At 63.8% G+C, this 55,695-nt stretch carries 55 protein-coding genes, 1 tRNA gene and 1 pseudogene (2 of these 57 running past the window's edge); 28 read left to right on the forward strand and 29 right to left on the reverse strand.

The window, feature by feature from the left end; genetic code table 11:
• The 3 genes in view from iolE to iolB are tightly spaced (at most 15 nt apart) and all read left to right on the forward strand, a layout consistent with a single transcriptional unit that may run on beyond the window.
• Nucleotides 1–110, forward strand: the final stretch of a protein-coding gene (gene iolE, locus C1M53_RS10135) for a myo-inosose-2 dehydratase (RefSeq protein ID WP_129412136.1). 808 nt of this gene lie to the left of the window's left edge; 110 of the gene's 918 nt are visible here — the last part of the coding sequence; its start codon lies beyond the left edge, outside the window; it ends in the stop codon at nt 108–110.
• 15 nt (nt 111–125) lie between these two features.
• Nucleotides 126–386, forward strand: coding sequence for a DUF3329 domain-containing protein (locus C1M53_RS10140; protein ID WP_129412137.1), 261 nt, complete (start codon nt 126–128; stop codon nt 384–386).
• Nucleotides 387–395: 9 nt separating this feature from the next.
• Nucleotides 396–1,190 carry a 5-deoxy-glucuronate isomerase gene (gene iolB, locus C1M53_RS10145; RefSeq protein WP_129412138.1) on the forward strand — a complete coding sequence of 265 codons (795 nt, stop codon included), beginning with the start codon at nt 396–398 and terminating at the stop codon, nt 1,188–1,190.
• Between the two features lie 53 nt (nt 1,191–1,243).
• On the opposite strand, the gene C1M53_RS10150 is transcribed toward iolB, so the two are convergent.
• The 6 genes from C1M53_RS10150 to C1M53_RS10175 form a co-directional block, all read right to left on the reverse strand.
• Nucleotides 1,244–2,350, reverse strand: coding sequence for a DUF1513 domain-containing protein (locus tag C1M53_RS10150; RefSeq protein ID WP_129412139.1), 1,107 nt, complete (start codon nt 2,348–2,350; stop codon nt 1,244–1,246).
• A 70-nt stretch (nt 2,351–2,420) separates the two neighbouring features.
• Entirely contained in the window at nt 2,421–3,509 is a 1,089-nt protein-coding gene (locus C1M53_RS10155; RefSeq protein ID WP_129412140.1) for an imelysin family protein, read from the reverse strand.
• Nucleotides 3,506–5,053, reverse strand: coding sequence for a di-heme oxidoredictase family protein (locus C1M53_RS10160; protein ID WP_165358322.1), 1,548 nt, complete (start codon nt 5,051–5,053; stop codon nt 3,506–3,508). Before C1M53_RS10160 ends, C1M53_RS10155 begins: the two co-directional genes overlap by 4 nt.
• 89 nt (nt 5,054–5,142) lie before the next feature.
• Nucleotides 5,143–5,628, reverse strand: a complete 486-nt coding sequence (gene bfr, locus C1M53_RS10165; protein WP_129412142.1) for a bacterioferritin — start codon at nt 5,626–5,628, stop codon at nt 5,143–5,145.
• Nucleotides 5,594–5,905: a (2Fe-2S)-binding protein gene (locus C1M53_RS10170; RefSeq protein ID WP_129412143.1), complete on the reverse strand. Its 312-nt coding sequence runs from the start codon at nt 5,903–5,905 to the stop codon at nt 5,594–5,596. The genes bfr and C1M53_RS10170 overlap by 35 nt, the downstream gene beginning before the upstream one ends.
• Before the next feature lie 92 nt (nt 5,906–5,997).
• Nucleotides 5,998–7,302: an imelysin family protein gene (locus C1M53_RS10175; RefSeq protein WP_165358111.1), complete on the reverse strand. Its 1,305-nt coding sequence runs from the start codon at nt 7,300–7,302 to the stop codon at nt 5,998–6,000.
• 579 nt (nt 7,303–7,881) lie between these two features.
• Between C1M53_RS10175 and C1M53_RS10180 the strand changes: the two genes are divergently transcribed.
• The 3 genes from C1M53_RS10180 (at nt 7,882) to C1M53_RS31900 (ending at nt 10,131) form a co-directional block, all read left to right on the forward strand.
• Complete coding sequence (locus tag C1M53_RS10180) at nt 7,882–9,126, forward strand: FAD-dependent oxidoreductase (protein ID WP_129412144.1); 1,245 nt, start codon at nt 7,882–7,884, stop codon at nt 9,124–9,126.
• Nucleotides 9,127–9,256: 130 nt separating this feature from the next.
• Nucleotides 9,257–9,529 (forward strand): hypothetical protein, encoded by a 273-nt coding sequence (locus tag C1M53_RS31895; RefSeq protein WP_207213092.1) that lies wholly within the window; start codon nt 9,257–9,259, stop codon nt 9,527–9,529.
• Nucleotides 9,526–10,131 (forward strand): EamA family transporter, encoded by a 606-nt coding sequence (locus tag C1M53_RS31900; RefSeq protein WP_207213093.1) that lies wholly within the window; start codon nt 9,526–9,528, stop codon nt 10,129–10,131. Before C1M53_RS31895 ends, C1M53_RS31900 begins: the two co-directional genes overlap by 4 nt.
• Before the next feature lie 70 nt (nt 10,132–10,201).
• Here the strand turns inward: C1M53_RS31900 and C1M53_RS10190 are convergent, their stop codons facing one another.
• Complete coding sequence (locus C1M53_RS10190) at nt 10,202–11,476, reverse strand: 4-aminobutyrate--2-oxoglutarate transaminase (RefSeq protein WP_129412145.1); 1,275 nt, start codon at nt 11,474–11,476, stop codon at nt 10,202–10,204.
• A 250-nt stretch (nt 11,477–11,726) separates the two neighbouring features.
• Between C1M53_RS10190 and C1M53_RS10195 the strand changes: the two genes are divergently transcribed.
• Genes C1M53_RS10195 through C1M53_RS10205 form a run of 3 tightly spaced genes read left to right on the forward strand, consistent with a single transcriptional unit; the run spans nt 11,727 to nt 17,006 of the window.
• Nucleotides 11,727–12,869 carry an efflux RND transporter periplasmic adaptor subunit gene (locus C1M53_RS10195; RefSeq protein ID WP_129412146.1) on the forward strand — a complete coding sequence of 381 codons (1,143 nt, stop codon included), beginning with the start codon at nt 11,727–11,729 and terminating at the stop codon, nt 12,867–12,869.
• Complete coding sequence (locus C1M53_RS10200) at nt 12,866–13,930, forward strand: efflux RND transporter periplasmic adaptor subunit (protein ID WP_129412147.1); 1,065 nt, start codon at nt 12,866–12,868, stop codon at nt 13,928–13,930. Before C1M53_RS10195 ends, C1M53_RS10200 begins: the two co-directional genes overlap by 4 nt.
• Before the next feature lie 10 nt (nt 13,931–13,940).
• The gene (locus C1M53_RS10205) at nt 13,941–17,006 is read left to right on the forward strand and encodes an efflux RND transporter permease subunit (protein ID WP_129412148.1); all 3,066 of its coding nucleotides are present in this window, start codon (nt 13,941–13,943) and stop codon (nt 17,004–17,006) included.
• On the opposite strand, the gene C1M53_RS10210 is transcribed toward C1M53_RS10205, so the two are convergent.
• Genes C1M53_RS10210 through C1M53_RS10235 form a run of 6 tightly spaced genes read right to left on the reverse strand, consistent with a single transcriptional unit; the run spans nt 17,007 to nt 24,089 of the window.
• Nucleotides 17,007–17,462, reverse strand: coding sequence for a MarR family transcriptional regulator (locus tag C1M53_RS10210; RefSeq protein WP_129412149.1), 456 nt, complete (start codon nt 17,460–17,462; stop codon nt 17,007–17,009). It abuts the gene before it with no gap.
• Nucleotides 17,459–18,043, reverse strand: a complete 585-nt coding sequence (locus tag C1M53_RS10215) for an amino acid synthesis family protein (RefSeq protein WP_129412150.1) — start codon at nt 18,041–18,043, stop codon at nt 17,459–17,461. Before C1M53_RS10215 ends, C1M53_RS10210 begins: the two co-directional genes overlap by 4 nt.
• On the reverse strand, nt 18,036–18,929 hold the full coding sequence (locus C1M53_RS10220; protein ID WP_129412151.1) for a UPF0280 family protein: 894 nt from the start codon (nt 18,927–18,929) through the stop codon (nt 18,036–18,038). The genes C1M53_RS10215 and C1M53_RS10220 overlap by 8 nt, the downstream gene beginning before the upstream one ends.
• Nucleotides 18,926–20,458, reverse strand: a complete 1,533-nt coding sequence (locus C1M53_RS10225) for a 6-hydroxynicotinate reductase (protein ID WP_129412152.1) — start codon at nt 20,456–20,458, stop codon at nt 18,926–18,928. The genes C1M53_RS10220 and C1M53_RS10225 overlap by 4 nt, the downstream gene beginning before the upstream one ends.
• The gene (locus C1M53_RS10230) at nt 20,455–23,235 is read right to left on the reverse strand and encodes a molybdopterin-dependent oxidoreductase (protein WP_129412153.1); all 2,781 of its coding nucleotides are present in this window, start codon (nt 23,233–23,235) and stop codon (nt 20,455–20,457) included. Before C1M53_RS10230 ends, C1M53_RS10225 begins: the two co-directional genes overlap by 4 nt.
• Nucleotides 23,232–24,089, reverse strand: coding sequence for a xanthine dehydrogenase family protein subunit M (locus tag C1M53_RS10235; protein ID WP_129412154.1), 858 nt, complete (start codon nt 24,087–24,089; stop codon nt 23,232–23,234). The genes C1M53_RS10230 and C1M53_RS10235 overlap by 4 nt, the downstream gene beginning before the upstream one ends.
• Nucleotides 24,090–24,385: 296 nt before the next feature.
• Between C1M53_RS10235 and pncA the strand changes: the two genes are divergently transcribed.
• The 3 genes from pncA (at nt 24,386) to C1M53_RS10250 (ending at nt 27,183) form a co-directional block, all read left to right on the forward strand.
• A complete protein-coding gene (gene pncA, locus C1M53_RS10240; protein WP_129416107.1) occupies nt 24,386–24,985 on the forward strand; it encodes a bifunctional nicotinamidase/pyrazinamidase in 600 nt (199 codons plus the stop codon).
• 76 nt (nt 24,986–25,061) lie between these two features.
• Nucleotides 25,062–26,477: a sodium:proton antiporter gene (locus tag C1M53_RS10245; protein ID WP_245488509.1), complete on the forward strand. Its 1,416-nt coding sequence runs from the start codon at nt 25,062–25,064 to the stop codon at nt 26,475–26,477.
• Nucleotides 26,478–26,550: 73 nt separating this feature from the next.
• The gene (locus tag C1M53_RS10250) at nt 26,551–27,183 is read left to right on the forward strand and encodes an HAD family phosphatase (RefSeq protein WP_129412155.1); all 633 of its coding nucleotides are present in this window, start codon (nt 26,551–26,553) and stop codon (nt 27,181–27,183) included.
• Between the two features lie 32 nt (nt 27,184–27,215).
• On the opposite strand, the gene C1M53_RS10255 is transcribed toward C1M53_RS10250, so the two are convergent.
• The 6 genes from C1M53_RS10255 to C1M53_RS10280 form a co-directional block, all read right to left on the reverse strand.
• Nucleotides 27,216–27,983, reverse strand: a complete 768-nt coding sequence (locus C1M53_RS10255; RefSeq protein WP_129412156.1) for a class II aldolase and adducin N-terminal domain-containing protein — start codon at nt 27,981–27,983, stop codon at nt 27,216–27,218.
• Nucleotides 27,984–28,065: 82 nt separating this feature from the next.
• Nucleotides 28,066–28,506 carry a DUF3995 domain-containing protein gene (locus C1M53_RS10260; RefSeq protein ID WP_129412157.1) on the reverse strand — a complete coding sequence of 147 codons (441 nt, stop codon included), beginning with the start codon at nt 28,504–28,506 and terminating at the stop codon, nt 28,066–28,068.
• Between the two features lie 40 nt (nt 28,507–28,546).
• The gene (locus C1M53_RS10265; RefSeq protein WP_348630036.1) at nt 28,547–29,167 is read right to left on the reverse strand and encodes a glutathione S-transferase family protein; all 621 of its coding nucleotides are present in this window, start codon (nt 29,165–29,167) and stop codon (nt 28,547–28,549) included.
• Nucleotides 29,168–29,205: 38 nt separating this feature from the next.
• Nucleotides 29,206–29,799, reverse strand: coding sequence for a hypothetical protein (locus C1M53_RS10270; RefSeq protein ID WP_129412159.1), 594 nt, complete (start codon nt 29,797–29,799; stop codon nt 29,206–29,208).
• A 23-nt stretch (nt 29,800–29,822) separates the two neighbouring features.
• Complete coding sequence (locus C1M53_RS10275) at nt 29,823–30,179, reverse strand: GFA family protein (RefSeq protein ID WP_129412160.1); 357 nt, start codon at nt 30,177–30,179, stop codon at nt 29,823–29,825.
• A 22-nt stretch (nt 30,180–30,201) separates the two neighbouring features.
• Nucleotides 30,202–30,459 carry a DUF1272 domain-containing protein gene (locus C1M53_RS10280; RefSeq protein WP_129412161.1) on the reverse strand — a complete coding sequence of 86 codons (258 nt, stop codon included), beginning with the start codon at nt 30,457–30,459 and terminating at the stop codon, nt 30,202–30,204.
• A gap of 266 nt (nt 30,460–30,725) precedes the next feature.
• Between C1M53_RS10280 and C1M53_RS10285 the strand changes: the two genes are divergently transcribed.
• The 3 genes from C1M53_RS10285 to C1M53_RS10295 all read left to right on the forward strand — a co-directional run bounded on the left by C1M53_RS10285 (nt 30,726) and on the right by C1M53_RS10295 (nt 33,092).
• Complete coding sequence (locus C1M53_RS10285) at nt 30,726–30,980, forward strand: acyl carrier protein (protein ID WP_129412162.1); 255 nt, start codon at nt 30,726–30,728, stop codon at nt 30,978–30,980.
• 10 nt (nt 30,981–30,990) lie between these two features.
• A complete protein-coding gene (locus C1M53_RS10290; RefSeq protein ID WP_129412163.1) occupies nt 30,991–32,199 on the forward strand; it encodes a beta-ketoacyl-[acyl-carrier-protein] synthase family protein in 1,209 nt (402 codons plus the stop codon).
• Between the two features lie 188 nt (nt 32,200–32,387).
• Nucleotides 32,388–33,092, forward strand: coding sequence for a glutathione S-transferase N-terminal domain-containing protein (locus tag C1M53_RS10295; RefSeq protein ID WP_129412164.1), 705 nt, complete (start codon nt 32,388–32,390; stop codon nt 33,090–33,092).
• 113 nt (nt 33,093–33,205) lie between these two features.
• Here C1M53_RS10295 and C1M53_RS10300 read toward each other — a convergent pair whose 3' ends face one another.
• Nucleotides 33,206–33,823, reverse strand: a complete 618-nt coding sequence (locus C1M53_RS10300) for a nucleoside triphosphate hydrolase (RefSeq protein WP_129412165.1) — start codon at nt 33,821–33,823, stop codon at nt 33,206–33,208.
• Between the two features lie 82 nt (nt 33,824–33,905).
• Nucleotides 33,906–35,000: a hypothetical protein gene (locus C1M53_RS10305; RefSeq protein ID WP_129412166.1), complete on the reverse strand. Its 1,095-nt coding sequence runs from the start codon at nt 34,998–35,000 to the stop codon at nt 33,906–33,908.
• Between the two features lie 226 nt (nt 35,001–35,226).
• Between C1M53_RS10305 and C1M53_RS10310 the strand changes: the two genes are divergently transcribed.
• A complete protein-coding gene (locus tag C1M53_RS10310) occupies nt 35,227–36,120 on the forward strand; it encodes a hypothetical protein (protein ID WP_129412167.1) in 894 nt (297 codons plus the stop codon).
• Nucleotides 36,121–36,209: 89 nt separating this feature from the next.
• Here the strand turns inward: C1M53_RS10310 and C1M53_RS10315 are convergent.
• Nucleotides 36,210–36,285 (reverse strand) — tRNA-Ala (locus C1M53_RS10315).
• A gap of 175 nt (nt 36,286–36,460) precedes the next feature.
• Nucleotides 36,461–36,850: a TIGR02300 family protein gene (locus tag C1M53_RS10320; RefSeq protein ID WP_129412168.1), complete on the reverse strand. Its 390-nt coding sequence runs from the start codon at nt 36,848–36,850 to the stop codon at nt 36,461–36,463.
• 203 nt (nt 36,851–37,053) lie between these two features.
• Between C1M53_RS10320 and aroA the strand changes: the two genes are divergently transcribed.
• On the forward strand, nt 37,054–38,406 hold the full coding sequence (gene aroA, locus C1M53_RS10325; RefSeq protein ID WP_129412169.1) for a 3-phosphoshikimate 1-carboxyvinyltransferase: 1,353 nt from the start codon (nt 37,054–37,056) through the stop codon (nt 38,404–38,406).
• A 122-nt stretch (nt 38,407–38,528) separates the two neighbouring features.
• Nucleotides 38,529–40,151, forward strand: coding sequence for an ABC-F family ATP-binding cassette domain-containing protein (locus C1M53_RS10330; RefSeq protein ID WP_129412170.1), 1,623 nt, complete (start codon nt 38,529–38,531; stop codon nt 40,149–40,151).
• 29 nt (nt 40,152–40,180) lie between these two features.
• On the opposite strand, the gene C1M53_RS10335 is transcribed toward C1M53_RS10330, so the two are convergent.
• On the reverse strand, nt 40,181–40,714 hold the full coding sequence (locus C1M53_RS10335) for a dihydrofolate reductase family protein (RefSeq protein WP_129412171.1): 534 nt from the start codon (nt 40,712–40,714) through the stop codon (nt 40,181–40,183).
• Nucleotides 40,715–40,877: 163 nt separating this feature from the next.
• Between C1M53_RS10335 and cmk the strand changes: the two genes are divergently transcribed.
• From cmk to C1M53_RS10350, 3 genes and pseudogenes are all read left to right on the forward strand, one after another.
• Nucleotides 40,878–41,525: a (d)CMP kinase gene (cmk, locus tag C1M53_RS10340; protein ID WP_129412172.1), complete on the forward strand. Its 648-nt coding sequence runs from the start codon at nt 40,878–40,880 to the stop codon at nt 41,523–41,525.
• A gap of 247 nt (nt 41,526–41,772) precedes the next feature.
• Nucleotides 41,773–43,472, forward strand: a pseudogene (gene rpsA, locus C1M53_RS10345) (30S ribosomal protein S1).
• A gap of 173 nt (nt 43,473–43,645) precedes the next feature.
• Nucleotides 43,646–44,020, forward strand: coding sequence for a VOC family protein (locus tag C1M53_RS10350; RefSeq protein ID WP_129412173.1), 375 nt, complete (start codon nt 43,646–43,648; stop codon nt 44,018–44,020).
• Nucleotides 44,021–44,207: 187 nt separating this feature from the next.
• Here the strand turns inward: C1M53_RS10350 and C1M53_RS10355 are convergent, their stop codons facing one another.
• The 4 genes from C1M53_RS10355 to C1M53_RS10370 are packed head-to-tail and all read right to left on the reverse strand — an operon-like array spanning nt 44,208 to nt 48,065.
• The gene (locus tag C1M53_RS10355) at nt 44,208–44,915 is read right to left on the reverse strand and encodes an SDR family NAD(P)-dependent oxidoreductase (protein ID WP_129412174.1); all 708 of its coding nucleotides are present in this window, start codon (nt 44,913–44,915) and stop codon (nt 44,208–44,210) included.
• Between the two features lie 59 nt (nt 44,916–44,974).
• On the reverse strand, nt 44,975–46,552 hold the full coding sequence (locus C1M53_RS10360) for a 5-guanidino-2-oxopentanoate decarboxylase (protein WP_129412175.1): 1,578 nt from the start codon (nt 46,550–46,552) through the stop codon (nt 44,975–44,977).
• Nucleotides 46,549–47,223, reverse strand: a complete 675-nt coding sequence (locus tag C1M53_RS10365) for a TetR family transcriptional regulator C-terminal domain-containing protein (RefSeq protein ID WP_129412176.1) — start codon at nt 47,221–47,223, stop codon at nt 46,549–46,551. Before C1M53_RS10365 ends, C1M53_RS10360 begins: the two co-directional genes overlap by 4 nt.
• Nucleotides 47,193–48,065, reverse strand: a complete 873-nt coding sequence (locus tag C1M53_RS10370) for a dimethylarginine dimethylaminohydrolase family protein (protein ID WP_129412177.1) — start codon at nt 48,063–48,065, stop codon at nt 47,193–47,195. Before C1M53_RS10370 ends, C1M53_RS10365 begins: the two co-directional genes overlap by 31 nt.
• Nucleotides 48,066–48,276: 211 nt before the next feature.
• Between C1M53_RS10370 and C1M53_RS10375 the strand changes: the two genes are divergently transcribed.
• The 6 genes from C1M53_RS10375 (at nt 48,277) to C1M53_RS10400 (ending at nt 54,123) form a co-directional block, all read left to right on the forward strand.
• Nucleotides 48,277–49,092, forward strand: coding sequence for an ABC transporter ATP-binding protein (locus tag C1M53_RS10375; protein WP_129412178.1), 816 nt, complete (start codon nt 48,277–48,279; stop codon nt 49,090–49,092).
• A 91-nt stretch (nt 49,093–49,183) separates the two neighbouring features.
• Nucleotides 49,184–49,981 carry a transporter substrate-binding domain-containing protein gene (locus tag C1M53_RS10380; protein ID WP_129412179.1) on the forward strand — a complete coding sequence of 266 codons (798 nt, stop codon included), beginning with the start codon at nt 49,184–49,186 and terminating at the stop codon, nt 49,979–49,981.
• A 248-nt stretch (nt 49,982–50,229) separates the two neighbouring features.
• Complete coding sequence (locus C1M53_RS10385) at nt 50,230–50,979, forward strand: ABC transporter permease (RefSeq protein WP_129416109.1); 750 nt, start codon at nt 50,230–50,232, stop codon at nt 50,977–50,979.
• The gene (locus C1M53_RS10390; RefSeq protein WP_129412180.1) at nt 50,979–51,779 is read left to right on the forward strand and encodes an ABC transporter permease; all 801 of its coding nucleotides are present in this window, start codon (nt 50,979–50,981) and stop codon (nt 51,777–51,779) included. The genes C1M53_RS10385 and C1M53_RS10390 overlap by 1 nt, the downstream gene beginning before the upstream one ends.
• Before the next feature lie 221 nt (nt 51,780–52,000).
• Nucleotides 52,001–53,002: an Ldh family oxidoreductase gene (locus C1M53_RS10395; RefSeq protein ID WP_129412181.1), complete on the forward strand. Its 1,002-nt coding sequence runs from the start codon at nt 52,001–52,003 to the stop codon at nt 53,000–53,002.
• Nucleotides 53,003–53,145: 143 nt separating this feature from the next.
• A complete protein-coding gene (locus C1M53_RS10400; RefSeq protein ID WP_129412182.1) occupies nt 53,146–54,123 on the forward strand; it encodes a complex I NDUFA9 subunit family protein in 978 nt (325 codons plus the stop codon).
• A gap of 74 nt (nt 54,124–54,197) precedes the next feature.
• On the opposite strand, the gene C1M53_RS10405 is transcribed toward C1M53_RS10400, so the two are convergent.
• The gene (locus C1M53_RS10405) at nt 54,198–55,136 is read right to left on the reverse strand and encodes an undecaprenyl-diphosphate phosphatase (RefSeq protein WP_129412183.1); all 939 of its coding nucleotides are present in this window, start codon (nt 55,134–55,136) and stop codon (nt 54,198–54,200) included.
• A 353-nt stretch (nt 55,137–55,489) separates the two neighbouring features.
• Between C1M53_RS10405 and C1M53_RS10410 the strand changes: the two genes are divergently transcribed.
• Nucleotides 55,490–55,695, forward strand: the start of a protein-coding gene (locus C1M53_RS10410) for a glutathione S-transferase family protein (RefSeq protein ID WP_129412184.1). The gene runs 487 nt beyond the window's last position; the window shows 206 of its 693 coding nt (coding positions 1–206); it begins with the start codon at nt 55,490–55,492; the stop codon falls past the right edge of the window.

Consider the following 55,695-nt stretch of genomic DNA (forward strand, 5'->3'; position numbering starts at 1 on the left):
CGAAGAAGAATCCGCCCCTGAAGATGGCCCAGGTCGGACACAAGGAACTGATGCGCGTGATGACTGCGGCAGGCTATACGGTAGAGACACAGGGTTTCCCTACCAGCTGAAGAACGGACATCGCGATGAACAAGGACAACCAGCATCCCTTCTTCCGGCCATTGTGGCGCCGGCTCGCGGTGATTGCGGTGTGCGTGATCTGGTCGGCCGTCGAATTCGCGGTGGGAACGCCATTCTGGGGCACGCTTGTCGGAGGCATGGCCGTCTACGCCGTGTGGACGTTCCTGATCAGCTACAAGCCCGACGACGGAAGCCAACAGCCAGGTGAAACCAAGACGCCCGAAACCGGGACTCCCGACAACAGGACCCCTCGAAACAGGGATTGAGGAACGAACATGTCGAACCTGCTGGTGAAGGCCAGGAAAGGCCATGGCCATGTCGCCAACGTCACGCCGCAGAACGCCGGCTGGACCCATGTCGGTTTCGACCTGCACCGGCTGGCGCCAGCACAAAGCGTGTCCGGCGAGACGGGCGACCGCGAGGCCTGCCTGGTGTTCGTCACCGGCAAGGGCAAGGCAACAGCCGGCGGGCAGGAACTCGGCCTGCTCGGCGAACGCATGTCACCTTTCGACGGCAAGCCATGGTCCGTCTATGTGCCGCAGGGTTCTAACTGGTCGGTCACGGCGGAAACCGAACTGGAACTCGCCGTCTGCACGGCGCCGGGACTGAATGGCGGCCTGCCGGTGCGGGTGATCGGGCCCGACGATCTCGGCCAGGAAACGCGTGGCAAGGGCACCAACACCCGCTATGTCACCAACATCCTGCCGGAAGGCGAGCCGGCGGATTCGCTGCTGGTGGTGGAGGTGATCACGCCGGGTGGCCATACATCCAGCTACCCGCCGCACAAGCACGATCAGGACAACCTGCCCGCCGAATCCTATCTGGAAGAGACCTACTATCACCGGCTCAACCCATCGCAGGGCTTCGCCTTCCAGCGCGTCTATACGGATGATCGGTCCCTGGACGAAGCGATGGCGGTGGAAGACGGCGACGTCGTGCTGGTGCCCAAGGGCTACCACCCCTGCGCCGCCTGCCACGGCTACGATCTCTACTACCTAAACGTCATGGCCGGGCCGAAGCGGACATGGAAGTTCCACAATGCGGCGGAGCATGAGTGGTTGGTGAAGTGAATAGCGAGATAGTGAGTAGCGATATAGATGGGTCGCTGCTGACCCTCTACTCACTACTCACTACTCACTATCCTCAGCATGTGATTGTCCCACACATAGTCCGGCTCCTTCGCCGTATTGCCGTCGGGCTGCAGGATGACGCCGGCGCCGGTGGTGGCAAGGAAGCCGTCATGGTCGGGGGCCAGGCCGCAGACCTCGGTCAGGCTGTTGGTCTTGAGCACCTTGCCGCTCGCTGCCTCGATCACGGCGAAGGCATTGCCCTGCGGTGACGACACCGCAACCGTGCCGGCATCCGGATTGGCGGCCACCGAGCCGATGTAGTTGCGGAAGCCGGTCAGCACGTCCTTCGGCATCTCGAGCAATGCCAGGTCCTTGCCGCGCTCGGCTCGCCCGACCAGCGGCGGCTGCTCGGTCGCCGGGCCGCGATGCTGGCAGCCGAACCAGACCGTGCCCCGGGCGTCGATATCCATGTGGCGAATGGAGAGCTGATGCAGCGCCGGCGGCAGCTCATGCTTTTCGATCAGCTCGCCGGTCACGCGGTCGACCAGCACATAGGACGGCTTCATGGTGGCAATGTTGAGCTCGGCGCGGCCGAAATCGGGATGCGTCTCGATACCGCCATTGGCGATGGCGATGGTGCGGCCATCGCCAAGCAACAGCAGCTCGTGCGGGCCGACGCCGTAGGTCGGGAACTCGCCGATGCGCTTGAAGCCTCCCTTGGCATCGTAGACACCGACCATGCCGGCGGCATTGTCGAAGTCGTTTTCGGTGGCGTAAAGCAGCGCGCCATCGGTCGAGAACGCACCATGACCGAAGAAATGCCGGTCGGGCAGGCTGGCGATGGTCAGTGGTTCACTGCGGCCCTTGTGATCGAAGACGACGAAGAACGTGCCAGGCTGGCGGGCAAAGACGGCCGAACGGCCCGAGACCGGGTCGAAGGTGACGTCATGGCCGCGATCGGGCAGATCGACGGCGTGCAGCATCTTGCCGGCTTCAGACAGCACAGCAGCACCGTAGCTGCCATCGCGTTTCATATAGGCAGTGGCAAAGACGGCATCCGCCTCCAGCGTCGCGGCCCAGGCTTTCGGCGCCAGCGCCGCCAGGAAGCCGGCGCCTGCCGCCTTGAGGAAATCGCGGCGATCGATGAGTGGCGTGCGCATGATGATGACCTCAGAGCAATTCCGGGAAAGATTGGAGCGCTTCCGCGCTTCCGTGAAAAACGGAAACGCTCTAGTCACCGTCCAGCGAGGAAAAGCCCGCGGTCAGGCCGAAGGCGCCCGACAGCCGTGTCCCGAACAGGTTGCTCAGGCTGCTGGTGATGAGCTGGAAGTGCTCCAGCGCAGCGCGACGCTTCGGGTCAGCCAACATCTCGGTGGCAGGGCCGGATGCCTGCTTGGCCGCGGCAACGCCGTTGACCAGCTGGATCTCGATCGAATCGGCGATCCAGCGCTCGTCCTTGGGCAGCGCATCGCCGAGATTCGAAGCCTGGAACAGGCGATTCATGCCATCGAGATTGGCCGCGAGCGCGGCACCGGTGAGGCCCGAACGCCAATAGATTGCCTGCTTCGGCTTGTCCTCGTCCGGGCTGGCCCCAAAGAAGCTCTTCAGGCGCTGGTCGCGCACCAGCTCAAGTCCATTGATGAAGGCGCCCATCAATTCGGTCACCGCCTCGCTGCCGTCGCGGTAGAGTGGGTTGTCCGGACCGGGGCTTGCCCATTGGGCGGCGAAGCCGTCCGGCTTTGCCCAAGCGGCGGACACTTCGGTGGCGATCGTCTCGATGTTGCCGGCAATGGCCAGACCATAAGCGCAACGATAGGCGCCGTCCTTGCCGGCGAGTGTCTCCGCGTCCTGGCCGTGGAGCACGAATTCCAGCGCCCCCAGCCCCTGCATGGCGATGCTCTTGCCGGAAACGCCGGTTGCGTCCGCTGCCGAGGCATCCTTGTCGGCCAGTGCCGCTTGTACCTGCTTCAGGCCGAGGCCCTTGCGGTCAGGCCAGTAGAGCATGCGCTCCAGACGGTTGTTCTCGGTGACCGGTCCAAAACGAACGATCTCGATCGTCGACCACGCGGTCACCATGCCTGCAAATTCAGTCCGCGCGGCGTCAATCGCCTGTTGCGACGGCGCTTCGCACAGCGCCTTCACAGCCTTGGCTGTCGACGTCGCGTGCTGCTGCAGCGACGCGTAGGCCGGGCGGATGAAGCCATCGACCGCACCGTTGACGACATCCGAGGCCTGCACGGCTGCGCTGGCCGGTTGGGCAGCAGCAAGGGCCATCGGGAAAACAAGCAGGGCGGAAAATTTGCTCAGGCGTTTCATCATAGCGACTCCAGGAACTTGATCAGCGCGTCGCGCTCGTCGGCGCCCGCAGCAGCGAAGCGGTCGCGAGCCTTCTGGCCTTCGCCGCCGTGCCACAGGATGGCTTCGGTCAGATTGCGGGCGCGGCCGTCATGCAGAAAGAAGGTGTGACCGCTGACGCGCTCGGTCAGGCCGATGCCCCACAGCGGCGGCGTGCGCCATTCATTGCCGGTGGCGTCACCGACGGCCTGGCCATCCGCCAGCCCTTCGCCCATGTCGTGCAGCAGGAAGTCGGAATACGGCCAGATCAGCTGGAACGACTGCGCCTTGTTCGGTGCATCGCGGCGGGTGACGAATTTCGGTGTGTGACAGGACGCGCAGCCCATCTCGTAGAAGGCCTTCTTGCCGGCCAGCACCGGCTGCTTGCCGACGTCTCGCCGTGCCGGCACGGCAAGGTTCTGTGAGTAGAAGGTGACCAGATCCATCACCGGCGTTGGCGCCTCGACCGGGCCGAGCCGCTCCTGAACGCCGTTCGGCAAGTCCAGGCAGGCCTTCTGGGCCTCGGTGCAATCACCCCAATGCCTGGGCACTTCCGGGGTCGAAATGCCGATATCCCCGGCAAAGGCATCCGCCGACTGCTGGCGGATCGATGGCGTCTGCGCCTTCCAGCCGAAGCGGCCAAGGGCGAGTTCGCCGGTAAGCTCGTCGCGCACGATGTTGGGGCGACCGGAGATACCATCGCCGTCGCGATCGTCCGGATCGGCCCTTGCCAGGATGTCGGCGGGATGGATCTGCTCGATCAGGCCAAGCCCGATCATGGCGGGGGTCACGCGCGGCGAAAGCGTCGTGGCCGGATCCATGGGACCATAGCCGAGACCGTCGACCGCGTAGCTTGGCTTGCGCAGCGACACCTTGGTGCCGTCGCCCAGCGTCACCGGTTGCTCGACATAGGTGATGCGCATGCGTCCTTCGCCGGCCAGACCGGGCACGGCGAGATCCTGCAGCTGTGTGCCATAGGTCGGGTCCGGGAAATTCAGCACCTTGCGCTCGGCGCGCTGCGCCTTTTCTTCCTCGGTCGAAGCTTCACGCGCCAGTCTCAGGAACATCGAGGTGGCATCCGGCTTGCCTTCCGGCGGATGGCCGCGGCCATCCTTGAGGTGACAGGTCTGGCAGGCGCGTGCATTGAACAATGGTCCAAGCCCGTCCGACGCCTGCGTCGACGATGGCGAGGAAACCCAGTTCTTGCGGAAAAGGGCGTTGCCGAGCTTGAAGGTGCCTTCTTCCTCGAAGGTGATGTTGGCCGAGGATTGTGAAAAAGCGTCGGCCGTGACGCGTTTCCTGGAGGTGCCGGCACCTCCCTGCATCAACTCATACTCCTCCGGCCTGGAGAAGTCCGTCGCGGGCTTTGTGATGGCCTCGACGCGAGCGCGATCCTGCTCGGAAAGATCGGTGCGTGTGGTCGGCAGATTGGATGCATCGCCTGCAAAGGCAGGCGTCGCCAGCGACAGGATCGCCAGCGATATCGCAAAAATCAGAGGGCTGGCAGACGATTGATAGATACCGACCATCCCTTTGAAGGGGTGGTCGGTTAGTTCAGCTTTCCATCCGCGCGGTGCGCGGCGCAACAAATCCACGATGCGCCGCATGCGCGCATGTCCTATTCCGCTTCGTTGGCCGCGTCCGCGTTGAGCAGGCCATACTTCTCTTCGCCAAGCGAGCCGAGCAGATCGAGCTGGGTTTCGAGGAAGTCGATATGGCCCTCCTCGTCGGCCAGCAGTTCCTCGAACAGCTTCATCGTCACATAGTCGCCGTGCTCGTAGCAGATATCACGCGACTGCTTGTAGGACGCGCGGGCGTCATACTCGCCTGCAAGGTCCGATTCCAGCACTTCCTTGACGTTCTGGCCGATCCTCAGCGGCGCGACCGACTGCAGGTTCGGGTGACCTTCGAGGAAGATGATGCGGGCCACCAGCTTGTCGGCGTGCTGCATTTCCTCGATCGATTCTGCCCGCTCCTTCTTGGCGAGCTTGGTGTAACCCCAGTCCTCCAGCAGGCGATAGTGGACCCAGTACTGGTTGACGGCGCCGAGCTCTAGGAACAGAGCTTCGTTAAGCCGCTCGATGACCTGTTTTTCGCCTTTCATGGGTGGTGCTCCCGTATTGGACGCGCAGTTCTCTGACGCGATCCAGATGTGAAACGATGTCCACGCCGCCCGCCTCCGAGCGGGCGTGGTAGTTCTCGGTTACCCGAATGATCGTTTCCACCACATTTGGGAAGCAGCCGCAACAGCGACCACGCTTGCGCATCGAATGATAGACCTTTGCCGGCACGATAAGCTGCCAGGGATCCTCATCCAGCAAGGCGATGATCGCCTGCTCGATCTCCTTTTCGGTGATGATATTGCAATGACAAATCAGCATTGGCGGTTCTGGATGGCTGGCGGCGCCACGCCGGCGCCGCTTGGCTTTCTGGGTTTCTCTTAACACCCGCCTCGGCGGCAGGTGCCATGCTCCTACTTGAACACCTTCTCAGGTGAATCGAGGCTGGCCGAACCTTCGAAGGCGATGGCGTCCAGCTTCAGGGCCGCCACCACGCGTTCGATCGACTTGGTCTGGTCGACCAGCGCATCGATCGCCGCCTGCACGGTGGCATTGCCTTCCTTGTTGCCTTCGCCGATCTGCTGGTCATAGGCCTCGCCCTTTTCGGCGCGCGCCTTGATTGCCTCCATCTTGGCGACGCTGGTCTCCAGCTTGCCGGTCAGTTCCTTGTCGAGTGCCGGATCAGCCGCCTTGACCAGATCCGCCACCGAAGGACCGGAAACGGTGCTGCCGTCGACGCGCTTGTAGCTTGCGAGGTAGGCGTCACGGATGCCGACGGCATCGTAGAGATGCGAATTGTAGGTGTTGTCGGAGAAGCAGTCATGCTCCTCTTCCGGATCGTGCAGCAGCAGGCCGAGCTTCATGCGCTCGCCGGCCAGCTCACCATAGGAGAGTGAACCCATGCCGGTGAGGATGACGGCGATGCCGGCCTTCGGATCGCCTTCCTCCAGCGCCTTGCGCGCCGCGCCACCGTCCTTCCAGTTGCCGACCATCTCCTGGAGGTCGTCAACCAGCAGGTCGCTGGCCGCTTTCAGATATTCGGCACGGCGGTCGCAATTGCCGCCGGTGCAGTTCTTGGTGTCGTAGTCGGTGAAGGGGCGGTTGCCGGCACCCGGACCGGTGCCGTTCAGGTCCTGGCCCCACAGCAGGAATTCGATGGCGTGATAGCCGGTAGCGACGTTGGCCTCGATGCCGCCGGCCTCCTGCAGCGAACCTGACAGGAATTCCTTGGTCAGCTTCGATGCATCGACCTTCTTGCCGTCGATCTCGATTTCCTTGTTGGCGATGACATTGGCCGTGTAGAGCGCGTTCTGGTCGGACTCCGTGCCATAGCTCTTGTCGACATAGTCGATCAGGCCCTCATCCAGCGGCCAGGCGTTGACGCGGCCTTCCCAGGCATCGACGACCGGGTTGCCGAAGCGGTAGACCTCGGATTGCTGATAGGGAACGCGTGCCGCCTTCCAGGCGGTGCGGGCCGCGTCCAGCGTTTCCTGCGACGGCTTGGCGATCAACGCATCGACGGCGGCATCCAGCGCCTTGGCGGTGGTGAGCGAGTCCTCGTATTTCGCCAGCGCGATATCGGAATAGGTCTTGATGACCGCCTTCGGATCGGTTTCTGCCTTGGCAGGCAGAGCGAAAACGGCCGTGGTCAACGCCAGCGTGGCGGCGATCGCGGCGATCTTGCCGCCGAAGCGTGCCGTCACCTTGTTGTTCTGCATTTCAAACGTCTCCCTCGGGACCATCTAAAGACCGGCCACCTGCGCCGGGAAGCAAGGCCCGACCGGCAGATGGCGCAAACTGTGAGTAAAAGGCGTGCAGAGGCTGCGACAGCTGTCGCGAAAGGCCGAGCGGATGACCGCCGAAAGGCGCGGCGCACGCGGGAAAAGCAAAGACTGCCTCCAATCGAAAGGGTTCAAGGCCCAGACATCAAAGGAATGCGCGGGGTTGCGCGACTTTCCATAAAGCTGCGAGAACGATGAAAGTCAACGCAAATCGGCAAGAAAGCCTTTCAAAACAATAGTTTGGAATTATTCTAAACTGGAAGGATCAAGTTTTTGCCAAGCGCACCTGCGTGGTCACGCACACGCTTCGCCAGCTTAGCTTTTGTTTTGTCACGGTTTCTCATCACGAATCGTCCGGCCCCTTCGCGAATCTGCCGGGTTCGCAACCGGTGCTGGTCAAGGACTGGCATTGACAGCCAGCTGTCCAGGGTGCGACCCGCTGTTGGCCTCTTGTGACGGCGGCGGACAATCGCCACTTGCGGCTTCGATCTAAATTCCATCTGAAAGCGGGTTGCGATGAAGAATGGTGTGGTCATTGTCGGGACCGGGCATGCCGGGGTTCAGGCCGCGGCCAGCCTGCGCGAAGAAGGCTATGACGGCCCGGTCGTGCTGCTCGGCGACGAGACGAACCTGCCGTATCACAAGCCACCCCTGTCCAAGACCTTCATCAAGGACACCGAGGCAAAACCGCAGCCGCTGCGCGGCGAAACCTTCTATTCCGGCCACAATATCGACCTGCGCCCCGGCGTGCGCATCGAGCGCATCGATGCCGGAGCGCGCGCGCTCGACGTTGCCGGCGGCGGCACGATCCCATTCGACCGGCTGGTCCTGGCAACCGGCTCGCGACCAAGGTTGCTGCCCTTGCCGGGCAGCGACCTTGGCGGCGTCATTTCCCTGCGCTCGCTGGACGATGCCCGTATCATCCGCGAGCTGAGTGCAACAGCTTCTGACGCCGTCATCCTCGGCGGCGGCTTCATCGGGCTGGAGATTGCGGCGACGCTCAGCGCCGGCGGCCGCAAGGTGACCGTGATCGAGGCGGCCGACCGGGTGCTCGGCCGTGCCGTGGCACCGGTGATCGCTGCCCATGTCCACGAGCGGCTGATTGGCGGCGGCGTGCGCATCCTGACCGGCACCACCGTGGCCAGGCTTGAGGGTGAGAACGGCCATGTAGCGGCGGCTGTCACCGCGTCCGGAGAGCGGCTGCCGGCACAGCTGGTCATCGTCGGCATCGGCGTGGTGCCGAATGTCGAACTGGCCGAAACGGCTGGTATCGCCACCGGCAACGGCATCCGCATCGACACCCGCATGCGCACGTCATTGCCCGAGGTGCTGGCGGTGGGCGATGTCGCCAACTACCGACACTGGGCGACAGATACCGACGTGCGGCTGGAGTCCGTGCAGAACGCCACCGACCAAGCCAAGCTTGCCGCGCGCACCATTCTGGGTCGTGAAGAAACCTATTCGGCGGTGCCGTGGTTCTGGTCCGACATCGGAGACATGAAACTGCAGATGGTCGGGCTGACTGCTGCCGGCGACCGGCACATCGTCGTGGGCGAAGCCGCCGAGAACAAGCTCTCCGTCTATCATTTCTGCGGCGACCGGCTGATCGCCATCGAATCCATCAACCGGCCGGCAGACCATATGCTGGGGCGCAAGATGCTGGGCGCCGGCTTCTCGCCAACGGTCGAGCAGGTGCATGCCGGACCCGATGCGCTGAAGGCAGCCCTGGCGGCGCATCAGCAAGCCGAGCCCGCAGCTTAGCCGACCCGACAGCCGGAGGCTGGATTACCGTCACGCGCTGCGTGGAGCTGCGTGAATGTCGGACGGCGCGCTATGGGGCTTCTCGCTTGTACCATGCGGTTACAATCGAGAACTTCCTTGGGGGTCGAGTTTGCAAGACGCACCCGACAAAGTGGCAGAGGGTCAATCATCCTCGCAGCTGAGCCTCGCCGTGCTGATGGCGGTGGCGGCGATGATCTCGGTGCAGCTGGGAGCAGCGCTGGCACGGCCAGCCATGGACAGCTTCGGCCCGTTCGCGGTGACCTGGGGCCGCCTCGCCTGGGCGGCGCTCCTGCTTTGGCTCGTCGTGCGCCCGATATCCGCAGCTACCGGCCACGGGACCTGGCTGCCGCAATCGCATTGGGCGCCACAATCGCGGTCATGACACTAACGTTCTACCTGGCGATCATGCGCGTGCCGCTCGGTCTTGTCGTCGCCATCGAGTTCCTCGGTCCACTCGGAGTCGCGGCATTCGGCTTTGCCCGCAGCTGGCGCCTGATCTGGCTGGCGCTGGCTTTCGTCGGCGTGCTGCTCCTGGTGCGCAACCTCGAAAGATGGACGATCGATCTGATCGGCCTGGCCTTCGCCCTGGCGGCAGGCGCGGGCTGGGGCACTTACATAATTCTGAACAAGCGTGTCGGCAGCACTTTCAAGGGCCTCGACGGCCTGGCCATATCCTTCGTCGCCGCCGCGCTCATCGCCACGCCTTTCGGCCTGCACGAAACCGGACTCAGCATGCCTGGCGGCCTGATCGTGCAGACGATCGGCCTTGCGGTGCTGACCCCGCTTCTGCCCTATGTGCTGGAAATGCAGGCCCTGCGCAGGCTGCCTTCGGCCACATTCGGCATCCTGATGAGCGCCGAACCCGGTATCGGTGCGCTTGCCGGCTATCTCATCCTGCACGAACCGCTGAGGCCGCAGCAGATCGCAGGCATCGCCTGCGTCATCTGCGCCAGCGTCGGGGCAACGGTCAGCGCCCGAAGCTGACGTCCGGCGACGATAAAAAAAGCCGGCGCTCTAATGCGCCGGCCTTTCCATTCAGAGCTGCAGATAGAGCTTAAGCCCTTACTTCACGGATCGAAGTCTCCAGGATATCAAGCGCCTCGGTCATGACATTGTCCTGGACGGTGATCGGCGCCAGGAAACGGATGACGTTGCCGTAGACGCCGCAGGTGAGCAGGATCAGGCCCTTGTCCAGAGCCTTCAGCCGCACATTGTTGGCGAACTCGGCAGACGGCAGCTTGGTCTTGGCATCGTTGAACTCGACCGCATTCATGAAGCCGGGGCCGCGGATGTCGACGATCTCGGGCACGTCGTCGCGCAGGGCTTCCAGCCGCTGCTTGAGCCGGGAGCCGAGCAAATTGGCGCGGTCGTTGAGCTTTTCTTCCTCGATCACGTCGAGCACCGCATTGGCGGCGGCGACGCCGAGCGGGTTGCCGGCATAGGTGCCGCCGAGACCGCCGGGGTTCGGCGAGTCCATCAGTTCGGCGCGGCCGGTGACGGCGGAAAGCGGGAAGCCGCCGGCAAGGCTCTTGGCCATGGTGGTGAGGTCCGGCGCAACGTCATGATGTTCCATGGCGAACATTTTGCCGGTACGGGCGAAGCCGGTCTGTACCTCGTCGGCAATCAGCAGGATGCCGTGCTGGTCGCAGATCTTGCGCAGCGCCGAGACGAAATCGCGCGGCGCTTCGTAGAAGCCGCCCTCGCCCTGCACCGGTTCGACGATGATGGCGGCGACGCGGGCCGGATCGACATCGGCCTTGAACAGCTTGTCGAGCGCGGCCAGCGAATCCGCCGTGGTCACGCCATGCAGCGCGACCGGGAACGGCACGTGGAAGACGTCACCGGGCATGGCACCGAAGCCGGCCTTGTAAGGCTGGACCTTGCCGGTCAGCGCCATGCCCATGAAGGTGCGGCCGTGGAACGCTCCGGTGAAGGCGACGACCGCCTGACGGCCGGTGGCGTGGCGCGCGATCTTGACGGCATTCTCGACCGCCTCGGCACCGGTGGTCGCGAAGATGGTCTTCTTGTCGAACTTGCCCGGCAGCAGTCCGTTCAGGCGCTCGGCCAGACGCACATAGTTCTCATAAGGCACGACCTGGTGGCAGGTGTGGGTGAAACGGTCGAGCTGCGCCTTGACCGCCTCGATTACCTTCGGGTGGCGGTGGCCGGTGTTGACCACGGCGATGCCGGAGGCGAAGTCGATGTAACGGCGACCCTCGACGTCCCAGATCTCGGAATTTTCGGCGCGTTCGGCATAGATCTGTGTCGTCATGCCGACGCCGCGTGAGATGGCGGCATTCTTGCGGGCGGAAATGGTCGCGTTGCTCATCGTGCTTCTCTCCTTGGGGCTTCGTTGCCCTGTGTCTTGCGGCCTTCGCTAGCCTTCTGGCTTTATTTTCGATGCAACTCAAGCCGACAGCCTGGATCAAGCCATTGGGCCTGCGCAAGGCGCTGTTTCCGGATTCCGCCGCGTCAGCAGTACGGAATCAATGACCTATTTCAAATTCCGGACCGCAAGGTATCCTGCCTGCTGGTTAGCGCTCCTCGCGGTTGAGGCGCGCCCGGCGCGGAGGTGTTCCATGGCGAGACGACGACCGGTCGCGTTGAGCACCGCAGCCTGCCGGCGACCGTCCATGCGCCTGGCCTGCATGCTCTTCGCCGCGGCGGCGACTGCGGCGCTCGTTTCCGGGTGCCAGCGGCAGGAGGCCAGGAAAGCTGAGAAGCTCCCCGTTCTGGTCGCCACGCAGAAGGCCGAGATATCGGACTATGCCGACACGGTGTCGCTCACCGGTGTGATCGCCGCGCGCACGCTGAACAACCTCTCCTTCCGTGTCGGCGGCCGGGTTGCGGAACGGCTGGTCGAGGTCGGAGACCACGTCGACACCGGCCAGGTGCTGGCCCGCATCGACCCGCAGGAGCAGGAATCGGATCTGCGGACGGCGCAGGCGAACCTGGATGCCGCGCAGGCACAGCTGACACAGACATCGGCCGCCTTCGACCGCCAGAAGACGCTGCTCGGGCAAGGCTATACGACGCGGCGCGACTACGATCAGGCCGAGCAGGCGTTGAAGGTGGCACAAGGCAGCGTCGAGGCGGCACGAAGCGCGCTTGCCAACGCCCGGGAAAACCAGTCCTTCACCGAACTGCGCGCCGGCGCGCCAGGCATCGTCACGGCCCGTACGGTCGAGGCAGGCCAGGTCGTTCAGGCGGCGCAGACTGTTTTCGTTGTCGCCGAGGACGGCGACCGCGACGCCGTCTTCAACGTTCAGGAAACTCTGGTGGCCGGCGTGCATGGGAGCGGACCGCCACCCGTCACCGTCGCATTGCTGGCGAACCCGAAGATCACGGCGCAAGGCGTTGTGCGCGAAATATCGCCTGTGGTCGACTCGGCTTCCAGTTCGGTGCGGGTCAAGGTCGCCATTCCCGAGACCCCATCCGCGATGCCGCTCGGCGCAGCGGTCGTCGGCAGCGTCAGCGGCATGCACGGCCAGGCGGTGACGCTGCCCTGGCAGGCACTCACCTCCAGCGCCGGCAAGCCGGCAGTCTGGGTGGTCGACCCCGCCAGCAAGGCGGTCGCCATCGCGCCCGTGACCGTGCTCGCTTATGGCACCGCGACCGTCGCCATCGGCGACGGGCTCAAGGCGGGCCAGACCGTCGTCACCGCCGGCGGCCAGTTGCTGAGCCCCGGCCTGGTTGTCGAGACCACGGAGGCGGCACGATGAGACGTTTGCTCTTCCTCGGTGCATTGCCAGCCGCGGCACTGCTCACCGCCTGCTCGCAGGAGACGGGCGACAAGGCGGCGGAAGCACCGCGGCCGGTGCTGTCGGTCGTCGTGCAGCCCCGCGCTGCCGAGAGCTTCGGCTTCGCCGGCACCATCGAGCCGCGCTACAGCGCTGGCCTTTCCTTCCGCCTGCTCGGCCGCGTCGTCGCCCGCGACGTCGATGTCGGTGACACCGTCGCCAAGGGTGCGACGCTCGCCGCGCTCGACCCGACAGCGCTCGACCTTGCCGTGCAGGCAGCCAAGGCCGAACTTTCCAATGCGGAGGCGCAAGCCGCCAACGCCAATGCCAGCGAAGAGCGCATGCGGCAGCTACTTGCTTCCAAGAATGCTTCGCAGGCCGTCTACGACGCCGCCAAACAGGCGCAGCAGGCGGCCAACGCCAATGTCGAACGCGCCCGCGCATCGCTGGCCAAATCGGAGGAACAGCTGGGTTACGCCCGGCTGTTCTCGGATTTCGACGGGGTCGTGACCGCGGTCGGAGCCGAAGTCGGCCAAACCGTGTCGCCCGGGCAAATGGTGGTCACCGTCGCCCGTGCCGACACCCGCGAGGCGGTCGTCGACATTCCGGACTGGCTGACCGGGGATCTTGCCGCAGACGCACCCTTCGAGGTTGCGCTGCAGTCGCTGCCATCGATCCGGACGCAGGGCAAGCTGCGCGAACTGGCGCCGCAGTCCGACGATTCCACCCGCAGCCGCCGTGTCAGGCTTTCCTTGATCGACCCGCCGGATGCGTTTCGGCTGGGCTCGACCGTCACGGTAACCCGCGCCTCTACCATCAAGCCGGCGATCGAGCTGCCTCTGTCGGCGCTGCTGGAGAAGGACGGCAAGACCCAGGTGTGGATCGTCGACGAGAAGACGGCGAGCGTCGCTCCACAGGATATCCAGGTGACCGCCCGCACCGGCGGTACCTTCACCGTGGCGGACGGCCTGGCCGCCGGAACCCGCGTGGTAACAGCCGGCGTCCACAGCCTGACGCCCGGCCAGAAGATCAAGCTGCAGTAGGAGCGGACACGTGAAGCGTTTCAACCTGTCCGACTGGGCGCTCGAGCACCGCTCGCTGGTCTGGTACTTCATGCTGGTCTTCGTGGTGGCCGGCGTCTTCGCCTACATCAATCTCGGCCGCGAGGAAGATCCCTCCTTCACCATCAAGACGATGCTGATCCAGGCCAACTGGCCGGGAGCTTCGGTGGACGAGCAGGCCAAGCAGGTCACCGACCGCATCGAGAAGAAACTCGAGGAACTCGACAAGCTCGACTTCACCCGTTCGGTCACCACTGCCGGGCGCACCATCGTCTTCGTCAACCTCAAGGACAACACCAAGGCGCGCGACGTGGTGCCGACCTGGCTGCAGGTCCGCAACATGATCGAGGACATCAAGCCACAATTCCCGCAAGGCGTGCTCGGGCCTTTCTACAACGATCGTTTCGGCGACGTGTTCGGCAACATCTATGCCTTCACCTCCGACGGGCTGTCGCCACGCCAGCTGCGCGACTATGTCGAAAACGTGCGTGCGGAAGTGCTCACGGTGCCGAACGCCGGCAAGGTGGAGCTGATCGGCGCACGCGACGAAGTCATCTATCTCGAATTCTCGACCCGCCAGATCGCAGCACTCGGGCTCAACCAGCAGCAGATCATCGCCTCGCTGCAGGCGCAGAATGCCATTGCACCTTCCGGTGTCATCCAGTCCGGACCGGAACAGGTCAGCGTGCGCGTCACCGGCCAGTTCAGCTCCGAAGAGAGCCTGCGCGCCATCAATCTCAGGGTGAACAACCGCTTCTTCCGCCTGAGCGACGTCGCCACCATCACGCGCGGCTACACCGACCCGCCGGCCTCGCTGTTCCGCTTCAACGGCGAGGACGCGATCGGGCTCGCCGTCGGCATGAAGCCGAACGCCAACCTGCTGGATTTCGGCAAGGCGCTCGAACACAAGATGGAAGAGGTGAAAGGCGAGCTGCCTATCGGCGTCGGCGTGCATCTGGTCGCTGACCAGCCGCTGATCGTCGAGGAGGCGGTTTCGGGCTTCACGCGCGCGCTTTTCGAGGCCGTCGCCATCGTGCTTGCCGTCTCTTTCGTCAGCCTGGGCGTGCGCGCCGGCTTCGTGGTGTCGCTGTCGATCCCGCTGGTGCTGGCCATCACCTTCCTGGTCATGACCTATCTCGACATCTCGCTGCAGCGCGTTTCGCTGGGTGCGCTGATCATCGCGCTCGGCCTTCTGGTCGACGATGCGATGATCGCCGTCGAGATGATGGTCGCCCGGCTGGAGGCCGGCGATCCGCTCAACAAGGCGGCGACCTATGTCTACACATCCACCGCGTTCCCGATGCTCACCGGCACGCTGGTGACGGTGGCCGGCTTCATTCCGATCGGCCTCAATTCGAGCGCCGCCGGCGAATACACCTTCACACTGTTCGTGGTCATCGCGGTCTCGCTTCTGATCTCATGGATCGTCGCGGTGCTGTTCGCACCGCTGCTGGGCGTCACATTCCTGCCCGCGACGATGAAGAAGCATCATGACCAGCCGGGTCGTTTCACCGCGCTTTTCCGACGTATCCTCGTTCTGTCGGTGCGCCGCCGCTGGCTGACCATCATTGCCACGGTCCTGCTGTTCCTTGCCTCGCTCGCCGGCCTGACCCTGGTACAGCAGCAATTCTTCCCGGCATCCGACCGGCCGGAGCTGATCGTCGACTGGAATCTGCCGCAGAACAGCTCGATCGCCGAGACGCGCGCGCAGATGGAGCGTTTCGAAAAGATGGCGCTGGTCGGCAACAAGGATGTCGACCACTGGAGTTCCTATGTCGGCCAGAGCGCGGTGCGTTTCGTGCTCGCCTATGACGTGCAGCCCTCCAACCCGTATTACGGGCAGACCGTCATCGTCACCAAGGGTGTCGAGGAACGCAACCGCGTGCATGCGGCGATCGACAAGATGTTGCGGGAAGACTTCGTCGGCACCGACACCTTCGTGAAGACGCTGGAGCTCGGACCACCGGTCGGCCGGCCGGTGCAGTACCGAGTCAGCGGCCCGGACGTTCAGGTGGTGCGCAGCCTGGCGCAGGATCTGGCGGGGCGCATCTCGGCCAATCCCAAGCTTGCCGCGCCCAATTTCGACTGGAACGAGCCTGAGCGCGTGCTGAAGGTGGACGTGCTGCAGGACAAGGCGCGCCAGCTCGGCATCACCTCGCAGGACATCGCCTCGGCGCTGAACAGCGTGGTCGGTGGCGTCACCATCACCCAGGTGCGTGACTCGACCTATCTGGTCAACGTCGTGGTGCGCTCGCGCGAGGCCGAGCGCAGCTCGCTGGAAACGCTTAAGAACATGCAATTGCCCACCGGAAGCGGTGAATCCATTCCGCTCGCGGCAGTGGCCAATTTCGACTACACGCTGGAGCAGCCGACAATCTGGCGGCGCAGCCGCATCCCGACGCTGACGGTGCGGGCCGGGCTGGTCGGCGGCGCATTGCCGGATACGGTCGTCAACGAACTGAAGCCGACGGTCAATGCCTTCATCGCCGAGCTGCCGGCCGGTTACAACGTCGTCACCGGCGGTTCGGTCGAGGAAAGCGCCAAGAGCCAGGGGCCGATCGCCGCGGTGGTGCCGCTGATGCTGTTCGTCATGGCAACCATCCTGATGATCCAGCTGCAGAGTTTCCAGCGCCTTTTCCTGGTGGTCGCGGTGGCGCCGCTCGGCCTGATCGGCGTGGTCGTGGCGCTGGTGTCTTCCAACTCGCCGATGGGCTTCGTCGCCTTGCTCGGTGTGCTGGCGCTGATCGGCATCCTGATCCGCAACTCGGTGATCCTGATCGTGCAGATCGAGGACCTGGTCAGGGAAGGCAAGGACCGCTGGCTGGCGGTGATCGAGGCGAGCGAGCATCGCATGCGGCCGATTGCGCTCACCGCTGCCGCTGCCTCGCTTGCGCTGATCCCGATCGCGCGCGAAGTGTTCTGGGGGCCGATGGCCTATGCGATGATGGGCGGTATCATCGCCGGCACAGCGATCACACTGCTGTTTTTGCCGGCGCTCTATGTCGCCTGGTTCCGGCTGAAGGAACCGAAGCAGGCCGAGCCGACCGCTGCCGGATGATCAGGCGAGCTTGCCGAGCAGGCGCAGGAATTGCGTGGCCTCTTTGGCCGTCAGCGGCGCCAGCGTCTCCTCGGTGATGGCCCTGGCCAGGGGGATGAGTTCTTCGACGGCATCGTGTCCTGCCGCCGTCAGCGACACCAGCAGCAACCGCCTGTCGGTGTCGTGTTTCTTGAGATCGACAAAGCCGCGCGACTTCAGGCGGTCGATGACCCCCTTCACCGTGGCGGCATCCATGGCGATCATCTGGCCAAGCTGGTTCTGGGAGGCCTCACCCACTTCATGAAGTCTTGCCAGCGCGGCGAATTGCGGCGGCGTCAGGTCCGCGATGCGGCTGGCGAAAATCGCGACATGGCGCTGGTGTGCCTTGCGCAGCACGAACCCGATCTGTTCCTGCAGGCGATAGCCGTCGTCGGGCTCAGTGCCGACCAGTGCCAGAGATGTCTTGGCCGTCGTCATCGCTGGCCGTCCCAGGCCTTGATGTCCCTCACCTCGAGCCCGCCCATACGGTTGTGGATGCGCGGACCGCAGGTCATCACCAGGCAGAAAAGGATCTCGTCGGACCGCGGGCCATCGGCGATGCCGACCTCCATGGCATCGAAATGCGAGCGCACATAGGACGCATTGATATGGCCGATCGGCACGTCGAGACGTGCGCCGAAACCGCCGACCTTCTTTGCCGACGGCACGATTGCCTTGGCTTCGCCAAGCCGTTCGCGCATCGCGTAGCCGCCCGGCACATGCCACAGCGCACCATGCTCGAGTTCGCCGGCACTGCCTACGATGGCGCCCTTGCCGTAGCCGTCGATGACATGGGCATCGCCGCCGAGCGCCGCGATCAGCCGGTCGGTCAGGATCAGGCCAAGCGGCTTCAGGTCTTCCATCGCGCTCTGCAGGTCTTCGACATAACGTCCGGCGAAAGGGTTCCTGACCAGTGCCATCGCCGCAGCGCGGCGGCGCGGCACATTCACCGCAGGCCCGCCATCATGGACGATTTCCTCGGTCAGCACCGCGATCTTGCGAATGGGGAATTCAGGCATGGACGAGATCCTTGGTTTTGTCGGATGGGCGCAGGCGGTCGCTGCGAGGATCGGGAAAACTCCCGGCGAAAGCGGTGGCCCCGTTGAGGAACAGGGCAGCCGCCGTGATCAGTCCGCGCTGCCGATACTCCTCAGCGAGGATCAGGCCGGCCTGTAGCGCTTGCGCGGTTTCTTCAGGCGATACCATTGCAACCGCGACCGTCACAAGCCGCGTACCGAGATCGCTGTCGGGGGCAAGTTCGAAAGCCGGCTGCCGTTTGATGGCAGAATGGCCGGGCAGGTCGACGGCGTTGGCGATCAATGTGGCGGCAGCGTCGGCAGCCGCCCCACAGCGGGCCAGCACGGTGACCGCATCGGCAATGCCGAGCGAAAACGATCGGCCACGCCAGCCGCTGGTGGCAACACCGCGCACGCCGTCTTCGGCGCGCAAGAGAATCCGATCCGCGAAGCCATATCCGGTTCCGGCAATCGCCAGTTTCATCGACTGGCCGGATGCCAGATGCAGTGCGCTGTCGCCGCCATTGTTGACATAGGCGCGATCAAGCTTCCGCCCCCGAACCATCGCGGCCAACACTTCGTCGGCGACCGAGCCAGCGACGGCCGCCATCGGTGTGATGAAGCGCTCCGCCAGGGGCGAGACCGCGGCTTCCATCCTTCGCGCTGTCCGCCCGACAAAGGAGCGCCGGGCCAGAGCGGCGGGCTGGCGCAGGGCCGGCAGCTCCTCGACCAGCTCCGGCAGGATGGTCTGGAACCGTGCCACCGCCTGTTCGTAGGCCGCGCGCTGTTCAGAAGCCTCGCCGAATGCCTCGACGACCAGGTCGATCGGCCCGTGGTTCAGGTGCAGCCTTCTGCGATCGGTCAGCCAGTGCGCCTGCGGCCCGTTCACAGATTGCCTCCGCGCCTGAGTTGCGTCAGGGGTGGCCAGGGATTTGTTTCGGATGCTCCCGTGTTGCTGCGGGGATTGAGGTATTCACCGCCGCGCGCGAAAATATCGGCAAGGCTGCGGATTTCGGCTTCATAGCCGCCCAGCCTAAGATAGTCGTCGCGGCGCAGGGTGAATTCGATGGGCGCCACCAGTGCCGGCGTCGGCACATAACCGAAAGCGCCCTCCGGCACGCGGCTGACATCGACCATCAAGGTGATGCCGCCGCCCGGCCAGACATAGACCGGCGCACCGCCGACGGTGACGTAAGTCTCCAGCCGCTGCACGGAACGCGTGAGGTTGACCGGGTTCTCCGTCACGCCGGCCCTGAGACTGCCGCCGGCACCGCCGATGAACAGCACCGTGCACAGCGCCGGCTCGCAATTTTCCTCGATGAGCGACACCGATTTGCGCAGCCGTTCGGGGAACGGCTTTTCGACTGGCTTCAGCGTTTCATCCAGCTCGTAATAGGCAAACTGTTCGCCGGTGGTGGAAACCATCAGCAGCGACAGGCCGGGGCGGGCGCCCTTGCCGGTATTCCAGGGACCGAGGATCGACAGCGGATCATCGATCGCGGTGCCGCCCCAGCCGAGACCCGGCTCCGAGACCTTGAAGTAGCGACCGGGTGTGGAACGACGGCCAATGATGCGAATGCCGGTGTCCGGCCAGCCGAGCACCTTGCCGGCCTGGTGTTCGGAAACCACGCCGGTGATGTGGTCGTCCACCACGACGACCTCATCGACCAGCCCGCGCCATTGCGCGGCGAACATGCCAATGGTGGCCGAACCGCAGCCGACGCGCATCCGGTGTTCGAGCTTGCCGTCGATCACTGGCGCCTTGCCCGCCTGCACGATGACGGTGGCGCCACCGTCGATGGCAAGCTCGACCGGCTGCTGGTTGCACAGCGCCAGCAAGGCGTCGCAGGTGGCTCGGCCTTCCGCCTTGGAACCGCCGGTGAGGTGATGGACGCCGCCCAGCGACAACATCTGCGAGCCATATTCGCCGGTTGTGACATGGCCGACGGCCTCGCCGCCGGCGCGCACGGTCGCCGTCTCGTCGCCAATATGGCGATCGGTGTCGATCTTCACCTTGACGCCGCAATAGGAGAAGATGCCCTCGGTCACCACGGTGACGAGATCCACCCCTTCCACCTCCTGGCTGACGATGAAGGGCGCCGGCTTGTAGTCCGGATAGGTGGTGCCGGCGCCGATCGCGGTCACGAAACGCCGGCCGGTGTTGATGAGTTCGCCGGACCATGCCTCACCCTCGGCGACAAAAGGAACCACGGCCTGGCCGGTCTCGGCGGCATGGTCGAGGATGGTCAGCGGATCGAGGCGCACGACGCGCCCGGCCCGGTTGCCATAGCGGTCGCAGGCACCGGTACGGCCTTCGGCGATGTAGCACATGACCGGACAGGCATCGCAGCGGATCTTCTCGGCAAGCTGTTTTTCGCCGGGATCATGCGTATCGAAACGTTCGGCGAGTTCGCTCATCGGCCCGCCTCCCTGATTGCCGACAGGATGCGTGACGGCGTCGCCGGCACTTTCGCCATCATCACGCCGGTGGCATGACGGATGGCGTTGAGGATCGCCGGCGCCGTCGGGATCAGCGAATGTTCGCCGAGCCCCTTGGCGCCGAAAGGCCCCTCAGGATCCGGCACCTCGACCAGGATCGTCTCGATCGGAGGCACGTCGCCGATGGTCGGGATGAGATAGTCGTGGAGGTTCTCGGTGCGACCGGGAATGTACTCTTCCATCAGCGCCATGCCGATGCCCTGGGCGATGCCGCCTTCGATCTGCCCCTCGGCCAGCAGCGGGTTGATCGCCTTGCCGACATCGTGCGCGGCCGTGATCTTGATCAGCCGCACCGTGCCGAGGCGCATGTCGACTTCGAGCTCGGCGAGCTGCGCGCCATAACCATAGACGGCATAAGGCTTGCCCTGTCCCTTGGCATCGAGTGCGGAAGTCGGCGGATCATAGGTCTCTTCGGCACGGAAGACGAAGCCGTCACCATCGGATGCGAGTGCGGCGAGATCGATGCGGCGCGTGGCATCGCCCTCGCGGATAAGGAGCAGGCCTTTTTCGAAGGAGAGCATGGCTGCGCCGGAGACGTTGGCGTAACGCAGGACGTGCTCGCGCAAGGCACGTCCTGCCTTTTCGGCAGCCTTGCCCGTCACGAAGGTCTGGCGCGACGCCGACGTCTTGCCAGCGTCGGGAGAGATTGCGGTGTCCGCACCTCTCAGCCTGAGGTTTTCCAACGGGATGCCGAGCGCGTCAGCGCAGATCTGGGCAATGACGGTGTTGGAGCCCTGGCCGATATCGACCGCGCCCTGATGGAGAACGACTTCGCCCGTCGGTGTTATGCCCAGCTTGATCGTCGAGGGATTGGGCAGCGAAGTGTTGCCGCAGCCATACCAGCAGGACGCAATGCCGACCCCGCGCCGCAGCGCGTGCCTTGCCGCTTCCTCGCCGGCGTTGAAGCCGTCCGCCTCAGCCAGAGCGCGGGCCCAGTGTGTCTTGAGGGCTTCGAGACAGGCGCCGATGCCGACGCCGGCTTCGAGCTTCTGGCCGGTCACCGTTTCCGAGCCGTTTCGCAGGCAATTGTTCAGCCGGAATTCCAGGCGGTCGATGCCGAGCCTGTCGGCCAGCTGATCGTACAGCGCCTCCTGCATGATCGTTGCCTGCGGCACGCCAAAACCACGGAAGGCGCCGGAGACCGGACCGTTGGTATGGATGGCGCGGCCTTCGGCGCGGTAGTGCGGCGTCGCATAAGGACCCGAGGCATGCACCGGCACGCGGTTGGCCACCGTCGGTCCCCAGCTGGCGTAGGCACCGGTGTTGAAGTCGCCTTCGAACCGCATGGCGCTGACCCTGCCGTCAGCCGCCACGCCGATCGTGGCCCGCAGGGCAGCGGGATGGCGCTTGGTCGTCGCCATCATCGATTCCGGACGGGAGAAGGCAAGGGCGGCCGGGCGGCCGGTCTTCATGGCGACCAGACCGATCAACGGCTGCACGGAAATGTCGAGCTTGGCGCCGAACCCGCCGCCGGTTGCCGTCGGCACGATGCGCACCTTGTCCGGGCTGAGCCCAAGAACACGCGCGGTATCGTCACGGTCCATGTAGGGCGCCTGCGTGCAGGCAACGACGACCAGTGTATCGTCATCCATCCAGGCGTAGCCTGCTTCCGGCTCGATATAGGCATGTTCGACATAAGACGTCTCGATCATTGCCGATGCCGTCGCGAAGGCTGCCGCCAGAACCTTGTCGGGCTCGCCGCGTTCCACGAAGCCTTTCGTCAAAAGATTGCCGGCACGATCCGAATGGATGGCGAGGGCACCTCGGGCCTGGGCTTCGTCTGCCGAGAGCAGATGCTGCGCTTGCGTCCACGCAACCGGGAAATCCGTGAGATCGAGATCGGCCGCAACCACCCGCTCGGCAGCAACCAGAGCCACCGCTTCTCCACGGAAACGGACGATACCTTCCGCCAGCGCCGGCTGGTCGGCGAAGGCCGGAATGACGCCGAACAGGTTCCGGCCCGGGATGTCGGCCGCCGTGAACACACCGGCGACGCCGAGATGCGCTGCCTGCCAGGCCGCGAGATCCCCGAACGCAAACCGTGCGTGATGGTACGGCGAGCGCACGACCAGAACAGCCAGCGCATCTCCAGGGAAAGAGTCGGCACCAAACCTTTCAGCCCCTGTGACCTTCGGCACGCCATCCAATCGCACGGGCGAGGAGCCGACCGCCTTGCCGGCGACAGGCAGGCGCAGGTCGAGAGCCGGACCGCTGTCCTGCCCGACCGGATCGCTGCCGGCGACATCCAGCACGGCGGCGATGATCTTGCGATAGCCGGTGCAGCGGCAGAGAATCCCGCCCAGTGCGTCGCGCACCTCGGCCTCATCGGGGTGCGGGTTCTTCGCCAGCAGCGCCGTGGCGGTCACCAGCAGGCCCGGCGTGCAGATGCCGCACTGCGCGGCGCCGTGTTTGAGAAACGACGCCTGCAGCGCGGACAACTGGCCGTTGGCCAGTCCTTCGACAGTTGTGACCCTGGCTCCATCGACGGACGCGACCGGTGTCAGGCAGGCGCAGACCGGTTCACCGTCGACAAGCACGGTGCAGGCCCCGCAGTCACCGGCATCGCAGCCAACCTTGGTTCCGGTGAGCCGCAACTCGTCGCGCAGGACCGACGACAGCCGGCTGACAGGAGAGACGGATACGGACACGCGCTCGGCGTTGACCTGGAGGGTTACATCCCCGTGCTGCATGCTCATGCGGCAACCTCCTGGCGAGATTGGCCGGCAACAGCCTGAACGGCACGGGCAACGATCTCGCGGGCGGCATCAAGCCGATATGCGGACGAGCCCCGCACGTCGTCGATCGGCGCAAGCTGCGGCATCGGAGCGAAGGTCACGATGTCGACCAGCGAACCAGCGAGCGTCGTGCCGACAAGCGCCTGTTCGACATGCGGCAGCCGTGTCGCGACAGCCGAGCATGCGCCGACGGCAATCGCCGCATGGCGGATGACCCTGTCCTCGACGATCAGCCGGACAGCCGCCATCGCGATAGAGATCACCAGATAGCGCCGGGCGCCCAGCTTGACGAAACCCGAGCTTCCGGCAGCCGCGGCCTTGGGCACGCGGATGGCGGTGACCAGTTCCTCCGGGCGACGTGCGGTGCGGCGATTGCCAAGGATGAAATCGGCAAGCGGCAGATGGCGGACCCCATCGGCCGAGCGCAATTCCACCTCGGCGTCCAGCACCAGCAGCGCGGGGACACCGTCCGCGGCGGGCGACGCGTTGCAGAGATTGCCCGCAACCGACGCGACATTCTGGATCTGCGGCGACCCGACTTCGCGCGCGGCCTGTTTCAGCGCATCGAAGGCGGCAGGCAGTGGCTGGTGGATGATGTCCGTCCACGTTGTACGGGCGCCGATCGACCAGTGCGTGGCCTCCTCGACAAGGCCGCGCAGCGTGCCGATGCCGTTTATGTCGAGGATGTTCTCGCGGATGGGCCGGCTGCCCTGGGCAGGGTAGAAGTCGGTGCCGCCGGCAAGCACGCGCCACGATGTTTCGCCGAGCAGCGCGAGCGCTTCGTCGAGTGTGGCGGGTTTCGCGTAACGGATCACGCCTGCCTTCCCGGTTCCTCCCGAAGGAGGTTTTCTCCCCTGATTGGCGCGTGGTCCTTTCAGGCTCACACACCAGGATCGGCCGGTGCATCGCCGGCAAATTCATTCGTATGCAAATGATATCAGCCGCGCCGGCTTTGTCAAAGCGAACGGTTTTCCGGACCCGCTTCCGCAGTCTCGCGCTTTAGAAGGTTGACGTGGGCGACCATCTGATCAAGTTTCTCCACCCCGGTCGTCAGGGGCGTGTTTCCAACACACCCGAAGCGACCCTCTCCCGCATGTCGAAAGGGAACGCCATGGCCGACGAAGCACTGATCGTTGTCGATCTGCAGAACGATTTCTGCCCGGGCGGCGCACTTGCCGTGACCGGCGGCGACGAGATCGTGCCATTGGTCAACGACCTGATCCGCAATGCCGAGCATGTGGTGATGACGCAGGACTGGCATCCGGCCGGTCATTCCAGCTTTGCATCGAGCCATACGGGCAAGCAGCCTTTCGAGATGATCGAGATGCCTTACGGCCCGCAGACCCTGTGGCCGGACCATTGCATCCAGGGCAGCCTCGGTTCCGATTTCCACTCCGGGCTGGCCTGGAGCAAAGCCGAGCTGATCATCCGCAAGGGCTTCCGCCCGGGAATCGACAGCTATTCGGCATTCTTCGAAAACGACCACACGACGCCGACCGGCCTCGCCGGCTACCTGCGTGAGCGCGGCATCGGCGCAATCACGCTGGTCGGCCTGGCGACGGATTTCTGCGTGGCTTTCTCGGCACTCGACGCGATCAAGCATGGCTTCGCAACGACGGTGCGTCTGGATGCCTGCCGGGGCATCAACCTGAATGGCTCGCTCGACGCGATGCTGGGCCGTATGCGCGACGCCGGCGTGGTGCTGGTCTAAGTTTGTTGGGGCGTGACCTTTTCCGGAAACCGGTTCCGGCTTTCCGGGATCACGCTTTAGGCGTTTGAGGGGCAGAGTGCATTTCAGGAAAATTCTGGCGGCCATTGCGCTGCTCTGCGGGAGCGCGTTTCCCGCTTTCGCTTCCGAGGGCTTGCCCGGCGCAACCATGTCGCTCTGGTGGGCACTGCCCTTTGCCGGTCTGCTGCTGTCGATCGCCAGTGGACCTCTGCTGTTTCCGCACCTCTGGGAACATCACTATGGCAAGATTGCAGCGATATGGGCCGCGCTGGTCGTTGGTCCGCTGGCGCTGGCTTTCGGGGCGGACCTTTCCTTCGGCGCCGTCCTGCACGCGCTGCTCACCGAATACATGTCCTTCATCATCCTGCTGTTTGCGCTGTTCACCATCGCGGGCGGCATTCTCGTTGCCGGCAACATCCACGGCACGCCGTGGACGAATGCCGGCCTGTTGCTGATCGGGGCGATCCTTGCCTCGGTGGTCGGCACCACTGGCGCCTCGATGATCATGATCCGGCCCGTCATCCGTGCCAACGACAACCGGCCGTTCAATGCGCACGTCGTCGTCTTCTTCATCTTCCTGGTCTCCAACATCGGCGGCTCGCTGACGCCGCTCGGCGACCCGCCACTGTTCGTCGGTTTCCTGCGCGGTGTCGACTTCTTCTGGACGACGACGAACCTGTGGCGCGAAACGCTGTTCGTCACCGTCCTGGTGCTGGCTGCCTTCCTGGTGCTGGACTTCGTGTTGCACTGGCGCGAGGCCGGCCAGCCGAAGATCAAGGACCCAACGCGGGATTCCAAGGTGCGCCTGCGCGGCCTGCCCAACCTGCCGCTGCTTGCCGGTGTGATCGCCGCGATCCTCGTCTCGGCTTCCTGGAAGCCCGGCATCGAGATCCCGGTGTTCGGCGTGACGCTGGAATTGCAGAACCTGGTGCGCGACGCCATCATCCTTGCGCTCGCCTTCGTCTCGCTGGTGGTGTCGCGCAGCGAATACCGCAGGGCCAACGGCTTTGCCTGGGGACCGATCGCCGAGGTGGCAAAACTCTTTGCCGCGATCTTCATCTGCATCGTGCCGGTGATCGCCATTCTGAAGGCCGGCAACGATGGTGCCCTGGCACCCCTGGTTGCCCTGGTGACGGCTGCGGACGGGACACCCAACGATCTCGCCTATTTCTGGCTGACCGGTGCGCTGTCTTCGTTCCTCGACAATGCGCCGACTTATCTCGTCTTCTTCGAGCTGGCCGGTGGCGACGCACGCCATCTGATGACGGAGCTTGCGACGACGCTGGCCGCGATCTCCGCAGGCGCCGTCTTCATGGGAGCCAACACCTATATCGGCAATGCACCCAATTTCATGGTCTATGCCATTGCGCGCCACCAGGGCGTCAGGATGCCCGGATTCTTCGGCTATATGCTATGGTCGGGCGCAGTGCTGATCCCGACTTTCCTCATCGCCGGATTTGTCTTCTTCCGGTGAAGGCCTTAGACCGCAGCAGGCGGCATTGTCACGTCGCCTCAAACCTATAGAAAGAACGGCGAAAGGATAACCGATGACGCCAAAAGCCGTTTTCTGGGACATGGATGGAACGCTCGTGGACAGCGAGCCGCTGCACGATGCCGCCCTGGTTTCGGCCATGCGGAGCGTCGGCCTTGAGGCGCCTGCCGACCTGCATGAGCGTGTGCTCGGCAAGACTGCCGCTTTTGTCTACGACATGATGCGCGATGAATTCGGCCTGACGCTGCCGTTCGATGAGTGGATCGCGCTCAAATATGACTACTACATGGCCAATGTCGCCGGCCTGCAGCCGCGACCGGGCGCAATCGAAATCTACCAGGAGCTAAGAGCGCTCGGCGTGCCCCAGGCGGTGGTTTCGAATTCCGACCGGCTGATCGTCGATGCCAATCTCGGCGCGGTCGGTCTTTCGCATGCCGGCATGAAGACCGTGAGCCGCAACGACGTGCGTGAAGGCAAGCCGCATCCCGAGCCATTCCTGCGCGCGGCCTGGCTGTTCGATGTCGCCCCCGGAGAAGCGGTCGCGATCGACGACAGTGTCACCGGTGCGATGTCCGGCCTCGCCGCCGGCATGAAGACGATCTTCTGGCCGGAAAGGCCGATGCCCGGCCCCGACGGCGCGGTCGTCATCGACACCGAGGACGAATTGCGCGCCCAATTGGGGCTTTAGAGCACCAATCGGATAGAGCGCGCTCCGCTCGCTCAGCTGCGATAGACGGGTTCCTGCTCGTCGAGGATCGCCTTCAACTCGGCCAGATGCCGATCCGCCTGGCCGGGATAGTCGTCCATCTCCGATGCCGTCTTCTCGGCGATCTCGTCGGAAAGCACCCGCAGCGGCCGGCCGGTCCACAGGGCCTTGATGTAGGTTTCGGCGGCGCGCTCGAAATAGAACATGCGGTTGAAGGCGTCCGCCACACTGTCGCCGATGACCAGCACGCCGTGATTGCCCATGATCATGACCTTGTGCTTGGGATTGGCAAGCAGTTGCGAACAGCGCTCGCCCTCTTCCTCGAAAGCAAGTCCGCCATAGTGCTCGTCGACGACAGTGCGATTGAAGAAGGCAGCCGAGTTCTGGTCGATCGGCGGCAAGGTGGAGTCGGCCAGCGACGCCAGCACGGTGGCATGGATCGAATGCACATGCATGACGCAACGTGCGTGCGGGACATTGCGATGGATGGCGCCATGCAGGCCCCAGGCGGTCGGGTCCGGCGCATTGGGGCCCTTCAGCGTCTCCGGGTCATTGGCGTCGATCAGGATGAGGTCGCTCGCCTTGACGCGCGAGAAGTGCACCTGGTTCGGGTTCATCAGGAAGCGGGTACCGTCCTCGTTGACCGCCAATGAGAAATGATTGGCCACGGCTTCATGCATGTTGAGCCGCGCGGTCCAGCGGAAGGCGCAGGCCAGATCGACCCGCTCGTCGTAGAATGGCAGGTTGGTCAGCGGTTCCTTCTGCAGGCGTGCCAGGCTCATGGTCTTCTCCTCGGTTTTGAGAGGAGCATGACGCGCGCCTGACGTGACGGCAACTGGAAACAGCTGATCCAGATTTGCGCGATCAGGTCGGGAACTGCGAGATACCCAGGAGCAGGAAGCCGGCTCCTATCAGCAGGCAGAGCGGCGAATAGAAGCTTTGGTCAAGCCGCGCGAAAGGTTGCTCCGGCGCCTGGCGGCGCCACCAGGAGGTGAAGCCGAGCACACCACGGCCAAGGAAAACCAGGGCGATCATCACCGACGTGGCGGCAAGGCCCTGCTGCGGAAACGGCGTCGCGAAAACGCCCATGAGCGCCAGCGGCCACAGGGTCGCCAGAACCAGGCAGGCTGCAACGGCAAAACAGGCGAAGGTCGAAGGCATCTCGGTGACGCCACGCGTTCCGACGACCGCCCGGGCGCAGGAGGCGGCATCACGGCCGGGCCAGATGCCGCCAATGCCCCAGTAGACGTGCAGCGAGGTGATCACGAGCAGGATTGCGGAGAGCGCGAAGGCGAGGACGATCATAACGGTTTGCTCGAATGGGGCGATGAATTGAGCCAGCCGGCTATTGCAGGCCGCAAACGGCTTGCGACCGTGTCCGGGCTGGCCGCTCCAGCACACGGTCCATGTAGGCGTTGACGTTGTCGGACGCGATCGGGAACTTGCCGGCACGGGCCCAGGCGCCCATGTCGCCCAGCAGCACGTCGACAGCCGAGAACCGGTCGCCCAGTGCAAATTGTTTCTCGCCCAGGCGACGATCCAGCGCCTTCACCTCGGAACCGAAGTCATAGGCCGCGGCGGGGCCTACATCGACGCGTATCTCTTTTGGCAGGATGAAGCGGTGGCGCAGCTTGTTCCACAGCGGTGCCTCGAACTCCGACTGCGCGAAATGCATCCAGGAATCCATCTCGGCGCGCCCGGCCACCCCTGCATTGGCGCCCATGCCCTTGTCCGCGTGCTTGTCGGCCAGATAGACGCAGATCGCTGCGGAGTCGGTAACGGTCAGATCGTCGTCAACCAGGATCGGTACCTTGCCGGACGGGTTCAGCGCATAGGCTTCCGACGAACGCAGCTTCACCGGAACGAACTCATAGGGTTCGCCGAGCTCTTCCAGCATCCAAACCACCCGGGAGACCCGCGATCCATTTGATCCGAAAGCCTTGTACATGCCGCCACCTCCATCCATCGCGTTCTAGACCATCGTGGGCATCTACCCAAGCAGGCTCAAACGATGGTGTCGAAGAGCCGCAGGATCCACCAGGCCTGATAGAGCAGAGTGAAGATGATGAAAGCGAGGTGGAAACGCCGGCTGGTCGTATAGATGGCAATGGCGCACAGGATGACGAACAGCGGCGTGCGGATCAGATATTCGTGGCCGAAATGGGCGAAATGCTCTTTGCCTTTCAGCAGAGTGTCGACGACATCGAGCAGGTAGGTCGCCGCCAGCAGGCCGAAAAACCAGTTCCGGCGCGCAAAGAAATAGTCTTCGTAGCTTTGGTAGTCCTGCATCGAATCGGGAAACAGGAAGGCGCACAGCAAATAGAGCGTCACCGAATAGCCGATGATGAAGAGATACTTGCCGAAGGTCCAGTTGGCGACCTCGAAGAGACCGAACTGCCACCACCAGAAATGCACCAGCGTCAGCAGCAGTGACGCCACCCAGGCCAGATGCACCGGATAGAGCCTGTAGGCCTTGGGGTGCTGGATGATACGGGCGACCCCGGACAACAGACGCGTCACGCCGAGACCGATCACCATGCCCATGACAATGCGCAGATGCGGAAAGACGTCGTGCGCCTGGGATAACGGCTGCTCCATCAAGGTTCACCCCGTGCCGCGCGTTAACGGTCGCGCCCGTTGAACTTCTGCGGCGTCAGCGCGTCGGGTTCGACCCCTTCGAGGCAGCGTGCGTTGATGGCAACCGATGCCGTACCGTCAGGCTTGGTTCCGCGGGCGAAGGATTCGATGCCGCAGACCCGGCAGAACAGGTGATGGATGACATGCTTGTTGAAGAGGTAGTCGGTCAGCACATCCTCACCCGAAAGCAGGGTGAAGTTCTCTGCCGGGGCGAAAGTCAGGATGCTGCCCAACCTGCCGCAGCGTGAGCAATTGCAGGATACCGTGTGGTCGAGATCGACGGTCGCCTCATATTTCACAGCGCCGCAGTGACAACTGCCATTGTATGTCTTCATCGCCATGTGGAACCCCTCGTGTCTGTGCTCAGGCCGCGTCGGCGCGAGGCGTGCAGCCTTCCGCCTTGAACACGCGCCTGGTCGATGCCGGGTATTTCTGCAGGAGTGCCGCCGGCCGGATCGGCCGCACCGAGAAATTGCCGCCGCAGTTCGGGCAGACACCCTTCAGCACCGTCTCGACGCAATCCGCGCAGAAGGTGCATTCGAAGGTGCAGATCATCGCGTCGGTGGCGTCGGGTGGCAAATTCCTGTCGCAGCATTCGCATCCGGGGCGCAGTTCGAGCATTTCGTTCTCCCGATCATCGGATATCAGCGGCTGAAGCCAGTCTTTCCCCTTTGTCGTGGAAAGTTAGCGATCCTGCAAGTTAAGTATCGAGAGGCTTTGTCCATATCGGTTGTTGCCTCGCCGGGTTTCGGTTCCTATAGAGGAGGCGGCCTTGATGCCGCCACAACGGGCGGCTCTACGCGGCATGCATCCGTCAGGAGCAACGAGAACAGAGGCGTCGAGACGCCTCCCAGGCACGAAATGCGGATTTGGGGGAAGGACTTCGAATGGCTGACGAATTGGCAAACGAGATCATCGCTAAGATCAAGGCTCACGCCGAGCCTGGCGGCGAGGAGATCACGACCAATACCGAGCTGACGGCGCTCGGCATCCATTCGCTCGAGCTTACCGAAATCATCTTCGACCTCGAGGAAGCCTACGGCATCGAAATCGAGATGAACACGGTCGATGCCTGGAGCAACCTCAAGAATGTCGGCGACATGGTCGAGGCGGTTCGCGCGCTGATCGTGAAGAAAGCCTGACCGAGGCTCCATGCGCACACGCGTCGTTATCACCGGCATCGGCGGCATTTGCGGGCTTGGCACCGATGCCACGTCCATCTGGAACGAGATGAAGGCAGGCCGCCCGGCGATCGGGCAGGTTGTCAGCGCGGATCTGCATCAGTTGAAGGTGCAGGTCGGCAGCGAGATCAAGACGCTGCCGGAACATGGCCTGGAGCGCAAACGGCTGGTCACACTCGATCGCTTCAGCCTTCTCGCCATCATCGCCGCCACGGAAGCCATGCAGCAGTCGGGCCTCATCGTTGGCGCCGAGAACACCTATCGCATTGGTGCAACCGTCGGCGTCGGCGTCTGCGGCTGGGAAACTGTCGAGGAAAATTACCGCGCGCTGCTTCTGAACGGCAGAAGCAGAGCCGATATCTTTTCCGTGCCCAAGGTCATGCCGGGTGCGGCGGCTGGCCAGATCAGCATGCAATTCGGCCTGCGTGGCCCGGTCTTCGGCGTCACCTCGGCCTGCGCGTCCGCCAACCATGCCATTGCCTCGGCCGTCGATCAGATCCGGCTCGGCAGGGCGGACGTCATGCTGGCGGGCGGCTCGGATGCCCCGCTGGTGTGGGGCATCATGAAGGCCTGGGAAGCCTTGCGCGTCCTCTCTCCCGACACCTGCCGTCCGTTCTCCGCCGACCGGCAGGGACTGGTGATGGGCGAAGGCGCCGGCATGGCCGTGCTGGAAAGCTATGAACATGCCATGGCGCGCGGCGCCACCATCCTCGGTGAGATTGCCGGCGTCGGCATTTCGGCGGACGCGTCGGATATCGTCGCGCCGACTGTCGAGGGGCCCGAGGCTGCCATGCGCTTCTGTCTCGCCGATGCCGGGTTCAATCCGGAAGACGTCGACTATCTTAACGCGCACGGCACCGGCACCAAGGCCAACGACCAGATCGAGACCGCGGCGATCAAGCGCGCCTTCGGCGATCACGCCTATAAGCTCTCGGTATCGTCGACCAAGTCGATGCACGGCCATGCTTTGGGTGCATCCGGGGCGCTGGAGATGATCGCCTGCATCATGGCCATCCGCGACGGTATCGTGCCGCCGACGGCCAACTATCGCGAAGCGGATCCGGACTGCGATCTCGACATCACGCCGAATGTTGCGAAGGAACGTCCTGTTCGCACGGCGCTGAGCAACGCATTCGCCTTCGGCGGCACCAATGCGGTGCTGGCGTTCAAGGCGGTCTGATCCTGGGGCGTTGCCGTTTTCCAAGGAAACGCGGGGACGCTCCAGTTCTTCCTCCAAAATTCCGAACGCAAAACCGCTGCGCGCTTCTGCTGAATTGCTTCGGCGCCTCTTGAACCCGGCGCCGGCAGGTCTAAGTTTCGCTCACCCACCCAGGCGGGCGTTCGCGCCGCCCTTTTCCCGAGGCAACAATGACCGATCTTTCCGCCTTCCCGATCAATGCGCGCTGGCCGGCGCAGCACCCCGACCGTCTGCAGCTTTATTCGACGGCAACGCCCAATGGCGTGAAGGTGTCGATCATGCTGGAAGAGATCGGCCTGCCTTACGAGCCGCACTACGTGAATATCGGCCAGGATGAGAGCTGGACTCCCGAATTCCTGTCGCTCAACCCGAACGGCAAGATTCCCTCGATCATCGATCCCAATGGACCGGACGGCAAGCCGCTGCCACTGTTCGAATCCGGTGCCATCCTGCTCTATCTTGCCGAGAAGACCGGCAAGCTGCTGCCGGACGATGCGGCGCTGCGCTACGAAACCATCCAGTGGGTGTTTTTCCAGATGGCATCCGTCGGCCCGATGTTCGGCCAGCTCGGTTTCTTCCACAAATTTGCAGGCCGCGAGATTTCCGACAAGCGCCCGCTCGAGCGGTATCGCAACGAATCGCGCCGCCTGCTTGGCGTGCTCGAGAAGCGCCTCGACGGCCGCAAATGGATCATGGGCGACGACTACACCATTGCCGACATCTCGCTGCTGGGCTGGGTGCGCAACCTCATCGGCTTCTATGAGGCCGGCGAGTTGGTCGGCTTCGCCGATTTCGGCAATGTCGCAGCCTGGCTGGAACGCGGCCTGGCCCGGCCGGCCGTCCAGCGCGGCCTCAACATCCCGGCCAAGCCCTGACGCTCCGGAGCAATTCCAGGAATATGCGTAGCGGTTTCCGCCCGGAATTGCGCAGAACAAAGAAGTAGAGCGTTCTGTGAAAAACGGGAACGCTTCGAGGGCGCTGCCGCCCGTCAGTCCTGCCGGATGACAAGGTCCGCCGACCGGCGGCGGGCCAGCACGCGTTCGATGTTGGGCATATCGTTGGATGCGATCCAGGCGATGGCGTCCTCGTCGCTGCGGCCATGCTCATGCCAGCGCCGGCGCAGCCGCCGCTCAAGTTCACCACGAGTCACTTCGACAAAGATGGTGAAGTCGAACAACGGCGCCAGCCGCGACCAGGGCTCTTCGTCCAGAAGCAGGTAATTGCCTTCCACCAGGATGAAGCGGGTGTCGCTGCCGACAATGCCTGCCGCCGCCCGTGACAATTCGATGCTACGGTCGAAGACCGGGATTGCGATGTCCGGCTCGCCAGCGCGTATGCGCTTGAGCAGCACCTCGAAGCCCGCGAAGTCGAAGGTCTCCGGCGCACCCTTGCGGGCGCGCAGGCCGCGCCTGTCGAGGATGATGTCGTCGTAGTGGAACCCGTCCATCGGCACCACTTCCGCGGTGCCATCCGGCAAGACGTCGTGGAGGGCCGCGGAGAGCGTCGACTTGCCGGCTCCGGGGGGACCGGCGATGGCGACGACGAAGCGTTTCGCCTTGGCAGCACGCTTGAAGATCGTGGCGGCAATGGTGGCAATCTCGGACATTGGCCGTTCCCTGCTCCAGTGCCGGCATCTTGCCGGCCATCCGCGAAACTTTCAAATCTCCCATGGCGGGAGGATGTCCGGCTCAGCCGATGCTGCCTATGCGCAGGAATTGCGCATCATAGGGGACATCCAGCAAGGTGCCTGCAGCGGTCGTAACCCGCAATTGGCCGGTGGTGATGGAAACATCGTGCACCGCCTTGTCGGTTGCTGCCGGAAGCGCACCAATGACATGGCGGAAGGCAACGCGCCGGTCCGGAGCGAGCTCGAAGGCCGTCACCACCCCTTCCCGCTTCAGCCAGTTGTCGCCCAGCGAAGCGGCATGGCCGACCGCGGTACGTCCGTCCTCGATGCCGAGCACACCGCGATGGCGGCCGTTCCAGGGCGCGTAATCGCGCCCGCCATTCGAGATCCACAGCATGGTGATCGGCAGTTCGGCCGGATTCTTCAGGATCAGCACGACGTCTTTTTCCGCAGTGCGCGAAACCGCTGACCAGCCAGGGCCACCATGGTCCGCCTCGACCAGCGTGACGAAGTCCTCATGGTGCCTGTCCATGCGATAGTCTGTAAGATCAACCTCCGTGCCATCCTTGGCCGGAAAGCCACGCGGATCGTCGCGGCGAGCCGGATAAGCGAGCATGGAACGACCGCGCGCCGGATCCGGCTCCGGTGGATTGCCGTCCGTCACGACTGCGCGTTTTGGCGAAAAGGCGAGATGTCCACCTTCGCGCATCGCCGTCATGGGATGATGCGCAACAGAAATCGCACCGGCGCCACCGATGAAGGCATGTTCCTGGTAGAGGAACGGGTGGCCGTCACGCAAAGTAAGGATCTTCTCGACCGCAGCGCCCATGACGGCACGTCGAAGCCTGAAGATGGCCCGCCAGCCGTCTGCCGTCGCGGAACTGTCGATCAGATCCCATGGGCTGTTTGCAGGCCAGCCATGCAACGGCGCTTCCTCGACATCGCTGCGCGAAAACGGCGCGCAGAGGAAGTCGCCCGAAAGCCGCGTCACGCCGTCGGGCAACCCGTGCGGCAGTGTCTCCCGCGGCTCGTCGATCCAGGGTGCCTGATGCAGCGGCCTGAGCACGCGATCGCCCGCTTCGATGGTCAGGTCCGCGATATGGCCGACGGATGTATCGACTGAAACCGAAATGCCTTTTGCCTTGAACGTGACCATCGCCTGCTCCGATTCGCGTCGGCCAGCAAAGCGCGTCAGCGGAGGATTGTGCAAGGTGGATTGTCGCGACGGCACGGCAAGCAAACCATGCCTGGCTAAGAATTTATATGCGGGAAAGCTTTTGCCTGCACTGAGTAATGGGATCATGGCAAGATATCATGGCAATCTATATTGCCTTTAAAAAGATTGCGGGCAATCTACCGGAGAAGATTCCGGGGGAAATGCAGTGCTTGAAGAACTTGCCTTTCGATTCGTCAATCAGGACGAAAGTTCGCTGAACGCAACCAGCTACGGCCTCGTCCTCATCGGAGCGGTCATCGCGGCCTTCACTGTGAGGTCGAACACGGAGATGGCCCGCGCCCCGTATTTTGCCTATTCGATGTTGATCTTTCTGTTGGTATCCGCCACGCAGATCGTCTGGCTGCAATCCTTGCCTGCGATGGCGGGAGGATATCTATGGGTGTTGGTGCTGGTTTCCGTGGCAGCGTCGATTCTCAGTGGTTTCTTCTTGTGCGGCATTGCCAAGGCGCGAGCGCGCGACGCCTATGGAAACGCCAGACTGGCGGCACTTGCATTCATACCCCTAGCGAATTTCTGGCTGCTGCTGACCCCGTCGAAGAATGCGGTATCCGCAAACCGCACACCAACAATTCCGCTCCTTACCGGCGTTAATGGGGTTTTGACCGGCTTCATCCTGCTGATTGGGGCGATCGGGATAGGTGGCTTCGTCAACATACAGCAAGAGAAACTGGGGCAGCAGGCTCAAACCGATCCGGTGGCGATGCAGGCAGGCATGGAGTTTCTCATCCGTTCAGGCGGTCTCGAAAGAGCCCTCAAATCGATGGCCGAACAGGCTGAAACTCCTTTCGTTGTCGATGAAATTACCACCATTGCACGCATCGAAGCCGATGGAACGCAATTGCGTCGGACCTTTGTTGTCGATCTGGAGAACGGGACAATGACGGACGAATTTCGTCAAGGAAGTCGAAGCCAAGTATGTGCCAACCAGCCGTTCAAGCCGCTGTTTCGCGCAGGCGCAAACTTCCATGAAATTTATGTTGGTCGGGATGGTCGTGAGATCGGAACAGTCGTCGTGACGCCACAGGATTGCGGGCTTTAAAGCGTTTCCGTTTTACTCGCGTCGCGCCTCTGGGCTCATGTCCTGCCAATTGTCTGGCCGGTATTACAACAGAACGATCGAGAGAATTTTGGTGGAGCCAATCGGAATCGAACCGACGACCTCTTGAATGCCATTCAAGCGCTCTCCCAACTGAGCTATGGCCCCACTCCGGCTTCCGCCGACCGCCGTTTCCAGCGGGATATTTCGGCAGGGTTGGGACCCCGCCGGTCAGTGCAGGGCGGCTTCTAGCGCCGCCTTGCCGCAATAGCAAGCCTCTCGAAACAGCTTTTTTCGCAAAGCCGGCTCGAAAGCTGGCGGACGCTTTGCGTCCGCCAAAAGATCAGACGTCGTCGTCGTCGTCGCCGACACCGATCATGTCGGAAACGTCGTCGTCTTCTTCTTCCTCGTCTTCAAGGAAGGTGTCGTCGTCATCGTCGCCCAGGTCGACGTCATCATCGTCGTCGCCCATGTCAGGCAGGTCGTCGCCGCCCTTCGCTTCGTCGTCGGCATCCTCGAGCGAAACGATCTCGGCGCCTTCCTCCTCGTTGTCGACTTCCTTGTCCTCGGCCTCGTCCTCTTCTTCGAGCACGGCAGCCTTGCTGTCCTGGAAATAGGAAAGGGGATAGCTCTTGCCCGTATAGGGAGAGACGATCGGATCCTTGTTCAGGTCATAGAATTTGCGGCCCGTTTCAGGGTCGACGCGTTTTGTGCCAAGTTCGGGTTTTGCCACGGCAAGCCTCGTACAAAAAGATTGGTCCCCTTAATCGCAGTTTGCGGCTCTGTCAAAGCCTAATGCCATGGCCTTCCCATGAGCCGTTTTGCCGCCTTTTTCGGGATGACGGCATGAAACGGGCGTGTTAGGAACTTTCTTGCAAAAACGACCACCCCAAGGCCTTGAGCCAAGCTCGGCCCGACAAATCCAGGACATTCGACATGGCGCATGACGCCACACCACAACCTGCGACCGCGCGGCGCTCGCCGCCGCTTTCCGGAACCGCGCGCGTGCCCGGCGACAAATCGATCTCGCACCGCTCCTTCATGTTCGGCGGACTGGCTTCCGGCGAGACCCGCATCACCGGCCTGCTCGAAGGCGAAGACGTAATGCGCACGGGACAGGCCATGAAGGCGATGGGCGCCCATATCGAGAAGCATGGTGACGAATGGGTGATCCGCGGCACCGGCAACGGCGCATTGCTGCAGCCTGAGGCGCCACTCGATTTCGGCAATGCCGGCACAGGCTCGCGCCTCACCATGGGCCTCGTCGGCACCTATGACATGGAAACCACCTTCATCGGCGACGCCTCCTTGTCCAGCCGCCCGATGGGCCGGGTGCTGGAGCCGCTGCGCCAGATGGGCGTGCAGGTGCTGCAAGCCGCACCGGGAGACCGCATGCCGATCACCTTGCGTGGGCCGAAGCATGCCGCACCCATCACCTATCGCGTGCCGATGGCTTCGGCACAGGTGAAATCCGCGGTGCTGCTGGCCGGTCTCAACACGCCGGGCATCACCACCGTGATCGAACCGGTGATGACGCGCGACCACACCGAAAAGATGCTGAAAGGCTTCGGCGCCAATCTCACCGTCGAAACCGACGAGCGCGGCGTGCGCCATATCTTCATCGAAGGCCAGGGCAAGCTCACCGGGCAGGTCATCGCCGTGCCGGGTGACCCGTCCTCGGCCGGCTTCCCGCTGGTGGCCGCGCTCATCGTGCCGGGCTCCGACATTACAATCGAAAACGTACTGATGAACCCGACCCGCACCGGCCTGCTGTTGACGTTGCAGGAGATGGGCGGCCAGATCGATATCCTCAACCCGCGTAACGCCGGTGGCGAGGATGTCGCGGACCTGCGCGTGCGCTCCTCGGAACTCAAGGGCGTCACCGTGCCGGCTGAGCGGGCGCCGTCGATGATCGACGAGTATCCGGTGCTGGCGGTCGCGGCCGCTTTTGCCGAGGGCGAAACGGTGATGCAGGGCCTGGAAGAGCTGCGGGTGAAGGAAAGCGACCGGCTCGCCGCCGTCGCCAACGGCCTCAAGCTGAACGGCGTCGACTGTACGGAAGGCGAAGTATCGCTCAGCGTCCGTGGCGTTCCTGGCGGCAAGGGCTTGGGCGGCGAAGCCAAGGGCGAGGCGGTGAAGACCCATCTCGACCACCGCATCGCCATGAGCTTCCTGATCATGGGCCTTGCCACCGAGAAGCCGGTCACGGTAGACGACCGCGCCATGATCGCCACCAGCTTCCCGGAATTCATGGGGCTGATGACGCGTCTGGGCGCCGAGATCGACTAAACGCCAATGCCTCCATCCTGTCATGGACCGGGTGCTACAAGCCCGGCCCATGCTCTTCCATTCCCTGCCGGGGCCTGCAGCCGCAGCCCGGCACTCCTAAAGAACGCTCAGAGCCTGAAACCATGATCCGCCTCGAAAATATCGGCAAGCAGAACGGCAAGCAGATCGTCTTCATCGAGGCCTCGGCCACGATCCAGCGCGGCGAAAAGGTTGGGCTTGTCGGCCCGAACGGCGCCGGCAAGACCACGCTCTTTCGCATGATCACCGGCGAGGAACTGCCCGACGAGGGCCAGGTCGCGGTCGATCGCGGGGTGCGGATCGGCTACTTCAGCCAGGATGTCGGCGACATGGCCGGCCGCAGCGCTGTGGCCGAGGTGATGGACGGCGTCGGTCCCGTCAGCGCGCTGGCGGCTGAAATGGCCGACCTGGAAGCCGCCATGGGCGACCCGGATCGTGCCGATGACATGGACGAGATCATCACCCGCTATGGCGAGGTGCAGGCCCAATTCGATGAATTGGACGGCTATGCGCTCGATGGCCGTGCGCGCGAGGTGCTCGACGGGCTCGGCTTCAGCCAGGAGATGATGAGCGGCGACGTCGGCAAGCTGTCGGGCGGCTGGAAGATGCGTGTCGCGCTCGCCAAGATCCTGTTGATGCGGCCCGACGCCATGCTGCTCGACGAACCGAGCAACCATCTCGACCTCGAAAGCTTGATCTGGCTGGAGAATTTCCTGAAAGGATATGACGGCGCCATCCTGATGACGTCGCACGACCGCGAATTCATGAACCGTATCGTCGGCAAGATCGTCGAGATCGATGGCGGAGCGCTGACCAGCTATTCCGGCGACTATGAATTCTACCGCCAGCAGCGCGCCATCGCCGAGGTGCAGCAGCAGGCGCAGTTCGAGCGCCAGCAGGCGATGCTGGCCAAGGAAATCGCCTTCATCGAACGGTTCAAGGCACGTGCCTCGCATGCCGCGCAGGTGCAGAGCCGCGTCAAGAAGCTGGAGAAGATCGACAAGGTCGAGCCGCCCAAGCGCCAGCAGACCGTGCGTTTCGAATTCCAGCCGGCACCGCGTTCGGGCGAAGACGTGGCCACGCTGAAGAACGTCTCCAAAAGCTATGGCAGCCGGACCATCTATGACGGTCTCGATTTCCAGGTTCGCCGGCGCGAGCGCTGGTGCGTGATGGGCGTCAACGGCGCCGGCAAGTCGACGCTGCTGAAACTGGTCGCCGGCGCCTCCGAGCCGGATGACGGCACGGTGTCGCGCGGTCCCAGCGTCAAGATGGGTTATTTCGCCCAGCACGCGATGGAACTGCTCGAAGGCGAGCGCACAGTGCTGGAATCGCTGGAAGATTCCTTCCCGCAGGCCGGCCAGGCGCCGTTGCGCGCACTCGCCGGTTGCTTCGGCTTCACGGGTGATGAGGTCGAGAAGAAATGCCGCGTACTCTCCGGCGGCGAAAAGGCGCGGCTGGTGATGGCCAAGATGCTGTTCGATCCGCCGAACTTCCTGGTGCTGGACGAGCCGACCAACCACCTCGACATCGCCACCAAGCAGATGCTGATCGAGGCGCTGTCACGCTATGAAGGGGCGATGCTGTTCGTCAGCCACGACCGCCACTTCCTGGCGGCGCTGTCCAACCGCGTGCTGGAGTTGACGGAAGAAGGCATGCATGCCTATGGCGGCGGCTATACGGAATATGTCGAGCGCACAGGACACGAAGCGCCCGGCCTGCGCGGATAGGGAAGCGCGCCGGCTGGCGGCCCCTGGGCTTACGTGATCGGTGCATACTCCAGCGCCACGACCCCGTTGCTGAACGGCGCTGCTGAAAGCAGCTCGAATCTCTGCTGTTCTCCGGGTGCGAAAAACGCTTTCCCCTGGCCGACTGCGAGCGGATAGCCGAGCAGCCTGATACGGTCGACGAGACCGTGGTGCAGCAACTGCTGGGCCAGGCTGATGCTGCCATGGACATAGATGTTGCCGCCGGTGTCCTGTTTCAGTTTCCTGACCGCCTCGGGCAGAGGTCCCTCCAGCCTTTGCGCGGGCTTCCAGTCGAGCTGGCCTAGCGTGGTCGACGCGACATATTTCGGCAGCGCGTTGAACCTGTCGGCGAAATCCCCGGTCTCATGCGGCCAGGATGCCGCGAATATCTGGTAGGTCACGCGTCCGAGCAGCATGGCGCCGCTGTCGGCAAGCTCATCTTCCTTGAACCTGTCCATCTCGGCGTTCCAGGCGACGCCTGTCAGCTTTTCGACCTCGGCTATGCCGTCGGCGCTGATGAATTCGGTGACGATGACTTTCCTCATTTTGCTCTCCATTGAAGGAAACGCGTGCTGGAAAGAATGCAACAAGGACGATAACGGCCCGCTGCCCGCTCAAATTCCGTCGATCGGACATTCTGCCGATCCGAAGCGGGTTTGGCCAGGAACACACTTGCTTTCCATTGGCGTCTCCGCTTGAAGCATGGCCATGTCTCAGTCTCTCACCATAGCCATCGACGGTCCGGCAGGCGCCGGCAAGGGAACCCTGGCCCGGCGGCTGGCGGACTACTACCACCTGCCGCATCTCGACACCGGTCTCACCTATCGCGCCGTGGCGCATATGCTGCTCGCCAAGGGCTGGCCGCTCGGCGACGAGCCGCATGCCGTGGAGGCTGCCCGCCTGATCGATCTCGGCAATCTCGACCGCTCGGTGCTGTCGGCGCATGCCGTCGGCGAGGCCGCTTCGAAAGTGGCCGTCATCCCGGAAGTGCGCCGCATCCTGGTCGAGAAGCAGCGCGCCTTCGCGGCACAGCCTGGCGGCGCGGTTCTCGACGGCCGCGATATCGGCACCGTGGTGTGCCCGGACGCGATGGTGAAGCTCTATGTGACCGCCAGCGCGGAGGTGCGGGCGCGGCGCCGGCTGGCGGAGATCGAGGCCAATGACGGCACCGGCGATTTCGCCACCATCCTCGCCGACATCACGCGCCGCGACGAGCGCGACATGGGCCGCGCCGACTCGCCGCTCAGGCCCGCGGGAGACGCGCACTTGCTTGATACGTCGCAAATGTCTATAGAAGCCGCGTTTCTGGCGGCCAAGACGATCGTTGACGACGTTCTGGCCAAAAGAGACGCCTGATCCGGCGTTTTCGCCGCTTGCTGTTGCGAGCCGTGTGAAAATACCCATATCGGGCGGGAGCATGATCCCTGAGGGGTCATGCGACAAATGAAAAGAAACCGGCCTGCCAGCATTCTTTGCGCCGAACCGCCGCGGCAACGCGGCCCAGGATTTTGACCCGGAAACAGGTCTTGACCCGGAATACCGGCAGGTCATCGCAACGCTAACCCACGGCGCCAGCCTCCAGGCGAGGCTTTCAGGAGAAAGTATGTCTCAATCCATTCCGACTCGCGACGATTTCGCGAGCATGCTCGAAGAATCGTTCTCGGACGGTCATTCGGGCGAAGGCCAGGTCGTTCGCGGTATCGTCACCGCGATTGAAAAGGACATGGCCATCATCGACGTCGGCCTCAAGGTCGAGGGCCGCGTGGCACTGAAGGAATTCGGCGCCAAGGGCAAGGACGGCAGCCTCAAGCCAGGCGATACCGTCGAAGTTTATGTCGAGCGCATCGAAAACGCGCTGGGCGAAGCCATGCTCTCGCGCGACAAGGCGCGCCGCGAGGAAAGCTGGGTCAAGCTGGAAGAGAAGTTCGCCAAGGGCGAGCGCGTCGAAGGCGTCATCTTCAACCAGGTCAAGGGCGGCTTCACCGTCGATCTGGACGGCGCCGTGGCCTTCCTGCCGCGTTCGCAGGTCGACATCCGTCCGATCCGCGCGTCACCCCGCTCATGCACAACCCGCAGCCGTTCGAGATCCTCAAGATGGATCGTCGTCGCGGCAACATCGTCGTTTCGCGCCGCACCGTGCTTGAAGAGAGCCGTGCCGAGCAGCGCTCCGAGATCGTCCAGAACCTCGAAGAGGGTCAGGTGGTCGAAGGCGTGGTCAAGAACATCACCGACTACGGTGCGTTCGTCGACCTCGGCGGCATCGACGGCCTGCTGCACGTCACCGACATGGCATGGCGCCGCGTCAACCATCCGACCGAGATCCTCAACATCGGTCAGACGGTCAAGGTGCAGATCATCCGCATCAACCAGGAAACCCACCGTATCTCGCTCGGCATGAAGCAGCTCGAGAGCGATCCGTGGTCGGATATCGGCACCAAGTTCCCGATCGGCAAGAAGATCACCGGAACGGTCACCAACATCACCGACTACGGCGCGTTCGTCGAGCTGGAGCCGGGCATCGAGGGCCTCATCCACGTTTCGGAAATGTCGTGGACGAAGAAGAACGTGCATCCGGGCAAGATCCTGTCCACCTCGCAGCAGGTCGACGTGGTCGTGCTGGAAGTCGATCCGGCAAAGCGCCGCATCTCGCTCGGTCTCAAGCAGACGCTGGAGAACCCGTGGCACGCCTTCGCCGCCAACCATCCGGTCGGCTCGACCGTGGAAGGCGAAGTCAAGAACAAGACCGAGTTCGGTCTGTTCATCGGCCTCGACGGCGACGTGGACGGCATGGTGCACCTGTCGGATCTCGACTGGAACCGTCCGGGTGAGCAGGTCATCGAAGAGTACCAGCGCGGCCAGATGGTGCGCGCCCAGGTTCTCGACGTCGACATCGACAAGGAGCGCATCTCGCTCGGCGTCAAGCAGCTTGAGCGCGACGCGGCCGGCGATGCCGCCGCTTCGGGCGAACTGCGCAAGAACGCCGTCGTCACCTGCGAAGTCACCGGTGTGAAGGATGGTGGTCTCGACGTGCGGCTGGTTGAAAGCGGCATCGACACCTTCATCAAGCGCTCCGACCTGTCGCGTGACCGTGACGAGCAGCGTCCGGAACGCTTCACCGTTGGCCAGAAGGTCGACGCCCGCGTCATCGCCTTCGACAAGAAGACCCGCAAGCTGCAGGTCTCGATCAAGGCGCTGGAGATCGCCGAGGAGAAGGAAGCCGTCGCTCAGTACGGTTCGACCGACTCCGGCGCTTCGCTGGGCGACATCCTGGGTGCCGCGCTGAAGAAGCAGGGCGGCAACTAAGCAGCCCTCTCGCGCCGCTTCGGCTGCGCAGAGCCAAAATCCAAGACCCGCCGGAGCGATCCGGCGGGTTTTTTTGTTTCCTGCGTCGAATGGCCAGCCTTGCAAGTCGATGAGCGGCCGGGAACATTCACCGCCGCCAGCGGGATGCCGGCTTTGGGCAGGAGCAATTGAAGATGATCGATCATGTCACCGTCGCGGTCAGCGACCTCGCCGCAAGCAGGCTGTTTTACGAGAAGGCCTTCGAGCCACTCGGCTACCGGCTTTCCTTCGGGGAGGAGGGTGTCTTCTGGGCCTTCGACATCGGCGACGGGCTTTTCGAGATCATGCAGTCGGCCAGTGCCGGACCGCTGACCCGCGTGCATGTCGCCTTCCGCGCCAGGAGCCACGCCGAGGTGGACGCCTTCTATCACGCAGCGCTGGCCGCCGGAGCAGCGGACAATGGCGCGCCGGGGCCGCGTCCGGCCTATACGCCGAACTACTATGCCGCCTTCGTGATCGATCCGAACGGCTACAACATCGAAGCCATGATCGATGCGCCGTCTTCCTGATCTCACGCCAGTTCGCTTCGCTCACGGCTCCGAAAGGGCGACCTGACGGCCGACGGGCGGTCGCCCTCGCGAACCCATGGGTTCGGCCTGATCTCGCGCCAGTTCGCTTCGCTCACGGCTCCGAAAGGGCGGCCTGACGGCCGGCGGGCGGTCGCCCTGGCGAACCACGGGTTCGAATTTGCGACGCTCAGGCGCGCCCGTAGAGCGGGACCAGCGTCCCGCTCATCGCCTCGTTGCGCGGTGAGGCGAGATAGACGATCGTCTCGGCTGCGGCGTCCGGGCTTACCCATTTCGAAAAATCGGCATCCGGCATGTCGGTGCGATTGGCGGGAGTGTCGAGCGTCGAAGGAGCGATGGCGTTGACCAGGATGCCCTTGCCTTTCAGTTCCTCGGCCAGCGCAACCGTCATCGCCGCCACCGCAGCCTTGCTCGCCGCGTAGGCAACCATGCCGGCGCCGCGTCTTGGTTCGAGCCCTGCCCGCGCCGAAACGTTGACGATGCGGCCGCGCGTGCCGGAAGCGAGCATGGCGCGCACCGCTGCCCGGCTGCACAGGAAGGCGGTGCGGGCATTGGTGTCCATCATCTCATTGTAGGCGGCCGATTCGGTCTTCTCGACCGGCGCCATGGCGAAGCCGCCGGCCAGGTGGATCGAGGCCCACAGGTCCGGAACACCGGCGTAGAAGGCGGTGACGGCTTCGGTGTCCTCGAGATAGACGTTGTTCACCAGATGCACGCGATCGTGTTTGCTGAAAGGGAAGTGCGCCGGCGCCGCCGCATGGCTGTTCGGCACGTGGCAGATGGCGCCTTCCTGTAGGAGCTGCGCCACCACGGCACTGCCCAGCGCACCCGTTCCGCCGGTGACGACAACATGTTTTTGGTCCAGCGTAGCCGCCATCCGCGACAACTCCTGCTCAGTCATTTGATGGATATCCGAAAGTCGCGCCTTTCGCGCTCTCACTCAACCGAAATCTCTATGAGGAAAGGCTTTTTTGTCGCTCGCGCCCTGCCGAGGGCCTGCCCGAGCCCAGCCGGCCCCTCCAATCTCTGGGAACCGATGCCATAAGCATCTGCCAATTTGCAGAAATCCGGCGGTGCAGGCGAGACGCCCACCGGCTCAACACCGACATCGCGCATGGAGGTTTCGATCTCGCGATAGCCGCGATTGTTCCAGACGATGAAGATCACCGGCGCCTGCGCGTCGAGCGCCGCTGCAATCTCCGGCAAGGTGAACTGGAAACCGCCATCGCCGGTCAGACACACCACCGGCGCGTCCGGAACAGCCAGGGCCGCGCCGATCGCCGCCGGCGGACCGTAGCCCAGTGCGCCAAAACCGGTGGCCGCGTTGAACCAGCCGGCACGCCGATCATGATCATAATAAAGATTGGCGGCGTAGATCGGCTGCGTCGAATCCCCGACGATGATCGCTCCGGGCAGGCTCGTCCGGATGGTTTCGACGGCCGCCACCTGCGCCTGCATGGCAGGACCGATCTCGGCAAACGCGGCTGAACGGGTCGACGCGGCACGCTCGTTGCCGCTGGCCGAAGCTTTCGGACGATCGATTGCCAGGGCCAGCGCTTCGAGCGCTGCTCCACAATCGGCTTCCATGGCGACCGTGGCCGGATGCCGCTGCAGCTGGCTCGCATCGATATCGATGCGCACCAGCTGGCCGGGCACCACGAAACCGCCGTCGCCATACATGTCATAGTCGGTCGGTCCGAACTCGGTGCCGGCCGCCAGCACGACGTCGCTGTCGGCCATCAGGGCTCGTACTGCCTTGAGGCTCGGGCTGGCGGGCACGGCCAGTGCATGGCCATGCATGAGACCCCGCGCATTGGCGGTCTGGACAACCGGGGCGTCAAGGCGTTCGGCGAGCAGGCGCAGCGCTGCCTCGGCGTTGCGGGCGCCGCCGCCGGCAAGGATAAGCGGTCGTCGAGCGTTATCGAGAAGTGCCACGGCCCTGCTGACCGCGACGGCATCCGGCGTGCAAGGGCGGGCTTCGGAGCGCACCGGCTTCATGGCTTCGACAGGCAGGCCCATGACATCGAGCGGGATTTCGATGTGCACGGGGCCGGGGCGGGCGGAGCGGAAAAGATCGAAGGCGCGAGCGAGAACGGCAGGCAATCGGGCCGGGTCGGTGATGCGCTCCGAAAACGCCGCCACCTTGGCCATCATGCCCTGCTGATCCGGCAGTTCGTGCAGATAACCCAGGCCGCGCCCCAGCGTCGCCGTCGCGTTGACGCCCGATATGACGAGCATGGGTACCGAATCGGCCCGCGCCTGCCCCATCGCGGTGATTGTGTTGGTGAGGCCAGGCCCGGTGATGACGAAGGCAACGCCCGGCTTTCCGCTGGCGCGCGCATAGCCGTCGGCCATGAAACCGGCACCCTGCTCGTGGCGGGGCGTAACGTGGCGGATGCGCGAACCGGCAAGGCCGCGATAGAGTTCGACCGTATGCACGCCGGGAATGCCGAAGACGATGTCCACGCCATGCGCCTCGAGCAGCGCAATCAACGCTTCGCCGACGGTGGTCATGGGCTTTCTCCTGGTTGCGGCGTGAGGCCTAGTTCTGCCTCGACTGCCCTGATGCCGATTGCCGCCAGTTCGCCGGGCGAGAACATCTCGCCGGCCAGACAGCCTTCGATCCAGAGTCCGTCGATGATTGCGTTGATCGCTATGGCATGGTGGCGCAGCTGGCTTGCGTCCGCCTTGTGCCGTTCGGCGGCGAGCACTTCGGCGACGACCGCTTCCACCTCGTTGCGAAAGGCGAGATAGCCTTCGCGATGGGCGTGGGCCAGGGCAGGATCCGCGGATGCCCGGCCGATAAAGGTCGCCCAAAGCGAAAACACCCGCGCATCGATGATCGGCGCGCCGAGATTGGCGGCGACGAATGCCGCAAGACGCTGGCGCGGCGACGCGCCGTCCATGACCAGTGCCGCCTTGGCCTGTTCGGTCATGCGGCCGACCAACGTCGTATAAGCTTCCTGCAGCAGCTCTTCCTTGCCGGGGAAATAGTGCCGGATCAGCCCTGCGGTGACGCCGGCACGCAATGCGATGGTGCGCAGGGTAGCGCCCTGCAGGCCACGCTCGGCGACGCTGTCCAGGGTCGCCTGGATCAGATCCTGCCGCCGCCGCTCCTCGCCTTCGCGACGGAACTTGCGCCGTGACGGCACATTCATTGCCGCAGGATTGGCCGTGTCAGGCATGTCGGCCCGCCTTCGCAGGCGATGCAGAGCGCATCCGCGTCGAAGATTTCGACGGTACAGCCGGCGGCTTCCATCGCAGCCCTGGTCCTAGGGAAGCCGGCGACCGCAATGACCTTGTGCGGGCTGGTCGGCAACACGTTCAGGCTGAGGCCGTTGGACGCGGCGAACTCTTCGGCATCGCCCTCGACCAGCCGGATGCCGCGCGCCTTCAGCATCTGGTAGAAGGGTGCGGGCAAAAGCGGCGAATAGACCAGGGCGAGATCGTCGGCCAGCGGGCTGATCACCGACATCAGATGCAGGCAGGCCTCTTCGCCCTGCCACAGCGGCAGGTCGAAACCATAGACGGAAATGCCCAGCGGCGTCAGCAGGTTGGAGACCTGCTGGATGCCTTCCTGGTTGGAGCGGACACCGCGTCCGATCGCCAGCGTGCGGGCGTCCACCCACACGCAATCGCCGCCCTCGACCTGTCCGGGTGCCTCGACACGGCCCAGGATCGGAATGCCCAGTCTCTTGTAGGTTTCCTCGTGCAGGGAAGGCTCCCTGGCACGCAGCGGCTTGCCCATGGACAGGATCAGCGCGCCGCGGTCGGTCATCAGGGACGGATCGTGCGTGAACACCGAATCCGACAGCCCGTCAGCCCTGTCCTCGATCCAGTCGATCTCGGCGCCGGAAGCTGCCACGAGGTCGGCGAGGGCCTTGTGCTGTACCGCCGCCTTCGCCGGGTTGAAGCCAGGTCCATAGTGCCAGGCGGCCCTGTCGGCGTCCCGCATCGCATTGGTCGCCGACCGCATCAGCACGCGCCGCAGCGGCGCCGCCATGGACTGTGATCCGAAAGCGCTCATCGATGCCCTTTTAAGCTGAAAAAAACCGACAAAATTTCATCGAAAGCTATTTATACACTTGCACAACAAGGCCGCAAGTGCCGTAATGAGCAGGATTGACGGGCTCGCGCTGCCGGGTCCATGCTGAAGTCTGGAGCGGGACAGTACAGCGTATGTTGATTAGCCGGATAGTCGTTCGACGAACTGCCGTCGATCGTACGGAGATCACACTGTGAGCGCGGCGGGCGCCGCCACGATCCCATCCGGCAAGGCGCAGAATGGCGCCGCCGAAGCCATCCATGTCGAGAACCTGCACAAGAGATTCGGCGAGCTTCATGTCCTCAAGGGCGTGTCGTTGTCAGCCCGTGACGGCGAGGTCGTTGCCATCATCGGCGGCAGCGGCTCAGGCAAGTCGACGCTGCTGCGTTGCATCAATTGTCTTGAGAACCCGACCAGCGGCATCATTCGGGTGAATGGCGAGGAGATCAAACTCAAGGCGGACAGCCACGGCCATACCGTGCCGGCAGACCGTCGCCAGATCGAACGCATCCGCTCGCGGCTGGGCATGGTGTTCCAGAGCTTCAACCTGTGGAGCCACATGACGCTTCTGCAGAACGTCATCGAAGTACCGGTGCATGTTCTGGGCGTGAAGCGGGACGAAGCGATCGCCACCGCCGAAAAGCTGCTGGCGCGCGTCGGGCTGGCCGAAAAACGCGACGTCTATCCGCACTTCCTGTCTGGCGGGCAGCAGCAGCGCGCGGCGATCGCCAGGGCGCTGGCCATCCAGCCGAGGGTCATGCTGTTCGACGAGCCGACCTCGGCGCTCGATCCGGAACTGGTCGGCGAAGTGCTGAGGGTGATCGGCGACCTGGCACGCGAAGGACGCACCATGGTGCTGGTTACCCATGAAATGAAGTTTGCCCGTGAGGTCGCGACACATGTCGTCTACCTCCACAACGGGCTGGTCGAGGAAGAAGGAACGCCGGAACAGGTGTTCGGCGCACCGAAGTCCGAACGGCTGAAGCAGTTTCTGCGCAATGTCGGCTGACCCCCGAGGGGCAGGCGGCGATGACCCCCGAGGGGCAGGCGGCGACAAGAAAAGACAACGGGAATACTCAAAAACAACGGGAGAACAGGGCATGAAAACACTTCTGAAGACGGCGGTTGCCGCTGCCGCGATCGCGCTGGCGGGAACCTTCGCGGCAAGCGCCGAGCAGGTGAAGGTCGGCTTCTCGCCGGAAGCCTATCCGCCTTTCTATTCGCAGGATTCGTCCGGCAAATGGGGCGGCTGGGAGGTCGACATCGCCATGGCGATCTGCGCCGAAGCAAAGCTCGACTGCGTGCTGACGCCGATCCCGTGGGACGGCCTGATCCCGGGCCTCAAGACCAAGAAGATCGACACCATCATGAACTCGATGTCGATCACCGCGGAGCGCCAGAAGGAGATCGACTTCTCCGACAAATACTACAACACCCCGACCTCGATCGCCGGCGCCAAGGACCAGAAGTTCGACGCCTCGCCGGAAGGTCTCAAGGGCAAGGTGATCGGCGTTCAAGTCTCGACCATCCATGCCGCCTACGCCAAGAAGCACTTCGCTTCTACCGCGGCCGAGATCAAGGAATACCAGACGCAGGATGAGGCCAACCAGGATCTCGCCGCCGGCCGCATCGACGCCACGCAGGCCGACCAGATCGCGCTGGACGCCTTCCTCAAATCCGACCAGGGCAAGGCCTGCTGCGACATGAAGGGCACCGTCGCGCCCGATCTGGAGGTGCTCGGGCCGGGCGTCGGCGCCGGCGTGCGCAAAGGCGACACCGAACTCAAGGACAAGATCAACGCCGCCATCAAGGGCATCCGCGCCAACGGCAAGTACGCCGAGATCACCAAGAAATACTTCGACTTCGACGTCTATGGCGACGCGGTGCAGTCGAACTAGCATCCCGATCTGACGGGTTCCGCGCGTCGTCCCCGAGAGACGACGCGCCATCCGGCCGGCGTTTCACGCCAGGCTGGGTCATGAGCCGGCACGTCGGGGGGCGCGCCGGCTCATTCGAGATCCTCCAACGGCGGTATGCAGCGCTGTTCAAGGCGATTTCGAAGAATTGTTGCATCGATTTTGGACCAAAAGTCGCGCTCAGCGGAAGGCAATAATTCTTCGAAATCGCCTCAGTCGGAGTGAATACGCTGACAGATATTTTCCTTTCGGCCTCGGCGGCCAGCCTTGCCGAACTTCTGGCATTCGATCCACCCGGATGGGGCGGCAACCTGCTGCGTGGCCTGCTGGCCTCGGTCGGCATCGCCTGCGGCTCATTCGGCCTGGGCCTGCTGATCGGTATCTGTGGCGCCTATGGCAAGCTCTACGGCAGCCCGATGGTCCGCGACCTGTTCGGCCTCTACACCACCATCGTGCGCGCGGTGCCCGAGCTGGTGCTGATCCTGCTGCTCTATTTCGCCGGCACCGACCTGGTGAACAGGCTGCTCACCCTGCTCGGCTACGCGCCTGTCGACATCAATGGCCTGGTCGCCGGCATCTGCGTGCTCGGCGTCGTCCAGGGCGCGTATTCGACGGAAGTGCTGCGCGGCGCCATCCTCGCCATCCCGCAGGGACAGATCGAGGCTGCGCGCGCCTATGGCATGTCGCCGTCGCTGCAACTCAGGCGCATCACCTTGCCGGCGATGGCGCCTTACGCAATCCCCGGTCTCGCCAATCTCTGGCTGATCGCCACCAAGGATACGGCGCTGCTCGCCGTAGTCGGCTTCAACGAACTGACACAGACGACCCGGCTGGCTGCCGGTGCCACCAAGGCCTATTTCACCTTCTTCATCGCTGCCGGCGTGCTTTACCTCGCGCTGACGCTGGTCTCCAACGTGATCATTTCCCGCTTCGAACGCCATTCGCGGCGCGGCATGCCCTCCGTGGTGGAGACGCGCTGATGAGCACCACCACGACCACGATCGCGCGGACCTCGGAGTGGCTGCAGCCACACCGCATCATCCTCATCATACTCGCAGCGGCGATCGTGCTTGCCTGCGCGTTCACCATGCGCTGGGACTGGCTGCCGGCCTATCTGCCGCTTGCCCTGCAAGGCGTATGGCGTACCATCTGGCTGCTCGTGGTCACGGCAACGCTCGGCATCCTGCTGGCAATCCCGATCGGTTTCGCGCAAGCCGCCGGCCCGGCGTTCCTGGCGGCGCCGGCGCGGCTGTTCTGCACGATCATCCGCGGCACGCCGCTGCTCTTGCAGCTGTGGCTGCTCTACTACGGGCTCGGCTCGCTGTTCCCGCAATTTCCCTGGATTCGCGAATCGTTCCTGTGGCCATATCTCAGGCAGGCATGGCCCTACGGCGTGCTGGCACTGACCCTTTCCTACGCCGGGTATGAGGGAGAGGTCATGCGTGGCGCCTTCGCCGGCGTGCCGAAGGGGCAACTGGAGGCAGCGCGCGCCTTCGGCATGCGGCGCTGGACGGCCTTCCGGCGGATCTGGCTGCCGCAGGCGCTGCGGCGAGCCCTGCCGACGCTGGCCGGCGAGACGGTGCTGCAACTGAAAGCAACGCCACTGGTGGCGACCATCACCATGGTCGACATCTATTCCGTCGCGTCGCGGGTGCGGCAGGAGACCTTCGTCACCTATGAACCCTTGCTGCTGCTCGCGCTGGTCTATATGGCGATTACCGGGGTTATCGTCTTTGCGTTCCGCAAGATCGAAGCGCGCATTCCGTCCAGGCTAGGCTGACGTTCCTTCGGTTCTGAAATTCGTGCTTTGCCCGGCACCAAGCCGCGGCAAATGTCAGAATCGGACACCAGCCGAATTGCTGCCCGGATCGCGGCTTAGATGCCACGGACGCAGCTTGAGCATGATTCCGAAAAGTTGCAGACTTTTCGGACGGAGATCATGTGTAGAAACAAAGAGATAGAGTGTTTCCGTGGAACGGAGACGCTCTCGGGGTGGAAGGCATGCAGCTCAGTCTCGAACAGGCCACAGCACTTTGCCGCATGGCGGCACTCGGTGCCGGTGCCAGCGACGAAACCGCCCGTTCGATCGCCGCCGCCGCGATCGCCGCCGAGGCAGAGGGCAACAAGGCGGTCGGCCTCTCCCACTACATCGACTATCTGGAGGCGCTGGAAGCCGGCCGCATCCGCGGCAAGGCCGAGCCGGTGATCACCCGGCCGGCACTCGCCGTCTATCTCTCCGATGCGAAGGGCGGCGCAGCCCATACCGGCTTCGACCGTGTCTTCGACGACCTTGCCAAGGCGGCACGGCTGTTCGGCGTGACGATCTTCTCGCAGAAAAATGCCTATACCGCCGGTGCGCTCGGCTATTTCACCGGACGTCTCGCCGAGCAGGGGCTGATCTCCTTTGCAGCAACCAACGGTCCGGCCGTGCTCGCGGGTTCCGGTTCGACAAAGCCGGTCTACTGCACAAATCCGATGTCCTTCGCCTGCCCGCAGGCCGACGGCGCGCCGCTGATCATCGACCAATCGTCGAGCGCAACCGCTTTCGTCAACATCCGCAAGGCCGCTGCCGACGGCAAGGCGATCCCCGAGGGCTGGGCGCTGGATGCCAGCGGCAATCCGACGACCGACGCAACATCCGCCATGAAGGGTGCGCTGCTGGCCTTCGGCGGCGCGCGCGGCGCCAACATCGCCCTGATGGTCGAGGTTCTGGCGGCCGGTCTTTCCGGCGCCAACTGGTCGCTCGACGCGCCCTGGTTCAGCGGCGGCTCGGACAGCCCCGGCACCGGGCTGTTCGTGCTGGCGATCGAACCCAAGCTGCTCGATCCCGACTTCGAGAAGCGCATGAAGGACCAGATCAACCGGCTGGACCGCCGTTATGGCGTTCACATTCCCGGTCTTTCGAAAGCCGCCGCGACCGAAAAGGCCGCGGCGCGCGGCATTACCGTTTCGAAGGAAATCGTCGAGCGCATCGCCGATTTCGCCGAGCGGCACAAGCGCTGAAGCGAGAGCCTCTCGTCGGTCGACGGTGAACGCCGACAGGCGTCCATAAAACCAGTCGCGGCGACCTCCTGTCGCCCTTTGCCTTTGGCGAGAAACCGACTATGAAACGGCTTCAGCCAAGCTTTCGAGCGCCGGAGCCAGCCATGACCGAAATCCTGCAAACCCCCAAGCTCGTCGTCGTTTTCGGCGGCTCAGGCTTCGTCGGGCGGCATGTCGTGCGTGCGCTGGCCATGCGCGGCTATCGCATCCGGGTCGCCTGCCGCCGTCCCGACCTCGCCGGCCATCTGCAGCCGCTTGGCAATGTCGGCCAGATCCAGCCGATCCAGGCCAATGTGCGCGTGCGCTGGTCGGTCGACCACGCCGTCCAGGGCGCGGACCATGTCGTCAACCTTGTCGGCATCCTCTACGAGAGCGGGCGCCAGCGTTTCGGCGCCGTGCAGGATTTCGGCGCGCGCGCCATCGCCGAGGCCGCCCGTTCGGTGGGTGCCGGCATGACCCATGTCTCGGCGCTCGGCGCCAATGTTGATTCCGAATCCGCCTACGCCCGCACCAAGGCACTCGGTGAAAAAGCGGTTCTCGAGACCGTGCCGGATGCCGTGATCTACCGGCCATCGATCAATTTCGGGCCGGAGGACGATTTCTTCAACCGCTTCGCCGCCATGGCGCGGTTCTCGCCTGCGCTGCCGCTGCTCGGCGGCGGCAAGACCCGTTTGCAGCCGGTCTATGTCGGCGACGTCGCCGAGGCGATCGCGCGCTCGGTCGACGGTGCCGTCGAGGGCGGCAAGATCTATGAGCTTGGCGGACCGAAGGTGCTGACCTTCAAGGAGTGCATGCAGGAGATGCTGGCGGTGATCGAGCGCAAGCGCCTGCTGGTGTCGGTGCCGTGGTGGGCGGCCAGGCTGCAGGCGTCGATCCTCGAGCTGCTGCCGAAGCCGTTGCTCACCAATGACCAGGTCACGCAGCTGCAGTCGGACAATGTCGTTTCCGACGAAGCGATCAAGGAAGGCCGGACCTTCGCCGCGACAGGCATCACGCCGCGCACGATCGGGGCGATCCTGCCGAGCTATCTCTGGCGCTTCCGCGCCACCGGTCAGTTCGATCAGCGCAAGCCCGCTGCCTGATCCTTTCGATCTTGCGAGCATAAGAAAAGGCCGGATCGCTCCGGCCTTTTCTTTTTGCGTAGTTCCTGGACCTGTCAGCCCCAGATGAACAGTGCAGCCAATCCGACGCTGCCGACGATCAAGCGCCACCAGCCGAACAGCGAATAGCCGTGCCGCGAGACGTAACCGAGCAGGCTGCGCACGACGATGACCGCCGTGATGAAGGCCGCGATGAAGCCGACCGCGATGATCGGAAAATCGCCGCTCGTAAGCAGGTTGCGGTTCTTGATCAGGTCGAGCGTGAAGGCACCCAGCATGGTCGGAATGGCGAGGAAGAACGAGAATTCAGCCGCCGCCCGCTTGTCGACACCCATCAGCAGCGAACCGACGATGGTGGCGCCGGAACGCGACGTGCCCGGGATCATCGCCAGGCATTGGAACAGGCCGATCTTCAGGCACATCGACAGCGGCAGTTCCGAGGCGTTGTGATATTTCGGCTTCAGGTCCAGCCGGTCGATCCACAAAAGCACGATACCGCCGAGGATCAGCATGATGCAGATCAGCTTCGGCGTTTCGAACAGCACCGTCTTGATGAAATCGTGCGCCAGGATGCCGATGACGACCGCCGGCAGGAAAGCCAGGAACACGCCGACGAGCAGGCGGACACTGTGGTCGCTCGAGATTTCGGGGGGCACGAACATGTTGACGCGCCGGCGCTTGACTGTCGCTGCAACCAGTTCGAAGGCGCAGCCTCCCAGCCATATGATCGAAGCGATGGAGCCGATCGCGGCCTCGACCAGCCGGCCGAACGCACCTGGCCGGCGCAGGAACGCCCAGATCTTGCCGGCGTAGAGGCTGAGGATGGCGAGGATGGCGCCGAGCTGGATCAGCACTTCGAAAACCTTGCCGGTGGATTCGAAACCGAGGAAATGACCGGCGAGCAGGATGTGGCCTGTCGAGGAAACGGGAAGGAATTCGGTCAGCCCTTCGAGCAGGCCAAGCAGCAGCGCTTCCACCAAAGTCTGGAAATTCATAAAGTACCTCGCGGGCGGCGCGACCGGCAAAGCGGGACCCGGTCTTTGAGCATTTTTGTAGCCAAGTGGAATCGCTTGGCGTCACAAAAATGCGACGAAAACAAAACTTAGAGCGTTTCCGCGTTTCCGTGAAAAACGGAAACGCTCGAGCGTCCGCTCGCGCTCGAATCGTAGAACAGGCGCTTAGAACACTGCCAAAGTTGCAAAACTGTGACGAATGCAGCGTCGGGGCTTGCTTGTCAGCGTGCCCAACTGCTCCTATAGCTCGCAGCACCCTGACAACCCGTGTACTCGGGCAATAAAGACTTATCGGCGCGGCCAGCGATTCGCCAGCGCATATAATCATTCGGACGATGCTGACGCTTTTCCACCACCCCATGTTCGCCAGTTGCCGCTTCGTACGCCTCGCTTTCGGCGAGTATGGCGAAGAGCTTGCGCTGATCGAAGAGAAACCCTGGACGCGGCGCAAGGAGTTCCTGGCGCTCAACCCGGCCGGCACGCTGCCGATCCTGCTTGCGGAAGGCGACGTGCCGATCATTGGCGCCGGCGTGATTGCGGA

Origin of the sequence: Mesorhizobium sp. Pch-S (genome assembly GCF_004136315.1) — a bacterium.
Taxonomy (GTDB): domain Bacteria; phylum Pseudomonadota; class Alphaproteobacteria; order Rhizobiales; family Rhizobiaceae; genus Mesorhizobium.

Bases quoted from the DNA above. Each gene is read 5' to 3' on its own strand.
- C1M53_RS10175 (WP_165358111.1), bottom strand. From the start codon at position 7,302: ATGCAGAACAACAAGGTGACGGCACGCTTCGGCGGCAAGATCGCCGCG.
- C1M53_RS10200 (WP_129412147.1), top strand. From the start codon at position 12,866: ATGAGACGTTTGCTCTTCCTCGGTGCATTGCCAGCCGCGGCACTGCTC.
- aroA (WP_129412169.1), top strand. From the start codon at position 37,054: ATGGCGCATGACGCCACACCACAACCTGCGACCGCGCGGCGCTCGCCG.
- C1M53_RS10190 (WP_129412145.1), bottom strand. From the start codon at position 11,476: ATGAGCAACGCGACCATTTCCGCCCGCAAGAATGCCGCCATCTCACGC.
- C1M53_RS10330 (WP_129412170.1), top strand. From the start codon at position 38,529: ATGATCCGCCTCGAAAATATCGGCAAGCAGAACGGCAAGCAGATCGTC.
- pncA (WP_129416107.1), top strand. From the start codon at position 24,386: ATGGCCGACGAAGCACTGATCGTTGTCGATCTGCAGAACGATTTCTGC.
- C1M53_RS10390 (WP_129412180.1), top strand. From the start codon at position 50,979: ATGAGCACCACCACGACCACGATCGCGCGGACCTCGGAGTGGCTGCAG.
- C1M53_RS10255 (WP_129412156.1), bottom strand. From the start codon at position 27,983: ATGAGCCTGGCACGCCTGCAGAAGGAACCGCTGACCAACCTGCCATTC.
- C1M53_RS10270 (WP_129412159.1), bottom strand. From the start codon at position 29,799: ATGGAGCAGCCGTTATCCCAGGCGCACGACGTCTTTCCGCATCTGCGC.
- C1M53_RS10295 (WP_129412164.1), top strand. From the start codon at position 32,388: ATGACCGATCTTTCCGCCTTCCCGATCAATGCGCGCTGGCCGGCGCAG.
- C1M53_RS10180 (WP_129412144.1), top strand. From the start codon at position 7,882: ATGAAGAATGGTGTGGTCATTGTCGGGACCGGGCATGCCGGGGTTCAG.
- C1M53_RS10170 (WP_129412143.1), bottom strand. From the start codon at position 5,905: ATGCTGATTTGTCATTGCAATATCATCACCGAAAAGGAGATCGAGCAG.
- C1M53_RS10215 (WP_129412150.1), bottom strand. From the start codon at position 18,043: ATGCCTGAATTCCCCATTCGCAAGATCGCGGTGCTGACCGAGGAAATC.
- C1M53_RS10160 (WP_165358322.1), bottom strand. From the start codon at position 5,053: ATGGTCGGTATCTATCAATCGTCTGCCAGCCCTCTGATTTTTGCGATA.
- C1M53_RS10230 (WP_129412153.1), bottom strand. From the start codon at position 23,235: ATGAGCATGCAGCACGGGGATGTAACCCTCCAGGTCAACGCCGAGCGC.
- C1M53_RS10380 (WP_129412179.1), top strand. From the start codon at position 49,184: ATGAAAACACTTCTGAAGACGGCGGTTGCCGCTGCCGCGATCGCGCTG.
- C1M53_RS10225 (WP_129412152.1), bottom strand. From the start codon at position 20,458: ATGAGCGAACTCGCCGAACGTTTCGATACGCATGATCCCGGCGAAAAA.
- C1M53_RS10300 (WP_129412165.1), bottom strand. From the start codon at position 33,823: ATGTCCGAGATTGCCACCATTGCCGCCACGATCTTCAAGCGTGCTGCC.
- bfr (WP_129412142.1), bottom strand. From the start codon at position 5,628: ATGAAAGGCGAAAAACAGGTCATCGAGCGGCTTAACGAAGCTCTGTTC.
- C1M53_RS10405 (WP_129412183.1), bottom strand. From the start codon at position 55,136: ATGAATTTCCAGACTTTGGTGGAAGCGCTGCTGCTTGGCCTGCTCGAA.
- C1M53_RS10250 (WP_129412155.1), top strand. From the start codon at position 26,551: ATGACGCCAAAAGCCGTTTTCTGGGACATGGATGGAACGCTCGTGGAC.
- C1M53_RS10290 (WP_129412163.1), top strand. From the start codon at position 30,991: ATGCGCACACGCGTCGTTATCACCGGCATCGGCGGCATTTGCGGGCTT.
- iolB (WP_129412138.1), top strand. From the start codon at position 396: ATGTCGAACCTGCTGGTGAAGGCCAGGAAAGGCCATGGCCATGTCGCC.
- C1M53_RS10400 (WP_129412182.1), top strand. From the start codon at position 53,146: ATGACCGAAATCCTGCAAACCCCCAAGCTCGTCGTCGTTTTCGGCGGC.
- C1M53_RS10355 (WP_129412174.1), bottom strand. From the start codon at position 44,915: ATGGCGGCTACGCTGGACCAAAAACATGTTGTCGTCACCGGCGGAACG.
- C1M53_RS10260 (WP_129412157.1), bottom strand. From the start codon at position 28,506: ATGATCGTCCTCGCCTTCGCGCTCTCCGCAATCCTGCTCGTGATCACC.
- C1M53_RS10350 (WP_129412173.1), top strand. From the start codon at position 43,646: ATGATCGATCATGTCACCGTCGCGGTCAGCGACCTCGCCGCAAGCAGG.
- C1M53_RS10265 (WP_348630036.1), bottom strand. From the start codon at position 29,167: ATGGATGGAGGTGGCGGCATGTACAAGGCTTTCGGATCAAATGGATCG.
- C1M53_RS31900 (WP_207213093.1), top strand. From the start codon at position 9,526: ATGACACTAACGTTCTACCTGGCGATCATGCGCGTGCCGCTCGGTCTT.
- C1M53_RS10305 (WP_129412166.1), bottom strand. From the start codon at position 35,000: ATGGTCACGTTCAAGGCAAAAGGCATTTCGGTTTCAGTCGATACATCC.
- C1M53_RS10210 (WP_129412149.1), bottom strand. From the start codon at position 17,462: ATGACGACGGCCAAGACATCTCTGGCACTGGTCGGCACTGAGCCCGAC.
- C1M53_RS10195 (WP_129412146.1), top strand. From the start codon at position 11,727: ATGGCGAGACGACGACCGGTCGCGTTGAGCACCGCAGCCTGCCGGCGA.
- C1M53_RS10275 (WP_129412160.1), bottom strand. From the start codon at position 30,179: ATGGCGATGAAGACATACAATGGCAGTTGTCACTGCGGCGCTGTGAAA.
- C1M53_RS10335 (WP_129412171.1), bottom strand. From the start codon at position 40,714: ATGAGGAAAGTCATCGTCACCGAATTCATCAGCGCCGACGGCATAGCC.
- C1M53_RS10365 (WP_129412176.1), bottom strand. From the start codon at position 47,223: ATGCCTGACACGGCCAATCCTGCGGCAATGAATGTGCCGTCACGGCGC.
- C1M53_RS10285 (WP_129412162.1), top strand. From the start codon at position 30,726: ATGGCTGACGAATTGGCAAACGAGATCATCGCTAAGATCAAGGCTCAC.
- cmk (WP_129412172.1), top strand. From the start codon at position 40,878: ATGTCTCAGTCTCTCACCATAGCCATCGACGGTCCGGCAGGCGCCGGC.
- C1M53_RS10395 (WP_129412181.1), top strand. From the start codon at position 52,001: ATGCAGCTCAGTCTCGAACAGGCCACAGCACTTTGCCGCATGGCGGCA.
- C1M53_RS10155 (WP_129412140.1), bottom strand. From the start codon at position 3,509: ATGATGAAACGCCTGAGCAAATTTTCCGCCCTGCTTGTTTTCCCGATG.
- C1M53_RS10370 (WP_129412177.1), bottom strand. From the start codon at position 48,065: ATGAGCGCTTTCGGATCACAGTCCATGGCGGCGCCGCTGCGGCGCGTG.
- C1M53_RS10280 (WP_129412161.1), bottom strand. From the start codon at position 30,459: ATGCTCGAACTGCGCCCCGGATGCGAATGCTGCGACAGGAATTTGCCA.
- C1M53_RS10140 (WP_129412137.1), top strand. From the start codon at position 126: ATGAACAAGGACAACCAGCATCCCTTCTTCCGGCCATTGTGGCGCCGG.
- C1M53_RS10360 (WP_129412175.1), bottom strand. From the start codon at position 46,552: ATGACCACCGTCGGCGAAGCGTTGATTGCGCTGCTCGAGGCGCATGGC.
- C1M53_RS10150 (WP_129412139.1), bottom strand. From the start codon at position 2,350: ATGCGCACGCCACTCATCGATCGCCGCGATTTCCTCAAGGCGGCAGGC.